This is a genomic window from Pigmentiphaga daeguensis, assembly GCF_039523035.1.
Classification (GTDB): Bacteria; Pseudomonadota; Gammaproteobacteria; order Burkholderiales; family Burkholderiaceae_B; genus Pigmentiphaga; species Pigmentiphaga daeguensis.
The window spans coordinates 111,624-166,646 of the sequence record NZ_BAAAEN010000005.1 but is presented as its reverse complement, the minus strand read 5'-3'; the positions used below and the strand labels follow the sequence as shown (position 1 = coordinate 166,646).

The window sequence follows — 55,023 nt, the reverse complement described above, 5'->3', positions numbered from 1 at the left end:
GCCCGGGCGGCGGTCCGATGCGATGCGACGGGCGCATCCGCCATCTCAGTAATCGCGCGCCAGGTCCATGCCGGCGTAAAGGCTGGCGACCTGGTCGCCGTAGCCGTTGAACATCAGCGTCTTGCGCTTGGGCGAAAACAGGCCGTCCTCGCCGATGCGCCGCTCGGACGCCTGGCTCCAGCGCGGATGGGGCACGTTGGGGTTGACGTTCGCGTAGAAGCCGTATTCCTGCGGCGCGGCCTTGACCCAGCTGGTGGCGGGCTGCTTTTCCACGAAACGTATCTTCACCAGCGACTTGCCCGACTTGAAACCGTATTTCCACGGCACCACCACGCGCACGGGCGCGCCGTTCTGGTTGGGCAGGGTTTCGCCGTAGACGCCGAAGGTGAGCAGGGTCAGCGGCTGCATGGCCTCGTCCATGCGCAGCCCTTCGACATAGGGCCAGTCGAGCACGCGCGTCCGCAGGCCGGGCATGGTATCGGGCTGCACGGCGGTGACGAATTCGACGAAACGGGCGTTGCCGGTGGGCTCGACCCGGCGGATGAGCGCGGCAAGGGAATACCCGGTCCAGGGGATCACCATGGACCAGCCCTCGACGCAGCGCAGCCGGTAGATCCGCTCTTCCAGCGGCGCCAGCTTGCGCAGGTCGTCCAGGGACAATACCTGCGGTTTCTTGACCTCGCCCTCGATCGCGACCGTCCAGGGCGACGTGCGGAAACGCCCCGCGTGGTCCGAGGGATCTCCCTTGTCGGTGCCGAACTCGTAGAAATTGTTGTAGGTAGTGACGTCCTTCTGCGAGGTCGGCTTGTCCATCACCACGAAGGCGCCATTACGCTGCGCCGCCAGCTTCACGCCCGTCGTCTGCGCGAACGCCTGGCGGCCGCTCCACCCCGCCAGCCCCATCGCCGACGCGGCCAGCCCCGCCTGCAGCATCAACCGCCGCCGGTCCCGATAGACCGCCTCGGGCGTGATCTCGGAAGGCAAAATATCGGAAGGCCTGCGTATCAGCATGACGGTCTCCAGTCCGTATAAAGCCCACCCCGTACCCGCTTACGCGGGCCCCCTCAAGGGAGCGACGCGGGTGGACCGGCAAAGCCGGATCCACCGCATCCTGGGTCTAGGACCGCTATCTTGGGGTGTGGTTCCGTTGCTATCGCTGGCTGCCAGCGGTAGCAACCGTGAGCCAATGTCAGAGCTCTCCATAGGAGTGCAGGCCGGACAGGAACATGTTCACGCCCAGGAACGCGAAACCCGTCACCAGCAGGCCCACCAGGGCCCAGTAGGCGGCGGCGTTGCCGCGCAGGCCCTTGATCAGCCGCATGTGCAGCCAGGCCGCGTAGTTGAGCCAGACGATCAGCGCCCAGGTTTCCTTCGGGTCCCACTGCCAGTAGGCGCCCCAGGCGTCGGCCGCCCACAGCGCGCCCAGCACCGTGGCCACGGTGAAGAACGCGAAGCCCACGGCGATGGCCTTGTACATGATGTCGTCCAGCACCTCGAGCGCGGGCAGGCGCTCGGCAAGCTGGCGGCGGCCCAGCAGGATGCCGCCGACGATCAGCGCGGCCACGCCGGCGTAGGTCATCCAGTAGGCCGGCATGCCGCTCTGGCGGAAGATCATGGGTTCGACCGCCAGCAGCACGCCCAGGACGAACAGCGGCGCCAGCTTCACCCACGAGGAGGTCTTGCCGTGCGCCTTGACGAGGTAGGCGAAGGCGACCATGGCCGCCAGCGAGAACGTGCCGTAGCCGATGAAGTTGGCGGGCACGTGCAATTTCATCCACCAGCTTTGCAGGGCCGGCACCAGCGGCTGGATCTGCTGCGCGCCGCGGTCAAAGGTGTACCAGATCAGGAAGGCGACCGCAGAGGCGATGACCAGCAGCACGAAGCCACCCAGGCTGCGCGTGTCGTACTTGCGCTCGTAGTACAGGTAGAACAGCGCGGTGATGAGCGAAAAGAGGATGAAGACCTCGTACAGGTTGCTGACGGGGATGTAGCCGATGTCCGGGCTGAGCAGGTAGCTTTCATGCCAGCGCACCAGGAGGCCGGTCAGGCCGGCGAACACCGCGCTCCAGGTCAGCGCCGTCCCCAGCCAGGCCGCGGTGCCGCTGCGGGCGACCAGGCCTATCCAGTAACACGCGGTGGCGATGATGAACAGCGCGCACATCCACAGGATGGCGGACTGCGAGGACAGCAGGTACTTGAGGAGGAAGGCCTGGTCGGCCCGCGCGAGGTCGCCTTGGTAGAGCGTGACGGCCAGGCCGCCGCTGATGGCCACCGCGATCATCAGCGCACGCAACGGCCGCCACAGCCACGCCAGCCAGGCCAGCACCACGACCGCGCCACCCAGGATGGCCTTGTCGTAGTAGTTCATGATCCCGCCGACCCGCTGGAACGCGAAGGCGGCGCCAGCCGCCAGCAGCACGGCGAAGGCGATGTCGGTCCAGTCTACCCGGCGCGGGCCGTCCATGCCCCGCCGGGGAGCCCGGCCGGCGCCCGGGCGGGCGGATGAGGTCAGTTCCATTTAGCTACCCTTTCTGCTGCGGCGACATGGCGGCGATATCCGCCTTGAGCCGTTCGAATTCCTGGTTGAAATCCAGCGTGCGCCGCTGGGAAGTCATGGCCATCAAGGTCTGCGCGCCCTGCCCGTCCTGTCCGGGCTTGACCCACAGCCAGACGCGGCGCTCGCGGATGTAGAACATCGAGAACACGCCCAGGATCAATAGCACGCAACCCAGGTATACCGCATTTTTACCGGGGGTCCGGCTCAATTGGAACACGCTGGCCTGGACGTGATGGAAATCCTTCAGGCCGAGGATGACCGGCGCCGGATACAGGAACAGGTCCGACATCGCGCCCACCGCCGCCTGCGTCCACGCCACCGCCGCGGCCGCCTCGGGGCCGCTGGTGGGCAGCGCGGGCAGCCCGGCGCGCTCACGCTCGACCGCGCGCAGCTCGGCCATCGCCCCGCCCAGCAGCTTGACCACGACGTCGGCCGCGCGCTGCTGCTCGCCCGACGACACATTGGTTTCCAGGAAACGGGCGATGGATTGCAGGCCACCGTCGGCGAAAGTATCCAGGGCCCGCTCGGCCGATGCCTGCAACTGCGCGGTCAGTTCGCCGTCGGCGGCGCCGCCCGAGGCGAGCCGGTTGGCGTGGGCGAACCTGCGCGCGGCCAGCGCGCGGGCCTGCTGATCCTGCAGGATGGCGCGCAGCCCCATGAATTCCTTCAGGGAATTGTCGGCGTCGGCCGGCATGCGCACGTAGCGGAAATCCTCGTCGGGATTGGTGCGCACCCCCGACAGGAAGACCTTCACGCCGTCGACCTCGACGGGCAGCATGTAGTTGTGGAATTCGTGCGCCTGGCCGCTGGCGTCGCGCAGCTTGTACTGCACGCTGGGACCGACGTTGCGGAAGTCCTCGTTCTGGCCCACGCGGGCGGCGCTGCCGGACACCGCGGCCACGTGCTCGCGCAGCGCCTTGGGTTCGGCCGCGCCCACGCGGCCATTGGCGAAGTTCTCGACGTTGATGGGACGGAAGCCGCTGAACTCGACGGTCAGGTCCTTCAGCGCGTCGCTGGCCGGAGCGCCGTCGGCCACCAGTTGCGCCGTGCCGCCGACCTTGCCCGACACCGGGAAGGTATAGGGCTGGTCGCCGCGCAAGGCGTAGCCCGTCAGTTCCAGGGAACTGCCGCCGTCGTCGAAGCTGGACTGGTAGACCGTCACGCCCTTGTAGCGCAGCGGTTCATTGACCTTGATGGTGGCGGGGAAGTGTTCGCCGGTCTCGTTGTCGGTGACTTCGACCTCGCTCGCGAACAGGCGCGGCATGCCGGTGGAATAGTATTCGACGATGAACTTCTTCAGCTCCAGCGTGAACGGCAGGGGCTGCACCAGCGCACCGTCGTCCACCATGACGATGCCGTTGCGCGCCTTGCCGCCCTCGGGCACCAGCACGCTGCTGCGGAAGCTGGGATTGCCCAGGCCCAGGCGCCCGGAAGCGGGCACGTCGGCGATGGCCATGTTCTCGAACAGGGGCTTCTTGCCGGCCAGCCAGATCTGCAGCCGTATCGGCAGTTCGCTGTCGAGCAGGCCGCCTATGCAGACGATGACGATGGCCGTGTGCGCGAAGATGTAACCCAGCCGATTGCCGCTGCCCCGCTTGGCCGCCAGCAGCGTGGCCGGGCCTTCGGCCCGGGTGCGCACGGCATAACCTTGGCGCTTGAGCAATTCGGCCAGCGAGCCGGCCACCCGCGACGGCGCCTCGGGCGACGCGAACTCGGCGCGATGGTGGAAGGACCGCAGGCTGTTCTCGCGCACGTGCTCGCGGAACGAGCGCATGTCGCGGACCATCTTGGGCGCGGTGCGGATGATGCACAGGCTGGTGGAGACCACCAGGAATCCCATGATGAGCAGGAACCACCACGCGTTGTAGACGTGATAGAGCGAGAAGGTGTCGAACACCTCGAACCAGAACTGGCCGAACTGGTTGACATAGTTGTTCGACGGCTGGTTCTGCACCAGCACCGTCCCGACGATGCTGGCCAGGCAGATGAAGACCAGCAGGCTGACGGCGAACCGCATCGAGGCCAGCAGTTCGAGCAGGTCGGCGCCAAGGCCGCGCGAGGCTGGGCGGGAAGCGGAGGAAGTAGCGATGGTCATGATGGGTGCTGCGGACCTCGGTTCGGACAGGTCGGTTGCCGCTGGAATCCTGCCAGGTATGCATCCTGCCAAGAATGCAAAAGGGGCGGAAGATCCGCCCCTTCAATGACCGCGATCGACAGCAGTGGTTCCTGGCGCGGATCAGCGCAGGCCGGCGATGTAGTCGGCCACGGCCTTGATTTCGGCGTCGGTCATCTTGTTGGCGATCTGCGCCATGGGCACGTTATTGTGCCGCGCGCCGCTGCGGAAGGCCACCAGCTGGGCCTCGGTATATTCGCCGAACTGGCCACCCACGCGCGGATATTGCGAGGGGATGCCGGCGCCGTTGGGGCTGTGGCAGGAGGCGCAGGCCGGGACGCCCTTGCTGGCGATGCCGGCGCGGAAGATGCGCTGGCCCAGCTCGACGGTGTCCTTGCTCTTGGCCACGGCGGGCTTGAGGGTCTGGGCACCCAGGTAGGCCGAGATGTTGCGCATGTCCTCGTCGGTCAGGCCGGCGACGTTGGCGTTCATGACGGCATTGACGCGCTCGGGCGTCTTGGCGCCTTCCTTGACCTTGAAGTTGACGAGCTGCTTGTAGATGTAGTCGGGATGCTGGCCGGCCAGCTTGGGGTTGGCGGCGCCGGCGCTGTTGCCGCCGGGACCATGGCAGCTGGCACAGGAAATGATGTTGCGGGCCGCGTCGCCGTTGGTGAACAACTGCTCGCCCTTGGCCGCATCGACCTTGGGACGGGGCTGGGCATCGGCGGCCACGGAAGGCAGGGCCACCGCCGCACCCAGGATTGCACCGCTCGCGACAAGCATCAGGGACAGCACACGCTTCATGAAAACCTCGACCTAAATTCCACAATCAGGCTACGGATACGCGACTCACGGATGCCCTGCTCCTGCTGCTCCCGCCGGCTTGCGGCAAGGATTCTCCTGCAGGTGTCTCCGCGGGGCCCACCTACCCCGTTATCGATTCGACCCGGCTCGCGCCGGAGGTGATCGTTCTTCTACTGCGAGTTTTGTTCTACTGCAAACCCGGTCCGCCCCCGCTATGCGCGGGGAGCGCATAGGCAAGCCCGACCGCGCTTTCCTATGTTAAGTAACCGCTTATTATAGCAACTACAACGTAGCCCATAGAAAACTATTCGGGAAGGACCACCATGGCTGTCTACCAGCTCGGCGCCGACGCGCCCCACATTCCGGACTCGGCGTACGTGGCCGAGCAGGCCACCGTCATCGGCAAGGCCAGGCTGGGCGAGAACGCCAGCGTCTGGCCGGGCGCGGTGATCCGGGCGGACAACGACGACATCATCCTGGGCGACTCCAGCAACGTCCAGGAAGGCGCGGTGCTGCACACCGACCCCGGGCTCAAGCTCACCATCGGCGACTACGTGACCGTCGGGCACCAGGCCATGCTGCACGGCTGTACCATCGGCGACGGTTCGCTGATCGGCATCCAGGCCGTGGTGCTGAACCGCGCGGTCATCGGCAAGAACTGCCTGGTGGGCGCGGGCGCCATCGTGACCGAGGGCAAGGAGTTCCCCGACCGATCGCTGATCCTGGGGGCACCCGCCAAGGTCGTGCGCCAGCTGACCGACGAGGACATCGCCCGCATCCGGGCCGGCGTGGAAAGCTACGTGAAGCGGCAGCAGTTGTTCAAGAAGGAATTGAAGCGGGTCGGCTGACGGGCGGCCGCGCCGCGGGGCCGGTCGTACAATAGCGGGTTATTGCTTAACTTCGCCGGCCGGCGACGCCCAGTGTCCATTCTCCATCGCGCCCATTTCACGACGTCCGCCGCCCGGCTCGACCAGTTGCCCCCGCCCGGGGCGCCGGAAGTCTGCTTCGTCGGCCGCTCCAACGCCGGCAAGTCGTCGGCGATCAACGTGCTGACCCAGCAAAGGCGCCTGGCCTTCTCCAGCAAGACGCCGGGCCGCACCCGGCTGATCAACATGTTCGGCCTGCCCGATCCGCTCGAACCCGAGCGCGACCTGGGGTTCCTGGTCGACCTGCCCGGCTACGGCTATGCCTCGGTGGCCCGGGAAGACCGCTCGCAGTGGGCCCAGGTGCTGGGCGGCTACCTGCGCAACCGGACCTCGCTGGCCGGCGTCGTGCTGCTGGTGGACATCCGCCGCGGCGTGACCGACCTGGACCGCAACCTGATCGACTGGATCGCCCCGTCCGGCAAGCCGGTACTGGCCTTGCTGACCAAGGCCGACAAGTTTCCCTACGGCCAGCGCATCAAGGCCCAGTTCGCGGTGAAGAAGGAACTGGCCGCCATCGGCGCGCTGCACACCGTGCCGTTTTCCTCGACCCATCGCATCGGCCTGGACGAAGCGACGGCCCATATCGAGGGCTGGCTGATGCCGCAGGTCGCGGCATGACGCCCGCGACGGAGCGATGGTATCTTGCGATGGCATGGGGCCCGTCCCCCGCCGCGCAGCATTGACAGGACGACAACCGCAATGAGCCAACACGAAGTATTCGCCGACTTTCCCGCCGGTCGCCCCCGCCGCCTGAGGCGCGACGACTTCACCCGCCGCCTGGTGCGCGAGAGCCGGCTGTCGGCCGACGACCTGATCTATCCCGTATTCGTGGCCGAGGGCAAGGGGCTGCGCCAGCCGGTGCCGTCGCTGCCCGGCGTCGAGCGCTACAGCCTGGACACCCTGCTGCCGGTGGCCGAGGAATGCGTCGAGCTCGGCATCCCGGTCCTTGCGCTGTTCCCCGTGATCGCGCCGGAGCTGAAGACGCCTGACGGCATCGCCGCGACGCGCCCCGACGGCCTGATCCCGCGCGTGGTGGCGGAGCTCAAGAAACGCCTGCCCGAGCTGGGCATCCTGACCGACGTCGCGCTCGACCCCTACACCAGCCACGGGCAGGACGGCCTGATCGACGAATCCGGCTACGTGCTGAACGAACCCACGGTCGAGATACTGGTCAGGCAGGCCCTGGCGCAGGCCGAGGCCGGCGTGGACATCGTCGCGCCCAGCGACATGATGGACGGGCGCATCGGCGCCATCCGCCAGGCCCTGGAAGGCAACGGCCAGATCCATACCCGCATCATGGCCTACTCGGCCAAGTACGCCAGCGCGTTCTACGGCCCCTTCCGCGATGCCGTCGGCTCGGCCTCGAACCTGGGCAAGTCGAACAAGGCGGCCTACCAGATGGATCCGGGCAACATCGACGAGGCCCTGCGCGAAGTCGCGCTGGACCTGCGCGAGGGCGCGGACATGGTCATGGTCAAGCCCGGCATGCCCTACCTGGACGTGCTGAGGCGGGTCAAGGACACCTTCCGCGTCCCCACTTTCGCCTATCAGGTCAGCGGCGAGTACGCGATGCTCAAGGCGGCCAGCGCCAATGGCTGGCTGGACGAGGACAAGGTCGTCATGGAAGCGCTGCTGGCGTTCAAGCGCGCCGGGGCCGACGGCATCCTGACCTATTTCGCCCTCGACGCGGCCCGCAAGCTGAAAGGCTGAAGCCATGGACGTCCTCTGGATCTCGGAACACGGAGGGCCCCGTCCACACAACGCGGCGCAATTGGCCGCCAGCAAGGGCTACCTGTGGATAGACGCGGGCGCCGAAGACCTGGCGGCCGACCCCGACGCCTGGCGCGACGAGATCGCGCGACTGACCGGCGTGCAATTGCACGACCTGCACCTGCAGGATGCCGCCAACCCGGTCCACCCTTCGTACTTCGACAACACCACCACCTACGAGATGGTGGTGTTCCGCCGCATCGTGACCGACGCGCCGGAGGCCGAGCCGCGCCCCGCGGCCAACGGCAAGATGGGGATCCCGCTGCTGGCGAGCCTGCGCACGCAGCCGGTGTCGTTCTTCGTGCTCGGGCAGGCGCTGATCACCGTGCGCCACGGCTACAGCGCCACCTGCCAGGAAATGAAGCGCCGCCTGGCCGAGCAGCGCGGCGAGGCCCCGCCCGAAGGGCGGCGCGACCGCACGCCCAGCAGCATCGGCCCGCTGGGCCGCGTTCCGTCCGGCCCCGCCGAACTGATGCTGCGGCTGCTGAACGGCATGGTCGACAAGTATCTCGCGCTGCGCCAGCCCCTGACCCTGCAGCTCGATCGCTGGCAGCGCGAACTGCTCAACCCCAACGGCCGTTTCCGCAACTGGCTGGCGCTGCTCGATGCCCGCATCGTGCTGCGGCGGCTGGAGAACATCTGCGAGGAACAGTACGACGCGCTGTCCGAGCTGCGCGACGCGGCCATGGACCGCAGCGAGGATGCCTGGGGCTCCGGCGCCTTCGACCAGCGGCGCGATGCACTGCTGGTACGCATCAATGACGTCATGGAACACGTGAACCGCGTGCTCGGCCACGCGCGGCGCATGGAGTCGTCGGTGGAAACCGCGGTGCAACTGCACTTCTCCGCCACGGCCCACCGCACCAACGAGATCATGCGCATCCTGACCGTCGTCACGGTCATCTTCATGCCGCTCACACTCATCACCGGCATCTTCGGGATGAACGTGGACCACGTGCCCTTCGTGCACGAGCGGGGCTCGTTCTGGTGGATCATGGCCGGCATGGTGCTGCTGGCGCTGCTGCTGTGGAGCTGGTTCTCGGCCCGCCGCTTCCTGGAAATGCGGCCCTACCGGGTGGCGGAGGCCCTGGCGCGCAAGGCCGGGCTGAGGGCCGGCAGGGAAGACGCGGACACGGCGGACAGGCTTTGACCCATGGCGACACGCGCCTCGCTCCCGGACCGTTCGCGCTTGATCGCCGCGCGCCTTTACGAAGGCATCGCGGCGCCGGAGCAATGGCAGGCGGGACTGGGCCTGCTGGCCGCTGAAGTGGGCGGCCAGGCCTTCCACCAGGTGACCGTGAACCTGCGTGACGGCAGCGTGCCGGACAGCGTGATCTGCGATGCCGCGCCGCTGCACAAGTTCGCCGAATACGCCGAGCACTACGTGCGGGACGACGAACGGCTGACACTCTTCGCGCACCTGCGGGAAGGCAGCTTCATTCTCGACCACGAACACCTGGATCGCCGGCAGATGTCGCGTTCCGCGGTCTACGCCGATTTCCTGCGCAGCGTGGACCTGCGCCATACCCTGTGCGTCCTGCAACGCGACGACGGCCAGACGCGCGACTACCTGGGCATCATGCGTCCGGTGGACCACCGCCCCTATGGCGAACGCGAGCGCGCCCTGCTGGAACTGGTCATGCCCGACATGGTTCGCGCGGCGGGACTGCGGGCGCGCATGAGGCAATTGCAGCGCGAAGCCCTGCTGGGCCGGGCCGCGCTGGACGGATTGCCGCGTGGCGTGGCAATCGTCGACATCCGTGGCCAGGTCGAATACGCCAATGCGCGCGCCGAAAGGTACCTGCGCGTTTCGCCCTGGGCGAGCGCGAAAGGCGGCATGCTGGCCATGCGGGACGCCCCCACTCAGCGGCGACTGCAGGCGGCGCTGAAGCAGGCCTGCTCGGCCGGCAGGAAAGCCGACCTCTTTCCGGCCGGCGGGTCCCCGGCACCGGCCTGGATCACGGTCCTGCCGCTGGATGCCACGCACCTGCTGGCCGGGCTGCGCGATACGCCGCTGGCCATGCTGATTTTCTCCGTGCCTGCCGACAGCCTGCCGCTGGACGCCCGGCTCATCATCCAGGCCCTGGACATCACGCCCGCGGAGGCACGCCTGGCCCACGCCCTGGCCACCGGCCAGACTCTCAAGGAATTCGCCGCCGCGCACGCCGTCTCGCCGGAAACCGTGCGCAGCCACCTGAAAAATCTTTTCAGGAAGACCGGCTGTCGGCGGCAGGTCGAGCTGGTGCAGTTGATCCGGACGCTGGCCTGAGCGTCAGCGCGCGGCCGTCGCCAGCACGTCGTCCAGCACGCGCGAGAAACGCTCGGCCCCCTGGAAACCGATCACCCGCTGGGGCAGCGGCGCGCCGCCCGGCGCGAAGAACACGATGCCCGGGGGCCCGAACAGCCGGAAGCGCTTGAGCAGTTCGCGATCGTCGGCATTGTTGGCGGTCACGTCCGCCTGCACGAGGCGCATGCCGGCCAGCCGCTGCGCGACGTCGGGGCGGGGAAAGGTCAGCGCCTCCATTTCCTTGCACGAGACGCACCAGTCGGCATAGAAATCCAGCATCACGGGACGGTCGGACGCGGCCAGCAGCGCGTCCAGCTCGGCCACCGAGCGTACGCGCTCGAATGACGCCGCAGCCCCGGGCCGCGACGAGGCTCCTCCTGGCGGGCTCCAGAGTCCCTCCCCGCCCCGGGCCGGAGCGGGCCCCTGCACGGGCGGCGCCAGGACCGGACCCTCGCCGCCCGAGGCGGCGAGATGCCCCAGCGGCTGCAAGGGATCCCGGCCGCCGCTGGCCACGCCCACCGCCTGCAGGACGCCGACCAGCGCGAACAGGATGCCCAGGCCCTTGAGCACGCGGCGGCCCGTTCCGGCATCGGCGGGCAGGGCGTCGAACGCATGCAGCAGCGCAGCCGCCAGGATGGCCAGTACCGCCCAGCCCGCCATCTGGATCCAACCCGGCAGCACGGGCCAGAGCATCCACCACGCCACGGCCAGCAGCAGCATGCCGAAGAAACGTTTCACGCCCTCCATCCATCTTCCCGCCTTGGGCAGGAGCGCGCCCGCCGACGCGCCGGCGGCCAGCAGCGGCACGCCCATGCCCCAGGCCAGGGCGAACAACGCGACCCCGCCCAGCAGCACGTCGCCCGTCTGCGAGACGTACAGCAGCGCGCCCGCCAGCGGCGCGGCCACGCACGGCCCGACGATCAGCGCGGACACGGCGCCCATGGCCAGCGCCCCGGTGGCGCGGCCGCCGGGCAGGCGCGAGACCCGGTCCGACAGGGAAGACTGCCAGCTGGACGGCAATTGCAGCGTGAACACGTCGAACATGGCCAGGGCCAGCACGGCCAGCAGCGCGGCGAACACCCCCAGCACCCAGGGCGTCTGCAAGGTGGCCGCCAGGCTGACGCCGCTCAGTGCCGCCAGCAGCCCGACCCCGGTGTAGACCACCGACATGCCCAGCACGTAGGCCGCAGCCAGTCCCAGCCCGCGCAGGCGGGGCCGGGACTGGCCGGCGGCGTCGCCGACCACGATGGCCGACAGGATGGGCACCATGGGCAGCACGCAGGGCGTGAACGACAACAGGATGCCCAGGCCCAGGAAGATCAGCGCCGTGCGGACCAGGCCGCTGCCGGCCAGCATGTCGGCCAGGCCCACGTCGTCCGTGCCGGCGAAGGCCGACCACCGCAGGCCGGCCCCCGCCCCGCCCTCGACTTGCGGCAGGCCGCCCGGCGCCGAGGCGGCGGCGATGCGCAGCTTGTGTTCGGCCGGCGGATAGCACAGGCCGGCGTCGGCGCAGCCCTGGCTGGTCACGGCCAGCGCGAACGCCGTGCCGGTGGGAATCGTCAGGCGGGCCGACACCTTGTCGCGGTAGGTCTCGACCTCCTTGTCGAAGGTCTGGTCGAACTTGACCTGTCCCGGCGGCAACTGGGGATCGCCCAGCGCCACATCCGGCGGATCGGCGACGAAGCGGAACTGCTCGCGGTACATGTAGTAGCCCGGCGCGATCGCCCAGGACAGTTCGATGGCGTCGGGCGCCACGGCGCGCGCGGAAAAGCGGAAGGCCTGCTCCGGCGGCAGGAAGTCCTCCGCCGCCGCGGATCGCGGCATGAACGCGGCGCAGGCCCACACGAGGCACGCCAGGAACCAATGGACGCGCGGGCCGGCGGCCCGCAAACGGAACATGGACATCAGTTTTTCGTTTCCTGCCGGACCCAATCCAGATAGGCCGGCAAACCGTCGGTCACGGGCACGGCGATGATCTCGGGCACCTCGTAGGGATGCAGCCGGGCGATCGTCTCCTGCACGGCCCTCTGGCGGGCCGCCGTGGTCTTGATGAACAGTGGAATCTCGTCGGCGGACTCCACCTCCCCCTTCCATCGATAGATGGACAACACCGGCGCGCCGACGTTCACGCAGGCGGCCACCCCGTCTTCGACGAGGCGACGGGCGATGGCCCCGGCGGTATCGGCATCGGGAGCATTGCAGAATACCAGCACCACTTGGCGGGCGGCCTCGGTTGGCGGCGACATGGCGATCTCCAGGATATCAGCGCAACAGGCGGCGGCGCATCAGCGCGGTGGCCAGCCAGATGGCGACCGCCGCCGTCAGCGCCAGCTGCAGCACGGGCAACCACGGCTGGTCCGGCATCCGCCCCAGCACCAGCGGCCTCACCAGTTCGATGGCCGGGGCCAGGGGCAACAGCCGGGCCGCCTGCACCAGCGCCTCGGGCAACTGCGACACGGGAAAGAACACGCCGGACAGGAACACCATCGGCGTCACGCCCAGCGTGAAGTAGTACATGAAGAAATCGAAGCCCTTGGCCAGGGCCGACATGACCAGCGCCAGCGCGGCGAAGGTCACGCCCAGCAGGACCAGCGCCGGCGGGATCCACAGCAGCGTGGCGGCGCGCGAGATGTCCAGCGCCACCACCACCAGCAGGATCGCCAGCCCGCTCTTCATGCTCTTGGCCGCGGCCCACAGGATCTCGGCGAACACCACGTCGTCCAGCGACAGCGGCGTGTTCAACATCGCATCCCACGTACGCTGGATGTGCAGCCGCGAAAAGGCGCTGTAGGTGGCCTCGAAGGTGGCCGCGTACAGCGCCCCCATGCAGATCGAGCCGGCAGCCAGGAAAGTCACGTAGGGCACGCCGTCTATGCCCGGCAGCAGGCTGCCCAGGCCGTAGCCCAGCGCCAGCAACGCCACCATCGGATCCATGACATCGCCCAGCACGGTCGTCAACGCCGTCTTGCGCCAGACCAGGAAATTGCGCCGCAGCACCGGCACGCATCCCCGCCCCGGCCGAGGCAAGCCCCAAACTCCCGATCGCGAAGTATCCACCGCCCATTCACTCATCTCAGCCCCCAATCATCCCGACCCTCGATCCAGGGCACAGCGGATCCGGCCGCCGGGCCGCCCCGAGGCGGGTCCCCGCCCCCTCGGAGGACTGCCGCGTAGCGGCTGGGGGCTCACCATGCCGGGCGCGCGAAGCGCGTAGGGGGGTCATTCTCTCAAATCACGGCCGGCCATCCGCAGGAACAGGTCTTCCAGGTTGGCCGGCCGGTGCAGATAGCGTATCCGGCCTCCCTCGCGCAGCAGGCCCAGCACCGGTTCCGGCTCGGCCGTATAGCAATAGACCGTTTCGCCGCTGACCTCGACCCGGCCCGGCAAGGCGGCGCGGTGGCGCTCCAGCCAGTCCAGGGCGCCCTCTCCGAACACTTCCACCACCTCCGGTTCGACGTGGCGCGCGATCAGGTCCTGGGGCGCGCCCTCGGCGATCATCCGCCCCCGCTCGAGCAGGCCCAGCCGGTCGCACAGGCGCTCGGCCTCGTCCATGAAATGCGTGGTCAGCAGGATGGTCTTGCCCTGCGCCAGCAGCGTCTTCAGGCGCTCCCAGATCAGATGGCGCGCCTGCGGGTCCAGCCCGGTGGTGGGCTCGTCCATCACGATCAGGTCGGGATCGTTCACCAGCGCCCGCGCCAGCGTCAGGCGCCGCTTCATGCCGCCCGACAGTTCGTTGATGCGCGCCCTGCGCTTGGCCGCCAGCGACGCGAACTCCAGCAGGCCGGGAATGCGGCGGCGGATCTCGGCGTCGGCCAGGCCGAAATAGCGGCCGAATACGAGCAGGTTTTCCTCGACGGTGAAATCAGGATCGAGATTGTCGATCTGCGGCACCACGCCTATGCGCGCCCGGGCCTGGCGCGCCTGCGCCGGCACCGGGTAGTCCAGCAGCCGGATGGTGCCGCCATCCACCGGCGTCAGGCCCAGGATGGATCGCAGCGTGGTGGTCTTGCCCGCGCCGTTGGGGCCCAGCAGTCCATAGCATTCGCCGCGCGCGATCTGGAAGGACAGCGCGTCCACGATGACGCGGCCGCCATAGCGCTTGTCCAGCCACTCGACCCGCAGCGCGGGTCCGGAGGTAGCCAGGGGCCTGGCCCCCGCCTGCAGCGAATTGGTGGTCATGCGATGAATAGTACCCCGGGGCCGGCGCGCACCCGCTGCGACACCCCCGCGCAGGGTTTTCCTTATGTGGCCGGATGGTTGGAAGTGATTGCCAACTTCGCAGGTTACGTAACATGATGTAACGATTAACCGAGTACATGACCATCATGGGTATGCCCCCGTCCCAGGAAACCTACGACGCCCTCGTCGGACTCTGCTATGAAAGCGTGCTGGACAACGCGCGCTGGCCGGCGCTGCTGGACGCGCTGGCCGCCGCCAGCGGCAGGCAGTTCGGTGCCGTCGCGATCAGCCTGCCCGGCGAAAGCGCCGCCACCGTCACGCTGGCCGCCCGGTGCGATCCCGCCGCCATCCAGGCCTACAACGCCCACTACGGCGCCATCGACCCCATGCGCGAACTGATCGCCGCGACCGATGACGGCCGGTGGAATCACGACCGGCGCGAACTGTCGGCCGAAACCTTCGAGCACCATCCGTACTACCAGGACTTCCAGCAGGCCCAAGGGATGGACAATCGCGCGTCGATCCGGCTGAACGGCCAGGGCACCTGTGTCTACGTCGCCCTCCTGACCGCCATCGGCGTGCGGCCCGACGCCTGCCACGACGATCTGCTGGCGCGCATCGCGCCGCACCTGCAGCGGGCCGGCACGCTTTACGACACGCTGACCGGACTGCGCGACGGCCTGGCGTTGCGCGACCAGGTGCTGGACAGCCTGCCCACCCCGCTGTGGCTGCTCGATGAAGGCCGGCACGTGGCCTACCGCAATGCAGCGGCCGAACGGCATGCGGCGCTGCCCGATGGCGCCCTGTGCGAATACAACGGCCAGATCCGCCCCCGTCACGCCACCGCCAGCCGGCTCGAAACGGCCATCCTGCAGGCCACGGGGCACGCGGGATCGCGTCGTGCCGCGCGTATCGCGCCGCCCACCGCCGGCGGCCCCGACATCCTGGTTACGCCGCTGTCCGAGGACCACCCCGACAACCCGCTGCAACGCCCGCTCGTCGCGGTCAGCGTGGTCGATCCGGAACAGCAGAACCTGCGGATAAACGACCTGTTCCAGTTCAGCCGGGCCGAGGCGCGCCTGGCCAGCAAACTGCAGGAAGGCCTCAGCCTAGCCGAGTATGCCGAGCGCCAGGGCATCGCGCTCAGCACCGCTCGCACGCAGTTGCGCGCGCTCTTCACGAAAACGGGCACGCACCGGCAGGGCGAGCTCGTCAGCCTGCTGCTGAGGATGGCGCGGCACTGACCGCTTCCCGGCAAGCTCCGGGCAGCGGCCGGATGCCTGTCAGGCCGGGACGGGCTCGTTCTCCGCCCACCGGCGCGCCGCCGGCGCACCCCGCCTGTCGCGCGCCAGCGGCGGCCGGCCCAGGATATGGTCCGCCGCCTTCTCGGCCATCATGATGATGGGCGCGTTCGTCGGCCCCCGCACCACGCGCGGCATCGCCGACCCGTCCACCACCCGCAGGCCTTGCACGCCGCGCACCCGCATCTGCGCATCGAGCACGGCATCGGGATCGGCATCGCCGCCCATCCTGCAGGTGCCCACCGGGTGGTGCAAGGTGATGGCGGTACGCCGGATGAAGGCATCGATGTCCGCGTCGCTCGTGGCCTGTGGACCGGGCGCCAGTTCCTCGGCGCGGAACGGCGCGAGCGGCGGCTGTTCGCCGATGGCCCGCATGATGCGCACCATCTGGCGCACGGCGCGCCTGTCGTAGTCGGTCGACAGGAAGTTCTGGCGGATCACGGCGGGAGCCGTCGGATCGCCACTGGCCAGCGAGACGCTGCCCCGGCTCTCGGGCGTGATGAAGACGCCCTTGATGGCAAACGCGTCGACGTAGGGCTTGAGCAACGGACCGAGGTGCGGGCCGGCGTCCATGGGCGCCGCGGCCAGCAGCAATTGCAGATCGGGCAGCGGCAAGTCGGAATGGCTGCGAACCAGGCCCACGGCGGCGGCGGGCACCTTGCTGGACAGGCCCGAGCCGAACATCCAGGTGCGCAGCAGATCGAAGCCGATGCGGTCCAGGCGTAGCGCCCGGTGCAGCGGCCCCGTTTCCTTGCGGCGCCAGCGCACGTCGCAAACCACGTGATCCTGCAGGTTGCGTCCCACGCCGGGCAGGTCGACGCGGGTCGCGATGCCGTGCCGGCCAAGCTCCGAGGCATCGCCGATGCCCGAGAGCATCAGCAACTGCGGCGAGTTGATCACGCCGCCCGCCAGCAGGACTTCACGCTCGCACCGCACCTGCTCGCGGCGTCCGCCGCGCAGGACTTCGACGCCCACGGCGCGGCCCTGCTCCATCAGCACTTTCGTGGTCAGCGCGCCGGTCCACACCGTCACGTTGCCGCGCGCCACCGCGGGCCGCAGGTAGGCCGACGCCGCGCTCCAACGGCGGCCGCGGCGGATGGTGGCCTGCATGGGGCCGAAGCCTTCGATGCTGGCGCCGTTGTAGTCGTCGTTTCGAGCATAGCCGGCCAGGTCGGTGGCGCGCAGGAAGGCGTCCACCAGCGGGTCCTCGTAATGCAACCGGGTCACGGTAAGCGGGCCGTCGCCGCCCCGCAGGTCGCTCGCGCCCTCTTCCCACGATTCGCTGCGGCGGAAATACGGCAGCACGTCGTCGTAGGACCATCCCTCCAGTCCCAGGCCACGCGCCCAGTGGTCGTAGTCCTCGCGGGCGCCGCGCGCATAGGCCATGCCATTGATCGAGGTCGAGCCGCCCAGGACCTTGCCGCGCGCGCATTCGATGCGCCGGCCGTCCATGCCGGGCTCGGGCTCGGTGAAGTAACCCCAGTCGTACATCCGGTGCTTGAGGATCAGGCCCCAGGTCAGCGGAATGCGGATCACGGGCGATCGGTCCGGTCCGCCGGCCTCCAGCACCAGTATCTTTAGCGCCGGGTCGGCACCCAGCCGGTAGGCCAGCGTGCACCCCGCGGAGCCCGCACCCACGATGATGTAGTCGTAATGATTCATGTCATTTCCAAGCCGCTAGCGCATGTCGATCCAGGGCGCCGCGGATCCGGCTCCGCCGGTCCGCCAGCGCCGCCCCCCGGGGGGCGCCCGAAGGGCGTAGGGGGGATTAATTCAGTTTCAGGTTGACGTTCTTGGTGTAGGTGAACTCCAGGAGCTCCTCGAAGCATTCCTCTCGGCCTATGCCCGATTGCTTCACGCCCCCGAACGGCGCGCCGATGAAGTGCTGGCTGGTGTTGTTGATCCAGACGTAGCCGGTATGGATGCGGCGAGCCGCCCGGTGCGCGGTGTCCAGGTCGCGGGTCCAGATCGAGCCAGTCAGGCCGAAGTCCACGGCATTGACGTCGGTCCACAATGCGTCCTCGTCGGACCAGCGGAACACCGACATGATGGGACCGAACACTTCCTCGCGCGCCAGCCGCATGTCGGGCCGCATGTCGGCGAAGATGGTGGGCTCGAAGAAGAAGCCGTCGCGCAGCGCGGGATCCTCGGGCTGCCGGCCGCCGGTCACCAGCCGTGCCCCCTCGTCCAGCGCGGATCGCACGAAGCCTTGCACCTTCTCGAGCTGCGCCCGGCTGACCAGCGATCCCATGGTCGTGGCGGGATCGGTCGGGATGCCCGGCCGGTGGCGCCTGGGCAGCAATTCCGCCACGCGCGCCAGGACCTCGTCGTGGATGCTTTCATGCAGGAACACGCGGCTGGTGGAGCCGCAGCTCTGGCCCGACCACGTGAAATTCATGCCGCCCACGATGCCGTCCACCAGCTTGTCGAGGTCCGCGTCCGGATAGGCCACCAGCGCATTCTTGCCTCCCAGCTCCAGCAGCACGGGCTTGAGCCCGTCGGCCGCGGTCTTCATGACCGACTTGCCGGTAGGCACGCCGCCGATCAACGTGATCTTGCGCACCAGCGGATGCTCGGCCAGGGCCTGCCCGCACTCGCGACTGCCGCACAGGAAGTTGACCACCCCCTTGGGAAACACGTGGCCGATCAGCTCGGCCAGCCGGATGATGGACAGCGGCGCCTGGTCCGGCGACTTGACCACCACCGTGTTGCCCGCCGCCAGCGGCGCCGCGAGGCGCATGGCGGCGAACATCAGCGGATGGTTGTAGGCGACGATGCGCCCCACGACCCCCAGCGGCTCGCGCACGGTGTAGTCCAGATAGCCGGGGCCCATCGGCAGGGTCTCGCCCTTGACCTCGGTCGCCAGGCCGGCGAAATACTCCAGGCTGTCGGCCGCGAAGTCCGCGTCCTTGGCCAGGATGGACACCGGATTGCCGTTGTTCAGCGCATCCAGCAGCGCCAGTTCCTGGGCATGGGCGCGCAGGATGTCCGCGGCCTGGCGCAGCATGCGGCCGCGCTCCCTGGGCAGCGTGGCCGCCCACGCGGGAAAGGCGTCCTGGGCCGCCCGCACCGCGGCGTCGACGTCGCGCGCATCGGCGACCGGCGCATCGGCCAGGCGCTCGTCATACGCGGGGTTGATGGTCGGCGCGTAGACGCCGGCCAGGGGTTCGTGCCAGGCTCCCCCATAGAAAAGCTGGCGGTGGGTCGGCAGGATGCCGGCGGGAATCTCGTGTGCGCGCATGGCGTCTCCGATAAGTCAGTACAGTCGGTTTTCATGGCCCTGTATCCCCGGGGCCGTCCCCTTGGGGGACGCCCGCAGGGCGTAGGGGGTCAACTCCTGAGACGGACAGCGGCCGCTCGCAGCGCCTCGTAGTCCTTGCGGGCATCGGTCGACAGTTCCTTCATCGCGGCGGGGATCACCGCGTCCAGGTAGGCCTTGGCATCGGCCGGCGGCAGCTCGATCATCTCGCCGCCGCCCTTCTCCCAGATCGCGCGGGCCTCGGCCACGCGCGCATGCACGCGCGGACCGATCTCGGCGTCGGTCTTGCGGGCGGCCTGGCGCAGCGGCTGCTCCAGCGCACCTGCCGACTTCAGGAAGGTGGGGCTGACCAGCCCGACGATGGCGATATACGTGGACGGCAGCAGCGTCTGCGACTTGGCGACGTCGAAGTACTTCAGCGCCGAGGGAATGGGCGTGCCGGAATAGACGCCGTCCAGCGTCCCGTTCTGGAAGGCGGGCAGCACCTCGCCCAGCGACATCGACACCGGGTTGGCGCCCAGCTGCCGCAGCTGCGCGATCAGGATCGAAGAGCCGGGAACACGGATCTTCTGCCCGGCCAGGTCCGACAGCTTGCGGATGGGCTTGCGCGAGACGATGCTGCACTGGGAATGCACCAGCGTGGTCAGCACCTCGACGCCCTTCTTCGAGGCGATGGACGCGAGCCTGGTCTTGACCTCGGGGTCGGCCAGCACCTTCATGCCATGGTCGATGCCGTCGAACAAGCCGGGCACGGCCAATGCGCCAAAGCGCGCGTCCAGGCCCTCGTACATGCCCGAGGCATTCAGCGCCATCTCGACGGTGCCCATGCTCACGCCCTCGATCGTGCGCTGCGCGGTGCCGAGCTGGCTGGCCGGGTACACCTGGCCCTTGACCTTGTTCTGCGTGGCCGCCTCCAGGTTGACCTTGTAGGCGTTCAGCCAGTCGACGCCCAGGTCGTCGGACGTGGTGGTGGTGAGCTTCATGACCAGGTTCTGCGCGCGGGCGACGGGCAGGAGCGCGAGCGCTCCCAGGCCGGCCAGATGCGCCAGGCATAGACGGCGATTCATGATGATGTCTCCAGTGGTGGGTGGCCGGCGGACGGCCTTCAGTTCAACAGCAAGCGCATGCCCCAGAGGGATATGTCCGGGATGTAGGTGATCAGCCCCAGCGCGATCAGGTAGATGACGACGAATGGCACGATGCCGCGGTAGATGCTTTCGAGCGGCAGCTTGAGCACGCTCTGCGCGACGAAGATGTTGATGCCGAAGGGCGGGTGGAACAGGCCGATGGACAGGTTCACCGTGATGATGATCCCGAAGTGCACCGGATCCACGCCGATGGCCGTGACCAGCGGCATCAGCAGCGGCGACAGCAGCAGGATGGCCGACAGCGGATCGATGAAGCAGCCTACCGCCAGCAGCAGCACGTTGATCGCCAGCAGCAGCGACCAGCCCGGCAGGTGCAGGTCGGTCAGCCACTGCACCAGCGCGGCGGGTACCTGGTGCACCGTCAGCAGCCAGCCGAACACGTTGGCGCAGGCCACGATGATCAGGATCTGCCCGGTGAACACCGCCGTCGTGCCGGCGCTGGCCAGGATGTCGCGCCAGGACAGCTCGCGGTAGAAGTAGCGCGCCACGACGATGGCGTACAGGCAGGCCACGGCGGCGGCCTCGGTGGGCGAGAACACGCCGCCGTAGATGCCGCCCAGGATGATCACGGGCGCGCCCAGCGCGCCCAGCCCGCGGGCCGCGGCGCGGCCGAAGGCCGCCCACGAAAAGCGCTCGCCGCCGCCGATGCGATGGCGCCGGGCATACCACATGACGTAGGCGCACAGCATGCCGGCCAGCAGCAGCCCGGGCAGCACGCCCGCGGCGTACAGCCGGGGAACCGACTGCTGCGCGGCCGCGCCATAGACGATCATCGGGATGCTGGGCGGAATGATGATGTCGATGGCCCCCACCGCCGTCAGCAACCCCGCCGAGAACTTCTCGGGATAGCCGTTGCGCCGCAGCGCGGGCAGCATCACCCGGCCGATGGTGGCGACGGTGGCCGCGCTCACGCCCGAGATCGCGCCGAACAGGGCCGAGGACCCGACGGTGGTCACCGCCAGGCTGCCGCGCACCGAACCCACGCCCGCGTTGACGAAGCTCACCAGCCGGTCCGCCACCGATCCGCGGCCCATCAGTTCGCCGGCGAAGATGAAGAAGGGAATCGCCAGCAACGCATAGGCGTCGATGGCGCCGAACAGGTTCTGGTGCAGGGCCGTGAGCGGCACGTCCATGAAGAACAGCAGCGCCACGCTGACCGACGCCAGCAGCACGAGGAAGATGGGAAAGCCCAGCAGGAGCAGGCCCAGGGGCAGGAAACCGAGCGCGAAACTCATGACAGCACCTCCTCGGCCCCGTCCACCGCCTCGGGCTGGCGCAGGCCGCTTCCGGCCACCCGCAACACCACGTCGAACAGGCCGACGACCACCATGGCGGCGAACGCCACCGCCACCAGTGAATGCGGGATCCACATCGGAATGTGGCCGTTCTCGCTCACGCTGCCGATCTGGTAGATGCGCCAGGCGTATTCCGACGAGATGAAACAGACGAAGCCGCACAGCGCCACGGCCGCCAGCGCCTCCAGCGTCGACAGGAAGCGCCGCAATTCCATGGGAAAGTAGCGGTTCAGCACGTCCATGCGCAGATGCTGCCCGCGCACCGCCGCCACCGCCGAGCCGAAGAAGGCCAGCGCGGCCATCAGGTAGACCTGCAATTCGTCGGCGCCGGTGATCGAACGGCCGAACACATAGCGCGCCACCACATTGGCCACGTTGATCGCGACGGCCGCCAGCAGGGCGCTGGCCAGGGCCCGTTCGAGACTGGTGGCGGCGCCTTCCAGGCCGCGCAGGATGCGCCGCGCGCCGCCGGGCTGGGTACTGGACATGATGTCTCCTCTCGTTGTGGGGAGAGATCCTAGGTTGACGCCAACCATTCGTCTAATTCAAATATCTCCCTTATTGAATAGCCAATTGACTATGAATTGACGATCCCCCTCATGGCCCGCTTCGACCCCTACCTCACCTTGCAGAAACTCGAGGTCTTCTGCGTGGTGGCCGAACTGCAGAGCGTGACGCGTGCCGCGGACTACCTGTTCGTCACGCAACCCGTCGTCACCTCGCACATCCGCAGCCTGGAAGAAAAGCTGGGCACCACGCTGGTCCGCCGCGAAGGCCGGGGCATCGTGCTGACCGCCACCGGCCAGCGCGTCTACAAATGGGCGCAGGAGGTCGTCACCCGCACGCGCGAGCTGGAACGGGAACTGGGCGGCTCGACCGACCTCGCGCCGGGCCAGGCGGTGGTCGCCGCTTCAATGAGCGTGGGCACCTATCTGCTGAGCCAGTTAATCTGCGACTTCCAGGTACGGCGGCCCGACGGCCAGGTCCACGTGTCCATCTCCAACCCGCAGGTGGCGCTGGAAGCCACGCGCACCGGCGCCTGCGACTTCGCCGTCCTCATCATCGCGCCCACGCAGAACCTGGATGGCCTGGCGGTGCGCCCGCTGTGGGACGAGGACCTGCTGCTGGTCAGCGCTCCGGACAGCCGCTGGGTGGGCGACGAGGCGCGGCGCGAGGACATCTCGCGCCTGCCCTTCATCAGCACCGCCAACAGCACCGTCATGCAGCAGCTGGAGGAAGGGCAACTGCGCGCCAACGGCATCCCGTCCCGGCGCATCGTGCTCAACCTGGGCCACCCGGAAGCGCAGAAGGAAGCCGTGCGGCGCGACCTGGGCGTGTGCTTCTTCTCCAAGACCGCGGTGGAACGCGACCTGGTGCGCGGCGAGCTGCGCTGCGTACGGACACCCGGCCTCGCGCTGACATTGCCCCTTTACCTGGCCAGCCGCGAAGACAAGGAGTTCTCCGCCTTCCAACTGGCCCTGAAGCGGCACATCGAAGAAGCCCGACCGCCAGGACTCAAGCCTTTTCAGGGCAAGCCGGAACCTTAATTTGTTTTATATATAAGACGATGATTTATTAATGGAACATTTCTGATCCAGATCAAGGCACCGGCCGGCCGCCGCTCCTAGACTGGCAACTCCGTTTCCCACCATGCCGCAAGCAGGAGCTGCCATGAACGATCCCGTCGATACTCTGATCGATGCCGCCAAACCCACCCTCCGGCGCCCCGAGGGCATGAGCTTCGGCGACTGGATGAACTCGCGCTGCGTGCAGCGCTCCACCCGCAAGTACGACTGGAACGCCCTGAAGTTCCAGGCCGACCACGACCCCAAGTACGGCCGCGCCCAGATGCGCTATCTCGGCACCGGCGCCACCGGCGTCGCCAGCGATTCGAACACCGTGCCCGCCGTGCACTTCACCTTCTCGACCATGATCATCCCCGCCGGCCACGTCGGCCCGCTGCACCTGCACGAAGACACCGAGGAAGTCTTCTTCGTGCTGCGCGGCAAGGTCCGCATCATGTGCGAATCGAAGGAAGGCGAATACTGGGAGATCGAAGCCGGCGAACGCGACCTGATCTCGGTCCCGCCCGGCGTCTACCGGGGCGAGGTCAATATCGGCGACGAAGAGGCGCTGATGTGCGTGATGCTGGGCTCGCCCAAGCCGCAGACGCCGACCTACAAACCGGACGATCCGTTGTCGCGGATCAAGCGCTAGGAACGCGCCGGCCAAGCCGGCGCCACGCCCTCGACCCAGTCCAGGAACGCCTTGACGGCGGGTTTGCAATAGGCCCGCTCGGTGCACACCGCGTAGTAGTCCAGGCCATCGCGCGCCTCCCAGGACGTTGCGCGCACCAGACGGCCGATGGACTCGGCGTCGGCCACCAGCGATGAACGGCTGATGGCCACCCCCAGCGACGCCTCCGCGGCCGCGAGCATCGAGGCAGAGTCGTTGAAATCGATGCGCTGGTCGCCGTGCGGCAGTTCGTCCAGCCCCTCCACCCGCAGCGATGCGTCGTCCCGTTCGATATTGCGCAGCAGCGGTACGCGCGGGCGTGCCGCCGGATCGCGCAGTTGTTCGCGGATCGCGGACGTGCACACCGGTACGATGCAGTCCCGCGTCAGGCGCAGCGCGCGACAGTCCGGCCAATCGCCGCCCCCCAGCCGGACCGAGACGTCCACGCCCGAGCTGGCGATGTCGGCGAAATAGCGATGGATGTCCAGGCTCAGGTGAATGTGCGGATGGGCTTCGGTGAAACCCGCCAGGCGGGGAATCAGGACGCGCAGCGCAAAGCTGCGCGCCACCGAAAGCACCAGGGTCTGGCGCTCGGCCCGCAGCGTGAGCCGGCCTATGCCCGCGCCCAGCGTCTCGAAGCCGCGACGGGTGAAGTCATAAAGCAGCTCCCCTTCCTGCGTGAAACGCAGTCCGCGCGCGTGGCGCTCGAACAGGCGCACGCCCAGGTGGTCTTCCAGCGCGCGGATCTGGCGGCTCAGGGCCCCCTGCGTGATCCCGAGCTCCTCGGCCGCGCGCACCAGGTTCAGATGGCGCGCCGAGACGTCGAAGGCCAGCATGAGGCGCGTCGACGGCAGCCGTGCCAAGAGCGCGGAGGACGAGAGCGGGGAGGCGGAGCCGGAAGTCATCAGTGCAGCCGGATGTCGGCTTCCTTCAACAAGGTCTTGTACTTGGCGACTTCGCGGCCGACGAACTCCTTGGCCTGGGCCGGCGTCGTCTGCATGGGCACACCGGCCGTGTCGAGCAGTTTTTTGGCGATGTCCGGCTGCCGCATGGCCTGCTGGACCAGGGCGTTGACCTTCTGGATCACCGGCTCGGGCGTGCCGCTGGCGGCGAACATCCCGAACCAGCTTTCGACGTTGAACGACGACACCTCGGGAGCTTCGCGAATCGTGGGCACCTGCGGCAGCGGCGGATAGCGTTCGGGCAACGCCATGCCCAGCATCTTCAGTTCGCCGCGGTCGACGAAGCCGCGGATGGAGCCCGGACTGGCATAGGTCATGGTCACCCGTCCCGTCGCCACTTCCAGGGTGGCCTGCGGCGCGCCGCTGTAGGGCACGTGCCGGGCCTCGATGCCGGCCATCTTGTTGAAGACCTCGCCGGTCACGTGCTGGATGGTGCCCACGCCACTCGAGGAAAAGGTCAGTTCGCCCGGATGCTTGCGAGCGTAGGCAATCAACTCGGAGACGCTGTTCGCCGGAAAATCCCGCTTCAAGACCAGCACGTTGGGCGCGGTGGTAACCATGCTGACGGGCGTCAGGTCCCGGCTGGTGTCGTAGTCGACTTCCTTGTTGATGACGGGATTGATCACGATCTCGCCTGCGGCACAGACCAGGAAGGTATAGCCATCGGCGGGAAAGCCCAGCACGTGCTTGATGGCGATGATGCCCCCCGCGCCCGGCTTGTTCTCGACCACGACCTGCTGGCCCAATTGCTCGGACACGTAGCGTCCGATCATGCGCGCGGCCACGTCCACCGCGCCGCCGGCGGCATAGGGAACGACAAAACGCAGCGGCCGGGTGGGATAGGCGTCCGCCGCCATCGAGGGGAAGGCCGCCAGCGCGATGGCCATGGCCGGCAGCCACCGCGCCAGCCGGTAAACAGTCTTGATCGGGTACATGAGGATTCCTCTGCCTTGTATGTATTGGAAAAACTCGCGGCAACCGCCGCGCTGCCTGACTGTGTCTCCCTGCTCTTCGATGCGCGGCCAAGGCCTCCAGAAGGCCCCGGCCGCGCCGGATTCACGCGAGCGTCCCGTAGCCGCCCGCTCCCGGCGTGCACACCCGCAGGACGTCGTTCCTGCGCAGCCGGATTTCCGCCGCCGCCGGCGGCAGGCGCCGCTCTCCGGACGTACCCGGATTCAGGATGAATTCCCCCAGGGCGCCGTCGGCCCCGCCGGCCATGCCGGCGGCCGGCACGTTCTGGCGCTCGGACGACAGGCTCAGCACCGTATCGTCACCCAGCGCGCGATAGTCGCGCACCACGCCCTGGCCGCCGCGGTGGCGTCCCGCGCCGCCCGAGCCCCTGCGCAGCGCATAGCGCTCGATCAGAAACGGGTAGGCGTGTTCCAGCGCCTCCACCGGCAGGTTGGACGAACCCGAGGCGTGCACCCGCACGGCGTCGACGCCCGGCTGGTAGGCCCGCGCGCCCATGGCGCCGGCGATGGTCTCGTAGTTCACGTAGTAGCCGCCGGTGCGCGGATCGGTACCCGCCAGGACGATCAACTGGTGCGGCCCGCAGCCGGCCAGGGCCCGCTCGGGCATGGCCTGCGACAGCGCGGCGGCGATCGCGTCACCGAGCACCGCGCATGAAATCGAACGCGCGCCGACCGCCGCCGGCGACACCGGGCCGACCACCGAGCCCGCCGGCGCGCTGATGTCCATGGTCCGGAAATAGCCGGAGTTGGCGGGTACGTCGGGATCGAGCAGGCTCTTGACCACGGTGTAGACCGTGGCCACCAGCGCCCGCAGCGGGATATTGCGCGCCGCCGCCAGTTGCGGCGCCGAGCCCGCGAAATCGAAGCCCAGCTTGCCTTCGCCCACGGTCAGGACGAGGCGTATCGCGGCTTTTTCTCCCGGCTCGACACCATCCAGGTATTCGCAGGCCTCATAGCGGCCGGGCGGCACCTTGGCGATGGCGGCGGCGAAACGGCGTTCGGTGAAATCCAGGTACGCGGCCATGATGGCCTGGGTCTCCGTCACGCCATAGCGTTCGAACAGCGCCTGCACGCTACGCTGGCCCACCGTGTTGGCGGCGATCTGGGCGCGCAGGTCGCCCGCCCGTTCGTCGGGCGTACGCGAATTCAGCATCAGGATGTCGAACACGTCACGGTTGACCTGGCCCGCGCTGACGATGCGCACGGGCGGAATGCGCAGTCCTTCCTGGAAGATGGACTGGCAGACCGCGGCCTCGGAACCCGGCACCATGCCGCCCACGTCCGCGTGGTGGGCGATGCAGGCCACATAGGCCACGATCTCCCCCTCGATGAAGACGGGCGAGATGACATTGATGTCGGGCAGGTGCGAACCGCCGCCGTTGTAGGGATCGTTGGCCAGGAACATGTCGCCCGGCCGGATCTCCTGACGGGGGAACCGTTCGAGCACGGCCTGTACCACGCCCACCATCGAGCCCAGGTGGATCGGCACGCGCTGGGGCAGCGCCACGACATTGCCGAGATGGTCGAACACCGCGGTCGAACAATCGCCGCGCTCCTTGATGTTGGGAGAGAACGCGGTGCGCATCAGCGCGGCGCTCATTTCCTCGGTCACGCCCAGCAGATAGCGGGCGACGACCTCGGCACGGATGGGATCGACGGAAATCATCAATGGGCTTCCTTGCCCGGTGCGCCGGGCGTGAGATCGATGTGCAGGCTGCCGTCCGCGCCGACGCGGGTCGACGAGCCGGGCGGAATGACCGTGGTGGTGTCCATCTGCTCGACGATGGCCGGCCCGTCCAGGCAGGCGCCGGCCAGCAGGTCGTCCCGCTGCAGCACGGGCGTGTCGACGAAGCCGGTCGCGGCGAACCACACGCGGCGCGTGGGCGCGCCGGCTACGGGATCGGTCCGCGCGTCGTGCCGGGCGATGGCCGCGACCTGCAGGCGTTCGCGGGCAATGACCACCGACACGCGCAGGTTGACGACTTCCACTCCTTGCGCACGCATGTCGTAGCCGTACAGATCCGCATGCCGGGCATGATAGGCGTCGACGGCACGGGCCAGCGCGGCCTCGTCCAGTTCGCCGGCGGCAATGTCCAGGATCAGTTCGGCGTTCTGGCCCAGGTAGCGCAGGTCGAGCTGCCAGAGCCGCGCGACGCCGGACATGTCATGGCCTACCCCCTCGGAGGCAAGCCAGTCGTCCGCGCGTCGCGCCAGTTCCCGCAGGCCCGCGTTCAGGGACGGCAGCCTGTCGGGCGTGGCCGGCACCAGACGGGTAAGAGAGAAATCGCCCTGTCTGTCGGACTGGAGCAGGCCCTGCGCCGACATCAGCCCGGGACGCGGCGGAACGATGACATGGCGCATGCCCGCCATCGCGGCGACGTCGGCCGCATGCAGCGGTCCGGCCCCGCCGAAGGCGACCAGCGCATAATCGCGCGGATCCTCGCCCTGCTCGACGGAAATCACGCGCACCGCGCCCGTCATGTTGGCGTTGGCGATCTCCAGTATGCCGATGGCGACTTCCTCCGCGCCGCGGCCCATGGCGGTGGCCACCTCATCGCGGATGGCCTGCGCCGCCAGTTCCGGATGCATGGACATGCGCCCTCCCAGCAGCGCGACCGGGCTCAGCCGGCCCAGCAGCACGTTGGCGTCGGTGACCGTGGGCCTGGTGCCGCCGCGTCCGTACGAGGCCGGACCCGGATAGGCGCTGGCGCTCTTGGGACCGACCTTGAGCAGCCCGCCCGCATCCAGCCAGGCCAGGCTGCCGCCGCCCGCCCCGATGGTATGGATGTCCAGGGTGCGGGTGCGCACGGGAAAGCCTCCCATGTCGCGCTCGCTCTTCATTGCCGGCCGGCCGTCGCGAATCAGGCAGACATCGGTGCTCGTGCCGCCCATGTCGAAGGTAATGAGGTTGCGCACGCCGCAGGCCTCGCCCAGCGCCGCCGTGCTGACGACGCCTCCCGCCGGGCCCGAGAAGAAAGTATTGATGGGACGCTGCCGCACGGTCTGCGTCGTGACCGCGCCGCCGTTCGATTGCATCACGTGGGGCGCCGAGCGCACGCCCAGGTCGCGCACGCCCATCTCGAAGCGTTGCAGGTAGTCGTCCATCACCGGCATCAGGCTCGCGTTGACGACGGTGGTGATGAAACGCTCGTACTCGCGGAACTCGGGCAGCACTTCGGACGAGACGCTCACGTATGCGTCGGGCCAATGCTGGGCGACCAACTGGCGCGCGCGCGCTTCGTGAGCGGCGTTCTGGTAGGCGTGCAAGAAGCAGATGGCAACCGTTTGCACGCCGCGGCCGCGCAGCTCGTCTATCGCGCGCAGTACCTCCTCGTCGCGCAACGGCGTGACGACCTCGCCGCCGGCGGCGATGCGCTCCGCCACTTCGGCGCGGCAGTCGTCGGGCACCGGTGGCGTCGGCTTGGGCACGTCCAGGTTGAAGTAGTGGGGGCGGCGCTGTCGCGCGAGGCTCAGTACGTCGCCGAAGCCTTGCGTGGTGATCAAACCCGTCCGCGCCCACTGTCCTTCCAGCACGGCATTGGTCGCCAGCGTGGTGCCCAGCACCAGGAATCCGACCTGCGCGGGGTCGACCGCCGCCAGGCTCATGATCTCGGCAATGCCGTTCAGTATCCCCTGCGCGGGATCCGCCGTCAGCGTGGGCACCTTGTGATAGTGCCAGCGGCCGCCGCCCGTATCGCCCAACACCAGGTCGGTGAATGTGCCGCCCGTGTCGATGCCTATCCAGTATTCGCTCATTCCTTCCTCGGCAAGGACCGCGGATCGGTCCTGTCGGCAGGACTATGAGCTTGCTAGACTATTACGACAATTGGATATTTATTTACCATTCATAGGCGATACGTATGAATTTCAAGCTGCGGCAACTCGAAGGTTTCGTGGCCGCCGCGGAGACCGGCGCGTTCAGCAAGGCCGCGGACCGGCTGGCCATGACCCAGCCCGCCTTCTCGCAACTCATACGCGAACTCGAGGCCATGGTGGGCGTGCGCCTGTTCGAGCGAACCACGCGGCGCATGGAGCTGACCGAAGGCGGGCGCCTGCTGCTGGCGCAGGTCAAGCGTCCGCTGGACGACCTGCAGCACGCCTATGCCAACCTGCGCGAGCTGGCCGGCGGCGAAAGCGGGACCGTGACCTTCGCCGTCCTGCCTTCGTCGGCATTCGGCCTCGGAACCCGCGCGATCGCCCAGTTGCGCGAGCGCTTTCCCAAGGTCCAGGTACGCCAGATCGAGGACCAGAACGACCTCCTGATCGACAAGGTGCTCCAGCGCGAAGTGGAGTTCGGCCTGGGCATGTACTCGCACGAGATTCCGGCACTGCGGTTCGACTTCATGTTCACCGACGAACTGGTCGCCATCCTGCCCGCCGGCCATGCCCGCGCGCGCGCCCGCCAGATCGGCTGGCCCGAGCTTGCCGCGATGCCGCTGGTGCTGCTGCCCGCGCCGTCCAGCGTCAGGCGGCTGGTCGATGCGGGACTGGCGCAGGCCGGCAGCCATCGCGCGCCGGCCTTCGAGGTGGTGAACATGGTCACGGCCCTGAGCATGGTGCGCGAAGGCCTGGGCGTGACCGTGCTGCCCCGCGTCGGCCTGGAAGCCATGAACCTGGCCGGACTGGTGCACCGGCCCATCGGCCCGCCCAGGCCCCAGCGGCAGATGGGCATCCTGCGCCGGGTGGACCGCCCCCTATCGGCCGCCGCCGAGACGCTGATCGGTTTCCTGCACGGGCAGGCCGGAGAGGTCGCCCGCACCGCGGCGCGCGGCCAACGCGGTATGTCCTGAGGTCATGGCTCGCGCACCGAAAAATCGATAGGCGCGCAAAGTCGCGCTGACTATGCTGCCGGACATTCCCCGCATTTGTCCGAGCCCGCCATGACAACCGTTACCGACATGTCCCCCTTTGCCGCCCTGCGCGCCCGCTTCCCCGGCACCGCCCAGCGCGCCCACCTGGACGTGGCCAGCCGCAGCCTGATTCCCGCCAGCAGCCTGGATATCGCCCAGGCCCACCTGCTCGAACGCGTGAACGGCGTCATCGACAAGGACCGCTACTTCGGCCTGGTCGAGACGGTGCGCCAGTCCTTCGCGCGCCTGGTCAACGCCGATCCGATCGAGATCGCCATGACCAAGAACGTGTCCGAAGGCCTGAACATCGTCGCGGCCTCCATCGACTGGCGGCCCGGGGATGAAGTCATCCTGTGCTCCGACATCGAACACCCCAACAACCTCTATACCTGGCGCAACCAGGAACGGCTGGGCGTGGTGGTGCGCGACCTGCCGTCGCCCGACGGACTGTTCCCGCTGCAGGCCGCGCTCGATCGGCTGGGCGAGGGATCGCGCGTGCGCGTGGTGACCGTGTCCGCCACCTCGTTCAAGCCTGGGCTGCGCACCGACCTGCATGCGCTCGGCCGGGCCTGCCGCGCCGCCGGCGCGCACCTGGTCGTGGATGCGGCGCAGGCCGCCGGCATCACGCACCTGGACGTCGAGGCCATGGGCATCGACGCGCTGGCGGCCAGCACGCAGAAGGGACTGTGCTCGCTGTACGGCATGGGGCTGCTGTATGTGCGCCGCGCTTTTGCCGAGTCGTTGACGCCGCCCTACCTGGCGCGCTTCGGCGTCACCATCGCCGCGACCCACGAAGCCGATTACGACAAGGGTCCCATCCACTACAAGGCCGGCGCCCAGCGCTTCGATGTGGGCAACTACAACTTCCTGGCGTCGGCGCTCGTGGCCGATACCCTGTCCATGTTGCTCGCGTGCGGCACGCCCGCGATCGACCGACACGTCACGGCACTGGCCACCTCGCTCGCCGACGGCCTGACCGAGCGCGGCTGCGGCGTGGTGCGGCCCGCGGGCGCCATCATGGCCAACATGGTGTGCCTGCGCATCCCCGGCGGCGGCCCCGCGTCGGCCGAACTGCAACGCCATCTCCAGGAGCACCGGGTACAGGCCGCCGTCCGGCGCGACCTGCTGCGATTCTCCATCCATGCCTACAACGACCGGTCGGACATCGACCGCGCCGTGGCCGTGACCGCGCAGTGGCATGAGCGCCAGTCCCGTGTCTGACCGCGCGCCCGTCACCGGGGCCGGACGCCCCATCGACCTGCGCAGCGATACCGTCACGGAGCCCACCGAGGCCATGCGCGAGGCGATGCGCATGGCCGTCGTCGGCGACGACGGGCTGGACGGCGACCCGACCGTGCGCGAACTGGAGGCGGTGGGCGCCGCAGCCATGGGCAAGGAAGACGCCCTGTTCGTGACCAGCGGCACCATGGGCAACCTGGTGGCGGCCCTGGTACACGCGGGCAGAGGGGGCGAGGCGCTGGTCGATGAACACGCGCACGTGGCCCGTTCCGAGGGAGGCGGCATCTCGCGCCTGGCCGGCCTGATGTGCACGGCGGTCCGATCGCATGACGGCATGATGGACCTCGACGCGCTGGCGGCCTCGATGCGCGGCGACTATTCCCGCCACGGCGCGCCCACGGCGATGGTGGTGGTCGAAACGAGCCACAACCATGCGGGCGGCCGCGCCCTGCCCCTGCCCTACCTCGCCGCCGTGAGCGAACGCGCGCGGGCAGCCGGCGCGGCCGTCCATATCGACGGCGCGCGGATCTTCAATGCGGCGCTTGCGCAGGGCGTCCCGCCCGCGGCCATCGCCGCGTTCGGCGACACGGTGACGTTCTGCCTGTCCAAGGGCCTGAGCGCGCCCATGGGCTCGATCCTGGCGGGTTCCCGCGACTTCGTCGTCCGGGCGCGCAGCTATCGCCGCATGGTCGGCGGCGGCCTGCGCCAGGCCGGCTGTGTCGCCGCCGCAGGCCTGGTCGCCTTGCGCGACATGCTCGGACGGCTGGCCGACGACCACCGGCGGGCGCACGTCTTATGGGCGAGCCTGCGGACACCAACTCCGGCGCTGGTCGGAAATGCGCCGGACACGAACATCGTGCTCGTCCACCTGGGCGCCTCAAACCCTGGCGGGGCGACCGCCTGCGCCGCGCGGCTGTCCGCCCGGGGAATACTCGTACGCCCCCGCGATGCCGATACCCTGCGGATCGTGATCCATCGGCACATCGACGACGATGCGATTCGAGTCGCCGCAGCGGAGATCGCCCTCGCCACCGGGTCCGAACACTAGGCGCGCGCGCCTTCGCCCTGCCGGCGCCGCGGCGAAGCGCGTGGCACTTCGTCCAGCGCCGGCAAATCCGCCGCCGTGGCCCGCAACAACCCCCGCAGCCAGGAAATGGCCGGATCCCGCTCCTGATACTTATGCCATTGCAGATTCTCCGCAAAACGGGGAATCGCAATCGGACAAGGCACCACCCGCAGCGGAAAGCGCGCCGCCATGTGGCGCGCCAGCCGGGTCGGCAGGGTCGCGATGCGCGGCGTGCCTACCAGCAGTTCCGGCACCAGGGTGAAATTGGGGGCGATCACGTCCTGCCGGCGCTGGCGCCGGCCGCGCGACAGCATCTTCGCGTCATAGGTGATGCGCCGCCCGCCGCCCCATTCGACGCCCACATGCGTCGCGTCGAAATACGCCTCGCTCGACAAATCGAAGTCCGGCGCGAAATGCGCTTCACACAGCAGGCAGGAAAACGTGTCCTCGAACAGCGGTTCCGCCGGGTGCCCCGCCACGACCGCGAACTCCGGCGCGATCAGCAGTTCGATCCCGCCGCTGTCCAGGTGCTCGGGCGTCTGGGGGCTGATCGCCCGCAGGTCGAACTGCATCAGCGGCGCCAGCCTGGCCGCGCGCCGCACCACTTCGGCCAGCAGTACCGTAATGACGTAGTCCGAGGATTCGATCGTGAAGCGGCGCGTGGCCGTGGCGGGATCGAAGGTGGGCCGGGCGCGCGTCACGGTCTGGATCTGCAGCAGCACGTCGCGCACGGGCTTGACCAGCTGCTCGGCCAGCGGGGTCGGCACCAGGGTCTTGCCCACCGGCACCAGCAGTTCGTCGTCGAAATACTCGCGCAGGCGCCCCAGCGCCAGGCTGGTCGCGGGCTGGCTCAGGAAGAGGCGCTCGGCGGCGCGGCTCACGCTGCGGGTGGCCAGCAGGGCGTCCAGCACCACCAGCAGGTTCAGGTCCAGCTTGTTGAAGCGCATGGTTCATCCATTTACCGAGCAAATGGTTCGAATTTAAACAATTAACTTTACGTCTGTCGACAGGGTCGCCACCATGCGAGGCATGCGGCTCGGAGCCGCCATGACGAGAAAGCTGGAGACGAGCAATGCAGTGGGATGTGATCGTGGTCGGTGGCGGCCCGTCGGGGTTGACCATGGCCGCCGAACTGGCCGGCTCGGGAGCGAGGACCCTGGTCCTGGAACGACGCACCGAAGGCGTGCAGTCGCGCGCCGGCACCCTGCTGCCGCGCGTGCTGGAACTGTTCGATGCGCGCGGCATCGCCGACCGCTTCATCCGGCGCACGCGCGACATCAGCCCCTACCCGTTCCGCCCTTCGCACATCTGGGCGGGTTTCCATCCCATCGAGTGGCATTACCTGGAGACCCGCTACGGTTTCACGCTGGGCCTGCCGCAGAACCTGACCGAGGAAATCCTGTGGACCTGGGCCGAGGAAAGCGGCGCCGAGATCCGGCGCGGCGTCGAAGCCCGGGTCGTGCGGCAATCCGCGGACGGAGTCGAGGTGGACGTCGGTGGCGGGGACGGCACGGCGACCACGTTGCGCGCCCGCTACCTGGTCGGCGCCGACGGCGGCCGCAGCGTCGTGCGCAGCCAGGCCGGGCTTCCCTTCGACGGCCGCGGCGGCTCGTTCCGCGGCATCGTGATCGATGCCGAACTGGACGCGCCCTGGCCCGGCGGCCGCATCAACGTCGACAACGAGATGGGCTGGGTGCGCGGCTACGCCTTCGGCGCCGGCATCACCCGCTTCAACATCGTGCACCGCGACCGGCGGCATGCGGCCAAGGACGAACCCGTCACCCTGGAAGAAGCCCTGCAATGCATACGCGACGTGCACGGCACCGACTATGGCATCCGCGGCCATCGCTGGGCGTCGCGCTTCGACGACCAGATGCGCGCCGTGCCCACGCTGCGCAGCGGCCGCGTATTCCTGGTGGGCGAATCGGCGCGCATCCACTACCCCGCCAGCGGCGTGGGCATGAATTTCTGCCTGCAGGACGCGTTCAACCTGGGCTGGAAGCTGGCCCACGTCGTGCAGGGCCACAGCGACGCCGCGATCCTGGACAGCTATGACGAGGAGCGCCTGCCGGTCATGCGCGACCTGCTCGACAGCGTCGCGACCCAGTGCGCGCTGCAATTCAATTTCGAGCCCGAGGGCGTGGCGCTGAAGCGGCGCATGCAGCGCGAGTACATTCCGCTGCCCGACGTGCAGCGCAAGCTGGTGCGCGAACTGTGCGGCCTGACCCGGCCCTATCCCGCGCCGCCGGGCAGCCATCCGCTGGCCGGGCAGCACGCGCCGGACATCGACCTGGTCGCGCTGGACGGCCAATCCGTGCGCCTGGCCGAGCTGCTGCGCGAACGGCGCTTCGTGCTGCTGGACCTGGAAGGCTACAGCAACCAGTACGCAAGCCTGCCGCTGGACGCACTGCCCGTGCGTTGCGTGCAGGCGCGCCTGGGCCGCGCGCCCGCCGCGCTGACCGACGTCAAGGGAATGCTGGTGCGGCCGGACGGCTACATCGCCTGGGCCGGCACGTCCGTGCAACAGGCCGGCGATGTACGCGCCGAACTGGCCCGCTGGCTGCGCGGGGCCCGGGCATGACCCGCCGCACGCTCATCCGCCAGGGCTGGATCGTCAGCGTCGATCCCCAGGTGGGCGACCTGCGCCAGGGCGACTTGCTGATCGAGGACGGCCGCATCGCCGCGATCGCCCCGCAACTGACGGTGGAGGATGCCGAACAGCTCGACGCCCGGGGCATGATCGTCCTGCCCGGCTTCGTCGACACGCATCGCCATACCTGGCAGACCTGCGTGCGCCACCGCTACGCCGACATCGATCCGCAGATCTATTTCGCCGAGATGCTGGGCGCCAAGGGCGCGGCCTTCCGCGCCGAGGACGTCTATGCGGGCACGCTGCTGGGCGCGGTGTCGGCGCTGGACGGCGGCATCACGACCATGATGGACTGGTCGCACGTGCAGAACAGCCCCGAGCACAGCGACGCCGCCGTCCAGGCGCTGCGCGACGCCGGCCTGCGGGCCGTGTTCGGCCACGGCTGGCCGCTGGTCGAAGGCGCGAGCTGGATGTTCGACAGCCAGCGCGGCCATCCGCAGGACATTCGCCGGCTGCGCCGCGAATTCTTTTCCTCGGACGACCAGTTGCTGACGCTGGCCATGGCGGCGCGCGGCCCGGAGATGGCCCGCCGCGAAGTCTGGCTGGACGACCTGCGCCTGGCGCGCGAACTGGGCCTGCGCTCCAGCATCCACATGGGCGCCTACGCGCGCAACGCGCCGATACGCGCGATCGCGCAGATGCACGCCGAAGGCGCGCTGGGCCCTGACCTGACCTTCGTGCACTGCTGCTTCTGCGGCCGCGACGAGATCGCGATGATGACCGATGCCGGGGTGACCGCCTCGCTGGGCGTGCATTGCGAGATGAACGCCCAGGGCATCGGCGACATTCCCTTCGACCGCCTGCTGGCCGCCGGCATCCGGCCCAGCCTGAGCGGCGATACCGAGACCAAATGCGCGGGCGACATGTTCACCCAGATGCGCCACGCCTTCGCCTACTACCGGTCGTGGATGGGCGGCGGCCACTCGCGCGTGCCCGATGCCCCCGCCACGCTCACGCTGCGCGACGTGCTGGAGTTCGCCACGCTGGCCGGCGCGCGCGCCACCGGCCTGGACCACAAGACCGGTTCGCTGACGCCCGGCAAGCAGGCCGACATCGTACTGATACGCGGCGACGATCTGAACTTGACGCCCGTATCGGACGCGGTAGGCGCCGTGGTGCTGGCCGCCCACCCCGGCAATGTCGACACCGTGTTCGTGGCCGGCCGCGCCGTCAAGCGCGCGGGGCGGCTGCTGCATATCGACGTCGAGGCGCTGCGGCGGCGGGCACGGGCCTCGCAGGCCCACGTACTGGAGCTGCCGGCATGACGGCCGCGCCGGTCGTGCCGCTGGACGCGGACCTGGCCCGCATCGTGGCCGCCCTGCGCGCGCAGAATGCCCCGCCGCCCTTCGCCGGCAGCGCGCCCGAGGCTCGCCAGCGCATGGCGCGCGCCATCCTGGCCGCGCGCGAACGCCACGGCCTGCCCGAAGTGGGCGCCGTGCGCGACCTGGACGACGCCCCGGTTCCCGGCCGCGTCTATCGGCCTGCCACGGCGGGTCCGCACGCCACCGTGGTCTTCTTCCACGGCGGCGGCTTCGTGCTGGGCAGCGTCGAGCTGATGGACGACATCGCGCGCAAGCTGTGCCGCGACCTGGACGCGGTGGTCGTCTCGGTGGACTACCGGCTGGCGCCCGAGCATCCCTACCCGGCCGCGCACGACGATGCCCTGGCCGCCACCCGGTGGGTACAGACGCATGTCCGCGAACTGGGCGGCGATCCGGCCCGCGTGGCCGTGGCCGGCGAAAGCGCGGGCGCCAACCTGGCCGCCAGCGCCGCCCTGCTGTGCCGCGACGCCGGCCGGCCGCTGGCGGCGCAGTTGCTGGTCGTGCCCGGGCTGGACATGGCCCGCGACACCCTGCGGCTGGAGGCGGACGGCCGCGACTATCCGATGTTGTCCCCCGCCGACCTGCGCGACATCGCCCGCCTGTACATGGGCGAACGCGCCGGGGAAGCTGCCGCGTTTCCGCCTTCGCCGCTGCGCGCCGCCGACCTGGGCGGACTGCCTTCCACCGTCATCGCGGTGGCCGGGCACGACCCGCTGCACGGCGAAGGCCTGGCCTACGCCGACCGGTTGCGCGGCGCCGGCGTGCCCGTCACGCTGCTGCGCCACGACGACATGTTCCACCCGTTCCTGGGCTTCTTCGAAGCCTCGGCCGCGGCACGCCGCGCCAACGACGATATCTGCCGGGCATTCCGCGCCTGCCTGACATCCCTTTCCCAGGCCGGGGCCATGTCCCCCGGCCATGTAGCCCCCCAAGAGGACCCACGATGAGACACGCCAAGCAACTGATCGCCGGAGCGCTGGCCGCGCTGCTCGGCATGGCCTGCCCGCTGCAGGCGGGCGCGCAGCAGCCCTACCCCAACAAGCCCATCCACGTGGTGTTCCCCTATCCCACCGGATCGCCCATCGATGCCATCGGCCGCCTCATCGCCGATCGGGCCGGCAAGCTGCTGGGCCAGCCGCTGGTGTTCGAGAACCGCGGGGGCGCCAACGGCATCGTCGGCACCAGCTATGCGGCGCGCATGGCGCCCGACGGCTACAACATCCACCTGACCACCACCTCGGCCCTGCTGCTCAACAGCTACCTGCGCAAGGACCTGCCCTACGAGCCGCTCAAGAGCTTCACGCCCATCACCGCAGTGGCCGACCTGCCCGTCGCGCTGATGGTCAGCGCCAAGGTGCCGGCCAACACCACGCGCGAGTTCGTCGACTACCTGAAGCGCAATCCCGGCAAGCTCAATTTCGGCAACGTCGGCAACGGCTCGTTCAACCACCTGCTGGGCGAACAGTTCAAGGCCGCCGCCGGGGTCGACATGCTGCAAGTGCCCTATCAAGGCGCGGGACAGCTCTCCATGGAACTGCTGGGCGGCCGGCTCGACGCCACCATCCTGAGCGTGGGCAGCCTGCTCGGACAGTGGAAGGCAGGACAGATCAAGGTGCTGGCCTTCATGACGCCCAAGCGCCATCCCTTGCACCCCGACGTGCCCGCCATCACCGAAGACTTTCCCGACTTCCGCCCCTTCGGCAACTGGATGGGATTCGTCGCGCCCGCGGGCACGCCCGCGCCCATCGTCGCCAAGCTGGCGGACACCTTCCGGGTCGTACTCCAGCAATCCGACGTGCGCGCCAAGATCGAGGAACAGCACTGGAGCGTGATCGGCAACAGCCCCGAAACCTTCGCCGCCTCGCTGCGCAACGACACCGCCATCCTGCGCGCGGCCGTCGACATGGCGGGCGTCAAGCCGGAATAGGAGCACGCCGGTGCGCGCCTCTGCCCTGACGACCCACCTCGAACGCCGCGCCGCCGTGCATTCGGTGGACTGCTTCGTGTACTCGGTGCCCGACCTGGCCGAGGCCGAGCGCTTCTACCTGGCCTTCGGCCTGGACGTGCGGCGCCGGGCCGGCCATCTCGAACTGCGCACGCACGGCCATCCCCACGTATGGAGCCGCGTCCACGAAGGGAGCGCGACCAAGCGCCTGCAGTACGTGCGCTACGGCATCCACGCGCGGGACCTGGACGAGATGCGCACGCGCATCGAGGACGCCGGCCTGCGGACCGAGCCGCACGACTTGTCGGACGGCCAGGGCCTGTGGCTGCGCGATCCGGACGGCACGCCGCTGCAACTGGTGGTGGCGGACAAGGTCTCGCCCGCCGCCAAGAGCCCGCCCACCCCCGTCGCCCCGGTCCCGCCCGGCCAGGGCGCCGCGCCGGCCCGCAGCCGCGTGCAGCCGGTGCGGCCGCGCCACCTGTCGCACGTCCTGTTCTTCACGCCCGACGTCACGCGCATGGTGGACTTCTGCCGGACCATCCTGGGCCTGCGCGTGTCGGATCACTCCGGCGATCTCATCGCCTTCATGCACGGCATCCACGGCAGCGACCACCACCTCGTGGCCTTCGCCAAGTCGCACGCGCGCGGCCTGCATCACTCGAGCTGGGACGTCGGCAGCCTGGACGAGGTCGGGCGCGGCTCCGAACAGATGCGCATCGCCGGCTACCAACAGGGCTGGGGGGTCGGCCGGCACGTGCTGGGCTCGAATTACTTCTACTATGTACGCGACCCCTGGGGCAGCTGGGCCGAATACTCGTACGATATCGACTACGTTCCGGCCGGACTGGACTGGCCCGCCGCCGACCATCCGCCCGAGGACTCGCTCTACGTCTGGGGTCCGCCCCTGCCGGCCGACTTCATCACCAACCAGGAATACCCCGGCTGACGGGGCAACGAGACACACCATGAGACTGATCGCCTTCAAGAACCAGGCCGGAGCGCCCGCCCTGGGCGCCCGCATCGGCAACGACGTGGTCGACCTGACCGCGCGCGGCCTGCCCGCCACGCTGGACGAACTGCTGCGCGACCCCGGCGGCCTGGACGCCGCGCGCGCCGCCGCCAACGCCCCCGGCGAGCGCCTGGCCCTGGCCGGCCTCGCGCTGCTGCCGCCGCTGCAACACCCCGCCAAGGCCTTCGCCATCGGCCTGAACTACGTGGACCATGCCGCCGAAAGCAATTTCGCGCCGCCCGCACATCCGGTGCTGTTCCAGCGCTTCCCCTCGTCCTGGGTGGCCCACGGAGAGGCCATCGAACGCCCCCGGGTATCCGAGCAGTTCGACTACGAGGCCGAGCTGGTCGCGGTCATCGGCAAGGGTGGCCGCTACATTCCCAAGGAACGCGCGCTCGAGCACGTGGCGGGCTATTCGCTGTTCAACGAAGGCTCGATCCGCGACTACCAATTCCGCTCCAACCAGTGGCTGTGGGGCAAGAACTTCGACCGCAGCGGCGGCTTCGGCCCGGAATTTGTCACCGCCGACGAGTTGCCCGCGGGCGCCGCCGGCCTGCGGATCCAGTGCCGCCTGAACGGCCAGGTGATGCAGGACGCCAACACCCGCGACATGATCTTCGACGTCGCCACCCTGGTGGCTGCCTGCTCGGAAGGCATGGCGCTGCAACCGGGAGACATGATCATCACCGGCACCCCGTCGGGCGTGGGCCTGGCGCGCAAGCCGCCGGTGTGGCTCAAGCCCGGCGACGTGTGCGACATCGAGGTCGAAGGCGTGGGCGTGCTGCGCAACCCGGTGATCGACGAGGCATGAGGCCTGGCGGCCACCGGGCCAGCCCCGGCGACTAGGCCAGGTAGCGCTTGAACCAGGCGATCGTCCTGTCCCAGGCCAGCCTGGCCGCCGCCTCATCGTAGCGGGGCGTGGAGTCGTTGTGGAAGCCGTGGTTCGTGCCCGGATAGACGTGAGCCTCGTAGGTCTTGCCGGCCGCCTTCAGGGCCGCCTCGTAGGCGGGCCAGCCGTCGTTGATGCCCTTGTCCAGTTCGGCATAGTGCAGCAGCAGCGGCGCCTTGATGCGCGGCACGTCCGCCGCGCTGGCCTGCCTGCCGTAGAAGGGTACCGCCGCGGCCAACTCGGGATACGCCACCGCGGCGGCATTGGCCACGCCGCCGCCGTAGCAGAAGCCGGTGATCCCCACCTTGCCGGTCGTCCTGTCGCCCTGCATCAGGAACTCGACCGCGGCGAAGAAATCGTTCATGAGCTTGGCCGGATCGACCTGCCGCTGCAGGTCCCGCCCCTTGTCGTCATTGCCCGGATACCCGCCCACCGAACTCAGGCCGTCGGGCGCCAGCGCCAGGAAGCCCGCCTTGGCCAGGCGGCGCGCGACGTCCTCGATATAGGGGTTCAGGCCACGGTTCTCGTGCACCACGACCACGCCCGGCACCTTGCCCGCGGCCTTCGCCGGCCGCACCAGGTAGCCGCGCACCGTGCCGTGGCCCTTGGGTGAGGGATAGCCGATGTATTCGGCAACGATGTCCGGATCGGTGAAGGACACCTGCTCGGCCAGCGCATAGTCCGGGCTGAGCGAAGCCAGCAGCCCGGCGGCGGTCAGCCCGCCCACCGCGAACCTGGCCGCCCGGTCCAGGAACTCCCGCCGGGATATCCTGCCGTGGACGTAATAGTCGTACAGCTCCAGCAGTCGAGGGTCGAAGTCCTGCGCAGTCAGACGAGCCATGGCATGCCCTTTTCGGTAAGGTCCGCGAGTGCGGACAACATACACCGGGCGAAAAAAAACTGCGAGACAAGCTCGCAGTTTTCATGAAACCAGACATCCGGTCGGGGCAAGCCCGGCTTGGCCTTGCTTACTCGGCGTCGGCGGCTTCGGCTTCCGGCGCGCGGTCGACCAGCTCCATGTAGGCCATGGGAGCGTTGTCGCCCTGGCGGAAACCCATCTTCAGGATGCGGGTGTAGCCACCGTTGCGCTCCTTGAAGCGGGGGCCGATCTCGGCGAACAGCTTGACGACCAGGTCGCGATCGCGCAGGCGGGCGAACGCCAGGCGCTTGTTGGCCAGGGTCGGTTCCTTGCCCAGGGTGATCAGCGGCTCGACGATGCGGCGCAGTTCCTTGGCCTTGGGCAGGGTGGTCTTGATGGCTTCGTGCGTAAGCAGCGAGACAGCCATGTTGCGGAACATGGCCAGACGGTGGCTGCTGGTGCGGTTCAGTTTACGGAGACCGTGACGGTGACGCATGATGACTTCCTTTATGAATCTAAGAGCGGCTTTGCCGCGAGGTTTCCAGCTCTTCTATCGGCAAAGCGCCGCGGGCCGGTGAAAAAATTCGGTACTGCTACTACTGCACGGAAGAAGCTCCGCTACCCAAGGCACAGCGGATCCGGCTCCGCCGGTCCGCCAGTGCCGCCCCCTGGGGGGCGCCCGTAGGGCGTAGGGGGGGGGACCCCTACGGCCGCTCGAGGCCGAGAGGCGGCCAGTTCTCGAGCTTCATGCCCAGGGTCAGGCCGCGTGCGGCCAGGACTTCCTTGATCTCGTTGAGCGACTTGCGGCCCAGGTTCGGGGTCTTCAGCAATTCGTTCTCGGTACGCTGGATCAGGTCGCCGATGTAGTAGATGTTCTCGGCCTTCAGGCAGTTGGCCGAACGAACGGTCAGTTCGAGGTCGTCCACCGGGCGCAGCAGGATCGGATCGATCTGCGGCGTGCCTCGGGCGGGCGCTTCGATGGTCTCGGTCGAGCCTTCCAGCGCGGCGAACACCGACAGCTGGTCCATCAGGATGCGGGCCGACTGGCGCACAGCTTCCTCGGGCGAGATCACGCCGTTGGTCTCGATGTCCAGGACCAGCTTGTCCAGGTCGGTACGCTGCTCGACGCGGGCGCTTTCGACGGTGTAGCTGACGCGGCGGATCGGGCTGTACGAAGCGTCCAGCACGATGCGGCCCACGGTGCGGGAATGATCATCGGCGAAGCTGCGCAGGTTGCCCGGCACGTAGCCGCGGCCCTTCTCCACCTTCAATTGCATTTCCAGGCGGCCGTTGTCCGTCAGGTTGGCAATGACGTGGTTGGGGTTGATGATCTCGACGTCGTGCGAGATCTCGATGTCGCCGGCGGTGACCACGCCGGGACCTTGCTTGCGCAGGGTCAGCACGACTTCGTCGCGGTTGTGCAGCTTGAACACCACACCCTTGAGGTTCAGCAGGATGTCGACCACGTCTTCACGCACGCCATCGATGGCCGAATATTCGTGCACGACACCGGTGATCTGCACTTCGGTCGGCGCGTAGCCCGCCATCGACGACAGCAGGATGCGGCGCAGCGCGTTGCCCAGGGTATGACCGTAGCCGCGCTCGAACGGCTCCATGATCACCTTGGCATGATTCGAGCCGATGGTTTCGACGTCGATATTGCGCGGTTTCAGAAATGCGGCATTCGCCATGAATCTTCCTTATTCCTTATCAATACCCTCGGCTCGTTACACCGATAAGGCTGGGGGAAAAATAGGCCCACCCCTACGCGCTTCCGCGCGCCCCTCAAGGGGCGGCACTGGCGGACCGGCAAAGCCGGATCCGCTGTGCCCAGGGATGGGAAAGCCGGCACCTAGAGCCGGCTTCAGTTATTAGCGCGAATAGAGTTCCACGACCATGGATTCGTTGATGTCGCGGGCGACATCGGCACGATCCGGGGCCTGCTTGAACGTGCCTTCCAGCTTGGTCATGTCGACGCTGACCCACTGCGGCATGCCCTGGCTGGAGGCCAGTTGCAGTGCTTCCTGGATACGGGCCTGCTTCTTGGCCTTCTCGCGGACGGTGATCACGTCGCCGGCCTTGACGATGATGGACGGCACGTTGGCGGTGTGGCCATTCAGCATCAGCGCCTTGTGGCTGACCAGCTGGCGCGCTTCGGCGCGGGTCGAGCCGAAGCCCATGCGATAGACCACGTTGTCCAGGCGCGATTCGAGCAACTGGATCAGGTTTTCACCGGTGTTGCCCTTGCGGCGCTCGGCTTCTTCGAAGTACTTGCGGAACTGCTTTTCCAGAATGCCGTACATGCGCTTGAGCTTCTGCTTCTCGCGCAGCTGCAGACCGTAGTCCGAGGTACGGGCACCCGAGGTGCGGCCATGCTGGCCGGGCTTGCTCTCGAGCTTGCACTTGGAATCCAGCGAACGGCGGGCGCTCTTCAGGAAGAGGTCCGTGCCTTCGCGGCGGGAAAGCTTACATTTGGGGCCAATATAACGTGCCACGATGTATCCTTTTCTCTGTCAGGCCATGCACCAGACATGGCGAGGAGTTTGCCTTGGTCTATTACGTTCGATGAACCAGAACGCGGCAAACGGTGGTCTTACTCGGCGCGCCCGACCCATGCCGGCCGCGCCCCCAGAAAACAATAAAAACTACGTACTGCCAACAGCAAAGCCCACTATTCTACCGCGCTTTGCCCCAAACCCCCAGGCAACGTTGCCCAACGGGCAACGAGCCCACCGATCCAGGGCACCGCGGATCCGGCTCCGCCGGTCCGCCAGTGCCGCCCCCTGGGGGGCGCGCGAAGCGCGTAGGGGGGGGGCCTAGATCCTTCTGCGCTTCGGCGGACGGCAGCCGTTGTGCGGCACCGGCGTGATGTCGGCGATGCTGGAGATCTTGATGCCCAGGGCGTTCAGGGCGCGAACCGACGATTCGCGGCCGGGACCGGGGCCCTTGATACGCACTTCCAGCGTCTTGATGCCGTATTCCATCGCCACGCGACCGGCGGACTCCGCCGCGACCTGGGCCGCGAACGGGGTGGACTTGCGCGAGCCCTTGAAGCCGGCGCCGCCCGACGTCGCCCACGACAGGGCATTGCCCTGGCGATCGGTGATCGTGATGATGGTGTTGTTGAAGGACGCGTGAACGTGCGCGATGCCGTCCGAGACGTTCTTCTTGACTTTCTTGCGAACGCGCTGGGCGCCGCTGTTCGGGGATTTCGCCATTTCTGAATCCTTGACTGGCTGTCAGCCGATTACTTTTTGAGCGACGCAGCGGCGCGACGCGGACCCTTGCGGGTGCGGGCGTTCGTACGGGTACGCTGGCCACGCACGGGCAGACCGCGCTTGTGGCGGAAGCCACGATACGAGCCGAGGTCGATCAGACGCTTGATCGACAGTTGGATTTCACGACGCAGATCGCCTTCGACGGTGAAGGTGTTGATCTGTTCGCGAATCCGCTCGAGCTCGGCGTCGTTCAGATCCTTGACCTTCTTGTTGCTCGGCACGCCGGCCACTTCGCAAATCTTGCGAGCGCGCGAACGACCGATGCCGAAGATAGCCGTCAGACCGATTTCGGTGTGCTGATGCGGCGGAATGTTGATGCCAGCAATACGGGCCATAACGTTTCCTTGAATACCTGTAGCGTAGAACCGAGCCTAGGCTCAGCCCTGACGTTGCTTGTGGCGCGGGTCGGTGCAGATAATCCGCACCACGCCCTTGCGCTTGATGACCTTGCAGTTCCGGCAAATTGCTTTGACCGATGCCATTACTTTCATGATTGACTCCTAATTCTTACCCGGTAAGCCCCAGGCTTACTTCGAGCGGAACACGATTCTTGCTCGCGATAGATCGTATGGCGTCAGTTCGACCGTCACACGATCCCCCGGCAGGATGCGGATGTAGTTCATCCGCATTTTTCCCGAGATATGTCCCAGCACGACATGGCCATTCTCGAGCTTGACACGAAACGTCGCATTGGGCAGGTTCTCCAGGACCTCGCCCTGCATCTGGATAACGTCGTCTTTGGACATTTTCTCGTTACCGCACCGGTAGATTTCCGCCCTTGAAGTTCGCCTTCTTGAGCAGAGAATCATATTGGTGCGACATCACGTATGCCTGCACCTGGGCCATGAAATCCATCGTGACCACAACGATAATCAGCAAAGACGTACCACCGAAGTAGAACGGCACGTTCCACCGCAAGACCAGGAACTCCGGCAGCAGGCACACCAACGTGATGTAGATGGCGCCGCTGAAAGTCAGGCGCATCAGGATCTTGTCGATGTACCGCGCGGTCTGCTCGCCCGGACGGATACCCGGAACGAACGCGCCGCTCTTCTTCAGGTTGTCGGCGGTTTCGCGGCTGTTGAACACGAGCGCCGTGTAGAAGAAGCAGAAGAACACGATTGCAATGGCATACAGCGTGATGTACAGCGGCTGCCCGGGCGACAACGCGGCGGCCAGGTCCTTCAGCCAGCGCAGGCCGTCACCACTCGAGAACCAGCTGACCACCGTGGCCGGGAACAGGATGATCGACGACGCGAAGATCGGCGGAATCACCCCGGCCATGTTCAGCTTCAACGGCAGGTGCGAGCTTTGTCCGCCATACACCCGGTTGCCCACCTGGCGCTTGGCGTAGTTGACGACGATCTTGCGCTGCCCGCGTTCCACGAACACCACGAAAGCCGTCACCAGCACCACCAGCACGACGATGAACAGCGCCGTCAGGACAGCCATCGCTCCGGTATTGACCAGCTCGAACAGCCCGGCCAATGCGTGCGGCAGGCCGGCCGCGATACCCGAGAAGATCAGGATCGAGATGCCGTTGCCCAGGCCCCGCTCGGTGATCTGCTCACCCAGCCACATCAGGAACATCGTTCCCGTGACGAGCGAGATCATCGTGGTGGCCCGGAACATCAGGCCAGGATCGATGACCAGCCCGGGCTGCGACTCCAGCGCGACCGAGATGCCCACCGACTGCACCAGCGCGAGCGCCAGCGTACCGTAGCGCGTGTACTGCGTAATCTTGCGCCGCCCGGCCTCGCCTTCCTTCTTGATCGCTTCCAACGACGGCACGATGACCGTCATCAGCTGCATGATGATCGACGCCGAGATGTACGGCATGATCCCCAATGCAAAGATCGAGAAACGCGAAAGCGCACCGCCCGAGAACATGTTGAACAGGCCCAGAATCCCGCCCTGGTTCTGATGGAACAGGGAGGTCAGCTGGACCGGATCGATCCCGGGAACAGGGATGTGCGTACCGATCCGGTACACCACCAGGGCGAGCAACAGGAAGACCAGCCGGCGCTTCAGGTCGCCGTACTTGCTGCCGGTCTTGCCCAGTGCGTTCGCATTAGCCAAAGCTCAGTCCTCGGTTATCAGACCAGGGAGCCGCCGGCGGCTTCGATCGCCGCCTTGGCACCGGCCGTCGCCGTCATGCCCTTGAGCACCACCTTGCGGGTGAGCTCGCCGGTCTTGATGACCTTGACGTAGCGGACTTGCTGGCCGACCACGCCGGCCTGCTTGAGCGCCTGCACGTCGATTTCGTCGACCGGCAGCGCTTGCAGTTCGGACAGGCGGACCTGCGCGTACAGGTGCTGGCCCAGCGACTTGAAGCCACGCTTGGGCAGCCGGCGCTGCAGCGGCATCTGGCCGCCTTCGAAACCGACCTTGTGGAAGCCACCCGAACGGGACTTCTGACCCTTGTGGCCGCGGCCGGCGGTCTTGCCGAGGCCGGAGCCGATACCACGACCGACACGGCGCTTGGCGTGCTTGGCGCCTTCGGCGGGCTTGAGCGTATTGAGTTGCATGCTAGACCTCTCAGGCTTCCGACACGGTGACCAGATACGACACCTTGCGGATCATGCCGCGCACTTCGGGCGTGTCGACCAGGACGCGCGAGCTGTTCAGCCGGCGCAGTCCCAGGCCACGAATCGTGGCGCGGTGCGATTCGGGCGTCCCGATGGGGGAACGCACGAGCGTCACTTTGACGTTTTTCTTCGTCGTCATGGCTTATCCCAGGATCTCTTCGACCGACTTGCCGCGCTTGGCGGCGACGTCGGCCGGAGTCGAGCTTGCGCTCAGACCGTTGAGCGTAGCGCGCACGAGGTTGTACGGGTTGGTCGAGCCGAGGCTCTTGGCCACCACGTTACGAACGCCGAGCACATCGAAAATCGCGCGCATCGGGCCGCCGGCGATCACGCCGGTACCTTCGACGGCGGGCGAGATCAGAACGGTCGAGGCGCCGTGCTTGCCGACCACGTTGTGGTACAGGGTGCCGTTCTTCAGGGGCACCTTGACCATCTTGCGGCGGGCTTCTTCCATGGCTTTCTGGACGGCGACCGGGACTTCCCGGGCCTTGCCCTTGCCCATGCCGACGCGACCGTCGCCATCGCCGACCACCGTCAGCGCCGCGAAACCGAGGATACGACCGCCCTTCACGACTTTCGTGACGCGGTTGACGGCAATCATCTTCTCGCGAAGACCGTCGTCGCGTTCCTCAGCCGCTGCATTCTTACCTTGCATCTTGGCCATGTAATCCTCGCTTAAAACTTCAGGCCGGCTTCACGCGCGGCATCAGCCAGGGCCTTGACGCGGCCGTGGTAGCGGAAACCGCTGCGATCGAACGCGACGGATTCGATACCGGCAGCCTTGGCCTTCTCGGCCACGCGCTTGCCCACCAGGGTTGCTGCGGCCACGTTGCCGCCCTTGCCCGAATCGCCAGCCAGTTGCTGACGAACCTCGGGTTCGACGGTCGAGGCACTGACCAGCACCTTATCGCCTTCAGGCGAAATGATGTTTGCGTAGATGTGCAGGTTGGTGCGGAACACCGACAGGCGATGCACGCGCAACTCGGCGATCTTCCGGCGGGTAGGTACCGCGCGACGCAAACGAGCTTGCTTCTTGTCCATGATTCGTCCTTGCCCGCCTTATTTCTTCTTGGTCTCTTTGATGATGACCCGTTCGTCCGCATAGCGCACGCCCTTGCCCTTGTAGGGCTCGGGGGAGCGGTAGGCGCGGATTTCGGCGGCCACCTGACCAACCTGCTGCTTGTTGGCGCCCTTGATGACCACTTCGGTCTGCGAGGGGCACTCGACCTTCACGCCGGCAGGCATCTGATGCACGACATCGTGCGAGAAACCGAGCTGCAGCTTGACGGAATCGCCTTGCGCCTGGGCACGGTAGCCCACGCCGACCAGGGTCAGCTTGCGCTCGAAGCCCTTGCTCACGCCGGTCACCATGTTGTTGACCAGGGCCCGGACGGTACCGGACATGGCCTTGGCTTCGCGGCTGTCGTTGGCGGCGGCGAAAGTCAGCTTGCCGGCGTCTTGCGCGATCGTGACCTGGCCGGTCAGGGCCTGGACCAGCGTGCCCAGGGGACCCTTGACGGTGATCTGGTCGGCAGCGATCGTGGCTTCGACGCCCTTGGGCAGCTCGACGGGATATTTAGCTATACGCGACATGTCGGCTCCTTACGCCACGTAGCAGAGGACCTCGCCGCCCACGCCGTTGGCGCGCGCCTTGCGATCGGTCATCACGCCACGAGAGGTGGACACGATGGTCACGCCCAGGCCGTTCATGACCTGGGGAATGGAATGACGGCCCTTGTAGATGCGCAGGCCGGGCTTCGAGACGCGTTCGATGCGCTCGATGACCGGACGGCCGGCGTAGTACTTCAGGGAAATTTCGAGTTCGGGTTTGCCATCGTTGGCCTTGACCTCGAAACCGTCGATATAGCCCTCGTCCTTCAGCACGGTGGCAATCGCCACCTTCAGCTTCGAGGAGGGCATGGACACGGACGCCTTATCTACGCGCTGCGCATTGCGGATGCGCGTCAGCATATCGGCGATCGGATCGCTCATGCTCATGAATGACTCTCCTACCAGCTGGCCTTGGTCATGCCCGGAACTTCGCCGCGCATAGCCATCTCGCGCAGTTTGTTACGGGCCAGACCGAACTTGCGAAACACGCCACGGGGGCGACCGGTCACCGCGCAACGGTTGCGCTGGCGGGTGGGGTTGGCGTTACGGGGCAGCTGCTGAATCTTCAGGCGAGCCTGGTAACGTTCTTCGTCCGACTTGGACGCATCGTCGACGATAGCCTGGAGCGCGGCGCGCTTGGCGGCATACTTGGCCGCCAGCTTGGCACGCTTGATATCGCGGTTGATGAGTGAAAGCTTAGCCACTATTTCACCCCTTAATTACGGAACGGGAAGCGGAAGGCCGACAGCAGCGCCTTGGCTTCTTCATCGGTCTTGGCCGTGGTCGTGATGCTGATGTTCAGCCCACGAAGCGTGTCGATCTTGTCGTACTCGATCTCGGGGAAGATGATCTGTTCTTTCACACCGATGTTGTAGTTGCCGCGACCGTCGAAAGCACGGCCGGACACGCCACGGAAATCGCGCACGCGCGGCAGCGCGACGCTGATCAGGCGATCGAGGAATTCGTACATGCGGGCGCCACGCAGGGTCACCATGCAGCCGATCGGGTAGTTCTCGCGGATCTTGAAACCGGCGATGGCCTTGCGCGACTTGGTCACGACGGGCTTCTGGCCGGCGATCTTGGTCAGGTCGCCGGTGGCGTGCTCGATGACTTTCTTGTCAGCGACCGCTTCCGAGACACCCATGTTCAGGGTGATCTTGGTGATGCGGGGCACTTCCATCACGGATTTGTACGAGAACTGCTTGGTCAGGTCGGCAACGACCTTCTCGCGGTAATAGTCTTGAAGACGGGCCATTGTGTTTGCTCCCGCTTACGCTTTCGTCGCAATGGCTTCGCCATTGGAACGGAAGACGCGCACATTCTTGCCGTCGACTTTCTTCACGCCCACGCGATCGGCCTTGCCGGTGGCGGGGTTGAAAATCGCCACGTTGGAGACGTGGATGGGCATGGTCTTGTCGATGATGCCGCCGGGCTGGTTGGCCATCGGATTCGGCTTCACATTCTTCTTGACGACGTTGATGCCCTCGACCACGACGCGGTCTTCGGCAACGCTCAGCACGACGCCGCGCTTGGCCTTGTCCTTGCCGGTCAGGACGATGACTTCGTCACCTTTGCGAATCTTGTTCATCGCGGTCCCTTTACAGCACTTCGGGCGCCAGCGACACGATCTTCATGAAACGCTCGGTACGCAGTTCACGCGTAACGGGTCCGAAGATGCGAGTGCCGATGGGCTCGAGCTTGGCGTTGAGCAACACGGCGGCATTGCCACCGAAACGGATCAGCGAACCGTCCTTGCGACGGACGCCCTTGGCGGTACGAACCACCACGGCGTTGTAGATTTCGCCCTTTTTCACGCGACCGCGGGGGGCCGCATCCTTGACGCTCACTTTGATGACGTCGCCGATGCCGGCATAGCGGCGCTTGGAGCCGCCGAGCACCTTGATGCACATAACCGAGCGCGCACCGGTGTTGTCGGCCACGTCCAACGTGGTCTGCATTTGAATCATGGTTTACCCTGTTCCAACTTAACCCGAAATGCCCGGCACCACCTTTTCAGTGAACGCCAAGCCTTCCGATCAGTTTTGGTCCCGTCAGGCGGCAATGCGACTTGCGCACCCTGGGTTGAAATTCTGAAGCGGACACCGCAAGAACGCGGTGCCAGGCCAGTTACTACCCACCCCGGACTCCCCCTTCCCGCCACGCGCGATAGCCGCGAACTACACTGGCAAAAAGGCAAGAACCCATAGGTAAGCCTGCCATCATACCCGGCAAACTGCCACATAGCAAGCCTTTTGTCGGGATATCCCCCACAGCCGGCGCCCTCATCCGCCGGCCGGCCCGGGCGTGTGCTCGGCGTATCGCAGGTCAACGTTGGCCTGGAGGAAATCCAGCACCGCCCGGGTGCGGGGCGGCAGCCGGCCGGGCTTGCCCACGTAGACCGCGTGGATGGGCTCGAGGTCGCCGGTATTGTAGGGCTCCAGCACCGGCACCAGGCGGCCTGCCAGCAGGTCGTCCCAGGCGTGATACACCGACAGCCGGGCCAGTCCAGCGCCGTTCAGGGCAAGGCGGCGCATCACCTCGCCGTCGTTCACCCGGACGATCTCGCCGATGTCGACCTCGATCCGGCGCCCCGCCACCTCGAAAGGCCAGCGCGGGACTTCGCGCCGGTAGTTCCAGCCCAGGCGCAGGTGGGCGCCCAGGTCGCCGGGATGGACGGGCGTGCCGTGGACGGCGAGGTATTCAGGGCTGCCGACGACGACCTGGCGCGTGCGGCCCAGGAGCCGAGCCACCACATCCGAGGCGGGCAGCCGCCCCCAGCGGATCGCGATATCGACCCCCGCTTCCAACAGGTCCACGACCTGGTCGGTGAAGCTGAGGTCCAGCCGCAAGCCGGGGTGCGCCGTCAGCAGCCGCGGGATGAGCGGCCCCAGCAGGGTCTGTCCGGTCGACGTGCTGGCAGTGATGCGAACCAGTCCGCGGGGCTCGGCCTGCCCCGCGACCGAGGTCTCCAGTTCGTCCAGATCGGCCAGCACGCGCTTGCCCTGCTCATAGTATTGGGCGCCTTCCGCGGTCAGCAGCACCCGCCGGGTGCTGCGCTGCAACAACTGCACGCCCAGCCGCGCCTCCAGGCGCGACATGACCTTGCTCACGGCCGAGGGCGACACGCCCAGCCGACGGGCCGCGGCCGACAGGCTGCCCCGCTCGGCCACCAGCACGAAGGTCCCCAGCTCGCCCGACCGGTTGGCATCGGCGGGCGCAGGAGCCCGTGCGGCACGGGTCGGGGCGGTCTTGGCGGAGATCGGCACGGCTTTTCCTTGATGGAACAGATGTCATTCCATTATTCCATCTACACAAAGGTCGCGCCCGCCTCCACAGTGTCGCTATCGACTGCAATCCACTCACAGGACCCCGACCATGCCACTCTCTCTCCTGGCGCTGGCCGCCGGTGCCTTCGGCATCGGCACCACGGAATTCATCATCATGGGCTTGCTGACGCAGGTCAGCACGGACCTGGGCATCTCCCTGCCCACGGCGGGCACGCTGATCTCGGGCTACGCGATCGGCGTCGCGGTGGGCGCGCCCGTGCTGACGCTGCTGACCCGGACCTGGCCGCGCAAGCGCCTGCTGCTGTCCCTGATGCTCATCTTCATCGCCGGCAACGTCGCGGCCGCGGCGGCGCCCGGCTACGGGTGGCTGATGGCCGCCCGCATGCTGACCTCGCTCACGCACGGCACCTTCTTCGGCGTGGGCGCCGTGGTCGCGACGGGCCTGGTCCCGCCCCACAAGCGCGCCTCGGCGATCGCGCTGATGTTCTCGGGGCTGACGCTGGCCACGCTGCTGGGCGTGCCCGCCGGCGCCTGGATCGGCCAGCATTTCGGCTGGCGTTCGGCCTTCGCCGCGGTGGCCATGGTGGGCGTGGCCGCCTACGTCATCCTTGCCTGGTTCGTGCCGCGCGACCAGGGCCGCCCGCAACTCGCGCCGCTGGGCCAGGAGCTGGCCGTGCTCGGCCGCATCCAGGTCTGGGCCGGTCTGGGCATCACCGTATTCGGGTTCGCCGGGGTGTTCGCGCTCTATACCTACATCGAGCCGCTGCTCAAACAGGTCACCGCGATGAGCGACAACCTGGTCGCGGTCACCCTGCTGCTGTTCGGCGCCGGCCTGGCGGCCGGCAACCTGCTGGGCGGGCGCATGGCCGACCGCGGCGTCATGCAGGCGCTGCTGCTGACCACCGCGGCACTGATGGCGGCCCTGGCACTGGGCCCCTGGGCCTTCGGCCAGCCGTTGGTGGCCATGGCGTACACCATCGTTCTCGGCACGGTGGCGTTCGCCACCGTCGCTCCCATGCAGATGCGCGTGCTGCAACAGGCCGGCCCCGCCGGCGCCACGCTGGTCTCCAGCCTGAACATCGCCGCCTTCAACCTGGGCAATGCCCTGGGGGCGTGGGTGGGCGGCCTGGCCCTGTCGGGCCTGGGCCTGGTGTCGGTGGGTTGGGCCGGCGCCGCCCTCACGGGCGTGGGCCTGCTGCTGGCGCTGTGGAGCGCAAGGATGTCGCCGGCCTCGGCGCCCGCCATCGGCCAGCCCCGGCAGTGCGCGTGACCGATGCCCGTCAGGGGCGCCGCGCCAGCACCGTCAGGACGGGCCGCTCGCCGTCCGCCTTGCCGGTGATGGGCGGCCGGGGCAGCCGGGCCTCGCCGGGCTCGATCACGAAGTGGTGGTCCATCGAGTACCACTTGCCCCGCAGATCGGGGTCGGGCGCGGGCTCGGTCGCGCTGTCGTGCAGCACGTACTGCCCCACCAGCGCCTGCGTGACGCCGAACTGCACGTCGGTCTCCAGGTTGGGATCGTCGCTGGAATAGACCTGCGAGAACTGGGTCTTGAAGCCCGGCTTGTAAATCATGAAATGGATGTGGGCCGGGCGCATGTTGTGCCGGCCCTGGGCCTGGATCAGTTCGCCCACGGGGCCGGTCACCGGGATCGGATAGCCGGCCGGCTTGATGCTGCGGAACGCGACGCGCCCATCGCCGTCGGTAACGAACTTGCCACGCAGGTTCATGTCGCCCTGCGCCGGATCCTGGTTCTCGTAGAAGCCCTCGGTCGAACTGTGCCAGACGTCGACTTCCGCGCCCTCGACCGGCCGCCCCTCGCGGTCGCGCACCCAGGCCTGGACGAACACCGGGTCGCCCGGCGTGGGAGAACGCACGATGGACCCGCCGTTGGGCGTCTCGGGCGAGCCCATCCGCCAGAACGGTCCCATCAGGTTGGCGGTGGTCTCGGTCTGGCCGTTGTCGCCGTTGTTGAGCAGGCAGACCAGCGCGGACAGGCCCAGCGAGCCGGCGGCCAGCACCACCTCGTTGTGCGAGGCGGTGGTCGCCTGGCCTAGCCGCGCGATCGCGCCGCACAACTGGTGGAACTCCGCCTCGGTCAGCCGCGCCTCGCGCGCGAAGGCATGCAGGTGGCGGATGCCCGCCGACAGGATTTCGCGAAAGCGCGCATCGGGCGCGCGGGCGGCCTCGGCCAGCACCGCGCGGGTAACGTCTTCCTGGTTCTTGATGATCATGGTGGGTCCGTCTGGAAACTCGGCTTGCGGACCCTCCAGATTACCGCGCTGGCAGCTGGTAGCTCCAGGTCTCGGTCAACGCGCGCTTGCCCTCGACCAGCGCGGCCCGCATCTCGACCGGCCGTTTCGGGTCCTTGACCTTGACTCGCAGCGTCAGGCGCCAGCCCTGGATGGCGGGATTGCGCTGCAGGACATTCTCGATCAGCTCGGCGTTGTCGCCCACGCTGACCTCGGCGCCCACCGTGGCATCGGGCGAGAGCCGCGCCAGGACCGGTCCTTCGAAATCCACGATCAGGGCCGTGCTGCCGTCCAGGTGGCGGATCAGGTTGGCCTGGCGGATCTCGCCGTCGGTCCGCAGCGTCTGCTTGACCCAACCCACGTCCTTCTCGATC

The 55,023-nt window shown here is 67.8% G+C and carries 59 protein-coding genes (2 of these 59 running past the window's edge); 18 read left to right on the top strand and 41 right to left on the bottom strand.

Annotated elements, in window-relative coordinates; genetic code table 11:
- The 5 genes from ABD104_RS09135 to ABD104_RS09115 form a co-directional block, all read right to left on the bottom strand.
- Positions 1-44, bottom strand: the start of a protein-coding gene (locus ABD104_RS09135) for a protein-methionine-sulfoxide reductase heme-binding subunit MsrQ (RefSeq protein ID WP_087838267.1). The gene continues 616 nt to the left of window position 1, outside the view; only the first 44 of its 660 coding nucleotides appear in the window; it begins with the start codon at positions 42-44; its stop codon lies beyond the left edge, outside the window.
- Between the two features lies 1 nt (position 45).
- Positions 46-1,011 carry a protein-methionine-sulfoxide reductase catalytic subunit MsrP gene (msrP, locus tag ABD104_RS09130; protein WP_087838268.1) on the bottom strand — a complete coding sequence of 322 codons (966 nt, stop codon included), beginning with the start codon at positions 1,009-1,011 and terminating at the stop codon, positions 46-48.
- 178 nt (positions 1,012-1,189) lie between these two features.
- Positions 1,190-2,464 (bottom strand): c-type cytochrome biogenesis protein CcsB, encoded by a 1,275-nt coding sequence (ccsB, locus tag ABD104_RS09125; protein ID WP_243724395.1) that lies wholly within the window; start codon positions 2,462-2,464, stop codon positions 1,190-1,192.
- A gap of 58 nt (positions 2,465-2,522) precedes the next feature.
- Positions 2,523-4,652 carry a cytochrome c biogenesis protein ResB gene (locus ABD104_RS09120; RefSeq protein ID WP_425543322.1) on the bottom strand — a complete coding sequence of 710 codons (2,130 nt, stop codon included), beginning with the start codon at positions 4,650-4,652 and terminating at the stop codon, positions 2,523-2,525.
- A 141-nt stretch (positions 4,653-4,793) separates the two neighbouring features.
- Positions 4,794-5,474 (bottom strand): c-type cytochrome, encoded by a 681-nt coding sequence (locus ABD104_RS09115; RefSeq protein WP_087838270.1) that lies wholly within the window; start codon positions 5,472-5,474, stop codon positions 4,794-4,796.
- Between the two features lie 323 nt (positions 5,475-5,797).
- Between ABD104_RS09115 and ABD104_RS09110 the strand changes: the two genes are divergently transcribed.
- The 5 genes from ABD104_RS09110 to ABD104_RS09090 all read left to right on the top strand — a co-directional run bounded on the left by ABD104_RS09110 (position 5,798) and on the right by ABD104_RS09090 (position 10,439).
- Positions 5,798-6,322: a gamma carbonic anhydrase family protein gene (locus ABD104_RS09110; protein ID WP_087838271.1), complete on the top strand. Its 525-nt coding sequence runs from the start codon at positions 5,798-5,800 to the stop codon at positions 6,320-6,322.
- A 72-nt stretch (positions 6,323-6,394) separates the two neighbouring features.
- The gene (gene yihA / locus ABD104_RS09105) at positions 6,395-7,018 is read left to right on the top strand and encodes a ribosome biogenesis GTP-binding protein YihA/YsxC (RefSeq protein ID WP_087838272.1); all 624 of its coding nucleotides are present in this window, start codon (positions 6,395-6,397) and stop codon (positions 7,016-7,018) included.
- A gap of 81 nt (positions 7,019-7,099) precedes the next feature.
- Positions 7,100-8,110, top strand: coding sequence for a porphobilinogen synthase (gene hemB, locus ABD104_RS09100; RefSeq protein WP_279814604.1), 1,011 nt, complete (start codon positions 7,100-7,102; stop codon positions 8,108-8,110).
- 4 nt (positions 8,111-8,114) lie between these two features.
- Positions 8,115-9,320 (top strand): magnesium transporter CorA family protein, encoded by a 1,206-nt coding sequence (locus tag ABD104_RS09095; RefSeq protein ID WP_087838274.1) that lies wholly within the window; start codon positions 8,115-8,117, stop codon positions 9,318-9,320.
- A gap of 3 nt (positions 9,321-9,323) precedes the next feature.
- On the top strand, positions 9,324-10,439 hold the full coding sequence (locus ABD104_RS09090) for a helix-turn-helix transcriptional regulator (RefSeq protein ID WP_132979128.1): 1,116 nt from the start codon (positions 9,324-9,326) through the stop codon (positions 10,437-10,439).
- Between the two features lie 3 nt (positions 10,440-10,442).
- On the opposite strand, the gene dsbD is transcribed toward ABD104_RS09090, so the two are convergent.
- The 4 genes from dsbD to ABD104_RS09070 all read right to left on the bottom strand — a co-directional run bounded on the left by dsbD (position 10,443) and on the right by ABD104_RS09070 (position 14,636).
- On the bottom strand, positions 10,443-12,362 hold the full coding sequence (dsbD, locus tag ABD104_RS09085) for a protein-disulfide reductase DsbD (protein ID WP_087838276.1): 1,920 nt from the start codon (positions 12,360-12,362) through the stop codon (positions 10,443-10,445).
- Entirely contained in the window at positions 12,362-12,703 is a 342-nt protein-coding gene (cutA, locus tag ABD104_RS09080) for a divalent-cation tolerance protein CutA (protein ID WP_343927407.1), read from the bottom strand. The genes dsbD and cutA overlap by 1 nt, the downstream gene beginning before the upstream one ends.
- A gap of 16 nt (positions 12,704-12,719) precedes the next feature.
- The gene (locus tag ABD104_RS09075) at positions 12,720-13,529 is read right to left on the bottom strand and encodes an ABC transporter permease (protein WP_087838278.1); all 810 of its coding nucleotides are present in this window, start codon (positions 13,527-13,529) and stop codon (positions 12,720-12,722) included.
- Between the two features lie 147 nt (positions 13,530-13,676).
- On the bottom strand, positions 13,677-14,636 hold the full coding sequence (locus ABD104_RS09070; RefSeq protein ID WP_343927406.1) for an ATP-binding cassette domain-containing protein: 960 nt from the start codon (positions 14,634-14,636) through the stop codon (positions 13,677-13,679).
- Positions 14,637-14,773: 137 nt separating this feature from the next.
- On the opposite strand from ABD104_RS09070, the gene ABD104_RS09065 reads away from it, so the two are divergent.
- Positions 14,774-15,880: a helix-turn-helix transcriptional regulator gene (locus ABD104_RS09065; protein ID WP_343927405.1), complete on the top strand. Its 1,107-nt coding sequence runs from the start codon at positions 14,774-14,776 to the stop codon at positions 15,878-15,880.
- Positions 15,881-15,919: 39 nt separating this feature from the next.
- On the opposite strand, the gene ABD104_RS09060 is transcribed toward ABD104_RS09065, so the two are convergent.
- The 5 genes from ABD104_RS09060 to ABD104_RS09040 all read right to left on the bottom strand — a co-directional run bounded on the left by ABD104_RS09060 (position 15,920) and on the right by ABD104_RS09040 (position 22,127).
- The gene (locus tag ABD104_RS09060) at positions 15,920-17,599 is read right to left on the bottom strand and encodes a GMC family oxidoreductase (RefSeq protein WP_087838281.1); all 1,680 of its coding nucleotides are present in this window, start codon (positions 17,597-17,599) and stop codon (positions 15,920-15,922) included.
- 106 nt (positions 17,600-17,705) lie between these two features.
- Positions 17,706-19,178, bottom strand: a complete 1,473-nt coding sequence (locus ABD104_RS09055; protein ID WP_343927404.1) for an aldehyde dehydrogenase family protein — start codon at positions 19,176-19,178, stop codon at positions 17,706-17,708.
- 89 nt (positions 19,179-19,267) lie between these two features.
- Positions 19,268-20,263 (bottom strand): TRAP transporter substrate-binding protein, encoded by a 996-nt coding sequence (locus ABD104_RS09050; RefSeq protein WP_087838283.1) that lies wholly within the window; start codon positions 20,261-20,263, stop codon positions 19,268-19,270.
- Between the two features lie 38 nt (positions 20,264-20,301).
- Positions 20,302-21,579: a TRAP transporter large permease gene (locus tag ABD104_RS09045; protein ID WP_130356806.1), complete on the bottom strand. Its 1,278-nt coding sequence runs from the start codon at positions 21,577-21,579 to the stop codon at positions 20,302-20,304.
- Positions 21,576-22,127, bottom strand: coding sequence for a TRAP transporter small permease (locus ABD104_RS09040; RefSeq protein ID WP_176400691.1), 552 nt, complete (start codon positions 22,125-22,127; stop codon positions 21,576-21,578). The genes ABD104_RS09045 and ABD104_RS09040 overlap by 4 nt, the downstream gene beginning before the upstream one ends.
- Positions 22,128-22,238: 111 nt before the next feature.
- Between ABD104_RS09040 and ABD104_RS09035 the strand changes: the two genes are divergently transcribed.
- Positions 22,239-23,186, top strand: a complete 948-nt coding sequence (locus tag ABD104_RS09035) for a LysR family transcriptional regulator (RefSeq protein WP_343927403.1) — start codon at positions 22,239-22,241, stop codon at positions 23,184-23,186.
- A gap of 187 nt (positions 23,187-23,373) precedes the next feature.
- Complete coding sequence (locus tag ABD104_RS09030; protein ID WP_242621428.1) at positions 23,374-23,856, top strand: cupin domain-containing protein; 483 nt, start codon at positions 23,374-23,376, stop codon at positions 23,854-23,856.
- On the opposite strand, the gene ABD104_RS09025 is transcribed toward ABD104_RS09030, so the two are convergent.
- The 4 genes from ABD104_RS09025 to ABD104_RS09010 form a co-directional block, all read right to left on the bottom strand.
- Positions 23,853-24,779: a LysR substrate-binding domain-containing protein gene (locus ABD104_RS09025; RefSeq protein WP_130356802.1), complete on the bottom strand. Its 927-nt coding sequence runs from the start codon at positions 24,777-24,779 to the stop codon at positions 23,853-23,855. The two genes, ABD104_RS09030 and ABD104_RS09025, sit on opposite strands and share 4 nt — an antisense overlap.
- On the bottom strand, positions 24,779-25,771 hold the full coding sequence (locus ABD104_RS09020) for a Bug family tripartite tricarboxylate transporter substrate binding protein (protein ID WP_343927402.1): 993 nt from the start codon (positions 25,769-25,771) through the stop codon (positions 24,779-24,781). Before ABD104_RS09020 ends, ABD104_RS09025 begins: the two co-directional genes overlap by 1 nt.
- A gap of 121 nt (positions 25,772-25,892) precedes the next feature.
- A complete protein-coding gene (locus ABD104_RS09015; protein ID WP_343927401.1) occupies positions 25,893-27,473 on the bottom strand; it encodes a hydantoinase B/oxoprolinase family protein in 1,581 nt (526 codons plus the stop codon).
- Positions 27,473-29,563: a hydantoinase/oxoprolinase family protein gene (locus ABD104_RS09010; RefSeq protein ID WP_132979134.1), complete on the bottom strand. Its 2,091-nt coding sequence runs from the start codon at positions 29,561-29,563 to the stop codon at positions 27,473-27,475. Before ABD104_RS09010 ends, ABD104_RS09015 begins: the two co-directional genes overlap by 1 nt.
- Before the next feature lie 104 nt (positions 29,564-29,667).
- On the opposite strand from ABD104_RS09010, the gene ABD104_RS09005 reads away from it, so the two are divergent.
- The 3 genes from ABD104_RS09005 to ABD104_RS08995 all read left to right on the top strand — a co-directional run bounded on the left by ABD104_RS09005 (position 29,668) and on the right by ABD104_RS08995 (position 32,944).
- Positions 29,668-30,597 carry a LysR substrate-binding domain-containing protein gene (locus ABD104_RS09005; RefSeq protein ID WP_152792787.1) on the top strand — a complete coding sequence of 310 codons (930 nt, stop codon included), beginning with the start codon at positions 29,668-29,670 and terminating at the stop codon, positions 30,595-30,597.
- 90 nt (positions 30,598-30,687) lie between these two features.
- Positions 30,688-31,878, top strand: coding sequence for an aminotransferase class V-fold PLP-dependent enzyme (locus ABD104_RS09000; protein WP_132979136.1), 1,191 nt, complete (start codon positions 30,688-30,690; stop codon positions 31,876-31,878).
- Positions 31,856-32,944, top strand: coding sequence for a GntG family PLP-dependent aldolase (locus tag ABD104_RS08995; RefSeq protein WP_343927400.1), 1,089 nt, complete (start codon positions 31,856-31,858; stop codon positions 32,942-32,944). The genes ABD104_RS09000 and ABD104_RS08995 overlap by 23 nt, the downstream gene beginning before the upstream one ends.
- On the opposite strand, the gene ABD104_RS08990 is transcribed toward ABD104_RS08995, so the two are convergent.
- The gene (locus ABD104_RS08990; RefSeq protein WP_343927399.1) at positions 32,941-33,909 is read right to left on the bottom strand and encodes a LysR family transcriptional regulator; all 969 of its coding nucleotides are present in this window, start codon (positions 33,907-33,909) and stop codon (positions 32,941-32,943) included. The genes ABD104_RS08995 and ABD104_RS08990 overlap by 4 nt on opposite strands.
- 125 nt (positions 33,910-34,034) lie before the next feature.
- Between ABD104_RS08990 and ABD104_RS08985 the strand changes: the two genes are divergently transcribed.
- The 6 genes from ABD104_RS08985 to ABD104_RS08960 are packed head-to-tail and all read left to right on the top strand — an operon-like array spanning position 34,035 to position 40,699.
- Positions 34,035-35,543, top strand: a complete 1,509-nt coding sequence (locus tag ABD104_RS08985) for an FAD-dependent monooxygenase (RefSeq protein WP_343927398.1) — start codon at positions 34,035-34,037, stop codon at positions 35,541-35,543.
- Positions 35,540-36,877, top strand: coding sequence for an amidohydrolase family protein (locus ABD104_RS08980; RefSeq protein WP_343927397.1), 1,338 nt, complete (start codon positions 35,540-35,542; stop codon positions 36,875-36,877). Before ABD104_RS08985 ends, ABD104_RS08980 begins: the two co-directional genes overlap by 4 nt.
- Entirely contained in the window at positions 36,874-37,881 is a 1,008-nt protein-coding gene (locus tag ABD104_RS08975) for an alpha/beta hydrolase (RefSeq protein ID WP_343927396.1), read from the top strand. The genes ABD104_RS08980 and ABD104_RS08975 overlap by 4 nt, the downstream gene beginning before the upstream one ends.
- Complete coding sequence (locus ABD104_RS08970; protein WP_343927395.1) at positions 37,878-38,861, top strand: Bug family tripartite tricarboxylate transporter substrate binding protein; 984 nt, start codon at positions 37,878-37,880, stop codon at positions 38,859-38,861. Before ABD104_RS08975 ends, ABD104_RS08970 begins: the two co-directional genes overlap by 4 nt.
- Before the next feature lie 10 nt (positions 38,862-38,871).
- Positions 38,872-39,825 carry a VOC family protein gene (locus tag ABD104_RS08965; protein WP_343927394.1) on the top strand — a complete coding sequence of 318 codons (954 nt, stop codon included), beginning with the start codon at positions 38,872-38,874 and terminating at the stop codon, positions 39,823-39,825.
- Positions 39,826-39,844: 19 nt separating this feature from the next.
- On the top strand, positions 39,845-40,699 hold the full coding sequence (locus tag ABD104_RS08960; RefSeq protein WP_343927393.1) for a fumarylacetoacetate hydrolase family protein: 855 nt from the start codon (positions 39,845-39,847) through the stop codon (positions 40,697-40,699).
- Between the two features lie 31 nt (positions 40,700-40,730).
- On the opposite strand, the gene yghX is transcribed toward ABD104_RS08960, so the two are convergent.
- The 20 genes from yghX to ABD104_RS08860 form a co-directional block, all read right to left on the bottom strand.
- Positions 40,731-41,618 carry a YghX family hydrolase gene (gene yghX / locus ABD104_RS08955; protein ID WP_338617312.1) on the bottom strand — a complete coding sequence of 296 codons (888 nt, stop codon included), beginning with the start codon at positions 41,616-41,618 and terminating at the stop codon, positions 40,731-40,733.
- Between the two features lie 127 nt (positions 41,619-41,745).
- Entirely contained in the window at positions 41,746-42,132 is a 387-nt protein-coding gene (gene rplQ, locus ABD104_RS08950; protein ID WP_087838295.1) for a 50S ribosomal protein L17, read from the bottom strand.
- Between the two features lie 208 nt (positions 42,133-42,340).
- A complete protein-coding gene (locus tag ABD104_RS08945) occupies positions 42,341-43,327 on the bottom strand; it encodes a DNA-directed RNA polymerase subunit alpha (protein WP_087838296.1) in 987 nt (328 codons plus the stop codon).
- A 180-nt stretch (positions 43,328-43,507) separates the two neighbouring features.
- Positions 43,508-44,131, bottom strand: coding sequence for a 30S ribosomal protein S4 (gene rpsD, locus ABD104_RS08940; protein WP_087838297.1), 624 nt, complete (start codon positions 44,129-44,131; stop codon positions 43,508-43,510).
- 321 nt (positions 44,132-44,452) lie between these two features.
- Positions 44,453-44,854: a 30S ribosomal protein S11 gene (gene rpsK / locus ABD104_RS08935; protein WP_087838298.1), complete on the bottom strand. Its 402-nt coding sequence runs from the start codon at positions 44,852-44,854 to the stop codon at positions 44,453-44,455.
- Between the two features lie 29 nt (positions 44,855-44,883).
- A complete protein-coding gene (rpsM, locus tag ABD104_RS08930; protein ID WP_087838299.1) occupies positions 44,884-45,249 on the bottom strand; it encodes a 30S ribosomal protein S13 in 366 nt (121 codons plus the stop codon).
- A 42-nt stretch (positions 45,250-45,291) separates the two neighbouring features.
- Positions 45,292-45,405 carry a 50S ribosomal protein L36 gene (gene rpmJ, locus ABD104_RS08925; protein WP_087780027.1) on the bottom strand — a complete coding sequence of 38 codons (114 nt, stop codon included), beginning with the start codon at positions 45,403-45,405 and terminating at the stop codon, positions 45,292-45,294.
- A 36-nt stretch (positions 45,406-45,441) separates the two neighbouring features.
- Positions 45,442-45,660 carry a translation initiation factor IF-1 gene (gene infA / locus ABD104_RS08920; RefSeq protein WP_087780026.1) on the bottom strand — a complete coding sequence of 73 codons (219 nt, stop codon included), beginning with the start codon at positions 45,658-45,660 and terminating at the stop codon, positions 45,442-45,444.
- A 7-nt stretch (positions 45,661-45,667) separates the two neighbouring features.
- The gene (secY, locus tag ABD104_RS08915) at positions 45,668-46,993 is read right to left on the bottom strand and encodes a preprotein translocase subunit SecY (protein WP_087838300.1); all 1,326 of its coding nucleotides are present in this window, start codon (positions 46,991-46,993) and stop codon (positions 45,668-45,670) included.
- Between the two features lie 17 nt (positions 46,994-47,010).
- Complete coding sequence (rplO, locus tag ABD104_RS08910; RefSeq protein WP_087838301.1) at positions 47,011-47,442, bottom strand: 50S ribosomal protein L15; 432 nt, start codon at positions 47,440-47,442, stop codon at positions 47,011-47,013.
- Between the two features lie 10 nt (positions 47,443-47,452).
- Complete coding sequence (rpmD, locus tag ABD104_RS08905; RefSeq protein ID WP_087838302.1) at positions 47,453-47,641, bottom strand: 50S ribosomal protein L30; 189 nt, start codon at positions 47,639-47,641, stop codon at positions 47,453-47,455.
- A gap of 3 nt (positions 47,642-47,644) precedes the next feature.
- Positions 47,645-48,166: a 30S ribosomal protein S5 gene (gene rpsE / locus ABD104_RS08900; RefSeq protein WP_087838303.1), complete on the bottom strand. Its 522-nt coding sequence runs from the start codon at positions 48,164-48,166 to the stop codon at positions 47,645-47,647.
- A gap of 11 nt (positions 48,167-48,177) precedes the next feature.
- Positions 48,178-48,543 (bottom strand): 50S ribosomal protein L18, encoded by a 366-nt coding sequence (rplR, locus tag ABD104_RS08895; RefSeq protein WP_087838304.1) that lies wholly within the window; start codon positions 48,541-48,543, stop codon positions 48,178-48,180.
- 18 nt (positions 48,544-48,561) lie between these two features.
- On the bottom strand, positions 48,562-49,095 hold the full coding sequence (gene rplF, locus ABD104_RS08890; protein ID WP_087838305.1) for a 50S ribosomal protein L6: 534 nt from the start codon (positions 49,093-49,095) through the stop codon (positions 48,562-48,564).
- A gap of 9 nt (positions 49,096-49,104) precedes the next feature.
- Positions 49,105-49,500, bottom strand: a complete 396-nt coding sequence (gene rpsH, locus ABD104_RS08885; RefSeq protein ID WP_087838306.1) for a 30S ribosomal protein S8 — start codon at positions 49,498-49,500, stop codon at positions 49,105-49,107.
- Between the two features lie 11 nt (positions 49,501-49,511).
- Positions 49,512-49,817 (bottom strand): 30S ribosomal protein S14, encoded by a 306-nt coding sequence (gene rpsN, locus ABD104_RS08880; protein ID WP_087838307.1) that lies wholly within the window; start codon positions 49,815-49,817, stop codon positions 49,512-49,514.
- Between the two features lie 11 nt (positions 49,818-49,828).
- Positions 49,829-50,368: a 50S ribosomal protein L5 gene (rplE, locus tag ABD104_RS08875; protein ID WP_087838308.1), complete on the bottom strand. Its 540-nt coding sequence runs from the start codon at positions 50,366-50,368 to the stop codon at positions 49,829-49,831.
- A 15-nt stretch (positions 50,369-50,383) separates the two neighbouring features.
- On the bottom strand, positions 50,384-50,701 hold the full coding sequence (gene rplX, locus ABD104_RS08870) for a 50S ribosomal protein L24 (protein ID WP_087838309.1): 318 nt from the start codon (positions 50,699-50,701) through the stop codon (positions 50,384-50,386).
- A gap of 10 nt (positions 50,702-50,711) precedes the next feature.
- On the bottom strand, positions 50,712-51,080 hold the full coding sequence (rplN, locus tag ABD104_RS08865; protein WP_087780015.1) for a 50S ribosomal protein L14: 369 nt from the start codon (positions 51,078-51,080) through the stop codon (positions 50,712-50,714).
- 315 nt (positions 51,081-51,395) lie between these two features.
- Positions 51,396-52,379 carry a LysR family transcriptional regulator gene (locus ABD104_RS08860; protein WP_371695354.1) on the bottom strand — a complete coding sequence of 328 codons (984 nt, stop codon included), beginning with the start codon at positions 52,377-52,379 and terminating at the stop codon, positions 51,396-51,398.
- A 109-nt stretch (positions 52,380-52,488) separates the two neighbouring features.
- Between ABD104_RS08860 and ABD104_RS08855 the strand changes: the two genes are divergently transcribed.
- Entirely contained in the window at positions 52,489-53,670 is a 1,182-nt protein-coding gene (locus ABD104_RS08855; protein WP_087838310.1) for an MFS transporter, read from the top strand.
- Positions 53,671-53,680: 10 nt separating this feature from the next.
- Here the strand turns inward: ABD104_RS08855 and ABD104_RS08850 are convergent, their stop codons facing one another.
- A complete protein-coding gene (locus ABD104_RS08850) occupies positions 53,681-54,631 on the bottom strand; it encodes a dioxygenase family protein (RefSeq protein ID WP_087838311.1) in 951 nt (316 codons plus the stop codon).
- Between the two features lie 40 nt (positions 54,632-54,671).
- Positions 54,672-55,023: the final stretch of a glucan biosynthesis protein G gene (locus ABD104_RS08845; RefSeq protein WP_343927438.1), read on the bottom strand. The gene runs 1,181 nt beyond the window's last position; 352 of the gene's 1,533 nt are visible here — the last part of the coding sequence; the start codon falls outside the window, past its right edge; it ends in the stop codon at positions 54,672-54,674.

Bases quoted from the DNA above. Each gene is read 5' to 3' on its own strand.
- ABD104_RS09075 (WP_087838278.1), bottom strand. From the start codon at position 13,529: ATGAGTGAATGGGCGGTGGATACTTCGCGATCGGGAGTTTGGGGCTTG.
- ABD104_RS09015 (WP_343927401.1), bottom strand. From the start codon at position 27,473: ATGATTTCCGTCGATCCCATCCGTGCCGAGGTCGTCGCCCGCTATCTG.
- ABD104_RS08855 (WP_087838310.1), top strand. From the start codon at position 52,489: ATGCCACTCTCTCTCCTGGCGCTGGCCGCCGGTGCCTTCGGCATCGGC.
- rplX (WP_087838309.1), bottom strand. From the start codon at position 50,701: ATGAACAAGATTCGCAAAGGTGACGAAGTCATCGTCCTGACCGGCAAG.
- ABD104_RS09115 (WP_087838270.1), bottom strand. From the start codon at position 5,474: ATGAAGCGTGTGCTGTCCCTGATGCTTGTCGCGAGCGGTGCAATCCTG.
- ABD104_RS09050 (WP_087838283.1), bottom strand. From the start codon at position 20,263: ATGAATCGCCGTCTATGCCTGGCGCATCTGGCCGGCCTGGGAGCGCTC.
- ABD104_RS09120 (WP_425543322.1), bottom strand. From the start codon at position 4,652: ATGACCATCGCTACTTCCTCCGCTTCCCGCCCAGCCTCGCGCGGCCTT.
- ABD104_RS08850 (WP_087838311.1), bottom strand. From the start codon at position 54,631: ATGATCATCAAGAACCAGGAAGACGTTACCCGCGCGGTGCTGGCCGAG.
- ABD104_RS09110 (WP_087838271.1), top strand. From the start codon at position 5,798: ATGGCTGTCTACCAGCTCGGCGCCGACGCGCCCCACATTCCGGACTCG.
- rpmD (WP_087838302.1), bottom strand. From the start codon at position 47,641: ATGACGACGAAGAAAAACGTCAAAGTGACGCTCGTGCGTTCCCCCATC.
- ABD104_RS09040 (WP_176400691.1), bottom strand. From the start codon at position 22,127: ATGTCCAGTACCCAGCCCGGCGGCGCGCGGCGCATCCTGCGCGGCCTG.
- infA (WP_087780026.1), bottom strand. From the start codon at position 45,660: ATGTCCAAAGACGACGTTATCCAGATGCAGGGCGAGGTCCTGGAGAAC.
- rplN (WP_087780015.1), bottom strand. From the start codon at position 51,080: ATGATTCAAATGCAGACCACGTTGGACGTGGCCGACAACACCGGTGCG.
- ABD104_RS09060 (WP_087838281.1), bottom strand. From the start codon at position 17,599: ATGAATCATTACGACTACATCATCGTGGGTGCGGGCTCCGCGGGGTGC.
- rpsE (WP_087838303.1), bottom strand. From the start codon at position 48,166: ATGGCCAAGATGCAAGGTAAGAATGCAGCGGCTGAGGAACGCGACGAC.
- ABD104_RS09020 (WP_343927402.1), bottom strand. From the start codon at position 25,771: ATGTACCCGATCAAGACTGTTTACCGGCTGGCGCGGTGGCTGCCGGCC.
- ABD104_RS09010 (WP_132979134.1), bottom strand. From the start codon at position 29,563: ATGAGCGAATACTGGATAGGCATCGACACGGGCGGCACATTCACCGAC.
- ABD104_RS09090 (WP_132979128.1), top strand. From the start codon at position 9,324: ATGGCGACACGCGCCTCGCTCCCGGACCGTTCGCGCTTGATCGCCGCG.
- dsbD (WP_087838276.1), bottom strand. From the start codon at position 12,362: ATGTCCATGTTCCGTTTGCGGGCCGCCGGCCCGCGCGTCCATTGGTTC.
- ABD104_RS09055 (WP_343927404.1), bottom strand. From the start codon at position 19,178: ATGCGCGCACACGAGATTCCCGCCGGCATCCTGCCGACCCACCGCCAG.
- ABD104_RS09025 (WP_130356802.1), bottom strand. From the start codon at position 24,779: ATGACTTCCGGCTCCGCCTCCCCGCTCTCGTCCTCCGCGCTCTTGGCA.
- ABD104_RS08945 (WP_087838296.1), bottom strand. From the start codon at position 43,327: ATGGCGAATGCCGCATTTCTGAAACCGCGCAATATCGACGTCGAAACC.
- ABD104_RS08960 (WP_343927393.1), top strand. From the start codon at position 39,845: ATGAGACTGATCGCCTTCAAGAACCAGGCCGGAGCGCCCGCCCTGGGC.
- rplE (WP_087838308.1), bottom strand. From the start codon at position 50,368: ATGGCCCGTCTTCAAGACTATTACCGCGAGAAGGTCGTTGCCGACCTG.
- ABD104_RS08980 (WP_343927397.1), top strand. From the start codon at position 35,540: ATGACCCGCCGCACGCTCATCCGCCAGGGCTGGATCGTCAGCGTCGAT.
- rplF (WP_087838305.1), bottom strand. From the start codon at position 49,095: ATGTCGCGTATAGCTAAATATCCCGTCGAGCTGCCCAAGGGCGTCGAA.
- ABD104_RS08985 (WP_343927398.1), top strand. From the start codon at position 34,035: ATGCAGTGGGATGTGATCGTGGTCGGTGGCGGCCCGTCGGGGTTGACC.
- ABD104_RS09005 (WP_152792787.1), top strand. From the start codon at position 29,668: ATGAATTTCAAGCTGCGGCAACTCGAAGGTTTCGTGGCCGCCGCGGAG.
- rpmJ (WP_087780027.1), bottom strand. From the start codon at position 45,405: ATGAAAGTAATGGCATCGGTCAAAGCAATTTGCCGGAACTGCAAGGTC.
- ABD104_RS09030 (WP_242621428.1), top strand. From the start codon at position 23,374: ATGAGCTTCGGCGACTGGATGAACTCGCGCTGCGTGCAGCGCTCCACC.
- rpsK (WP_087838298.1), bottom strand. From the start codon at position 44,854: ATGGCGAAATCCCCGAACAGCGGCGCCCAGCGCGTTCGCAAGAAAGTC.
- rpsM (WP_087838299.1), bottom strand. From the start codon at position 45,249: ATGGCCCGTATTGCTGGCATCAACATTCCGCCGCATCAGCACACCGAA.
- ABD104_RS09065 (WP_343927405.1), top strand. From the start codon at position 14,774: ATGACCATCATGGGTATGCCCCCGTCCCAGGAAACCTACGACGCCCTC.
- ABD104_RS08970 (WP_343927395.1), top strand. From the start codon at position 37,878: ATGAGACACGCCAAGCAACTGATCGCCGGAGCGCTGGCCGCGCTGCTC.
- rplQ (WP_087838295.1), bottom strand. From the start codon at position 42,132: ATGCGTCACCGTCACGGTCTCCGTAAACTGAACCGCACCAGCAGCCAC.
- yghX (WP_338617312.1), bottom strand. From the start codon at position 41,618: ATGGCTCGTCTGACTGCGCAGGACTTCGACCCTCGACTGCTGGAGCTG.
- ABD104_RS09045 (WP_130356806.1), bottom strand. From the start codon at position 21,579: ATGAGTTTCGCGCTCGGTTTCCTGCCCCTGGGCCTGCTCCTGCTGGGC.
- msrP (WP_087838268.1), bottom strand. From the start codon at position 1,011: ATGCTGATACGCAGGCCTTCCGATATTTTGCCTTCCGAGATCACGCCC.
- ABD104_RS09095 (WP_087838274.1), top strand. From the start codon at position 8,115: ATGGACGTCCTCTGGATCTCGGAACACGGAGGGCCCCGTCCACACAAC.
- ABD104_RS09070 (WP_343927406.1), bottom strand. From the start codon at position 14,636: ATGACCACCAATTCGCTGCAGGCGGGGGCCAGGCCCCTGGCTACCTCC.
- ABD104_RS08990 (WP_343927399.1), bottom strand. From the start codon at position 33,909: ATGCGCTTCAACAAGCTGGACCTGAACCTGCTGGTGGTGCTGGACGCC.
- rplO (WP_087838301.1), bottom strand. From the start codon at position 47,442: ATGCAACTCAATACGCTCAAGCCCGCCGAAGGCGCCAAGCACGCCAAG.
- rplR (WP_087838304.1), bottom strand. From the start codon at position 48,543: ATGGACAAGAAGCAAGCTCGTTTGCGTCGCGCGGTACCTACCCGCCGG.
- ABD104_RS09035 (WP_343927403.1), top strand. From the start codon at position 22,239: ATGGCCCGCTTCGACCCCTACCTCACCTTGCAGAAACTCGAGGTCTTC.
- ABD104_RS09000 (WP_132979136.1), top strand. From the start codon at position 30,688: ATGACAACCGTTACCGACATGTCCCCCTTTGCCGCCCTGCGCGCCCGC.
- ccsB (WP_243724395.1), bottom strand. From the start codon at position 2,464: ATGGACGGCCCGCGCCGGGTAGACTGGACCGACATCGCCTTCGCCGTG.
- cutA (WP_343927407.1), bottom strand. From the start codon at position 12,703: ATGTCGCCGCCAACCGAGGCCGCCCGCCAAGTGGTGCTGGTATTCTGC.
- ABD104_RS08995 (WP_343927400.1), top strand. From the start codon at position 31,856: ATGAGCGCCAGTCCCGTGTCTGACCGCGCGCCCGTCACCGGGGCCGGA.
- ABD104_RS08975 (WP_343927396.1), top strand. From the start codon at position 36,874: ATGACGGCCGCGCCGGTCGTGCCGCTGGACGCGGACCTGGCCCGCATC.
- rpsH (WP_087838306.1), bottom strand. From the start codon at position 49,500: ATGAGCATGAGCGATCCGATCGCCGATATGCTGACGCGCATCCGCAAT.
- hemB (WP_279814604.1), top strand. From the start codon at position 7,100: ATGAGCCAACACGAAGTATTCGCCGACTTTCCCGCCGGTCGCCCCCGC.